Source organism: Micromonospora sp. D93 (assembly GCF_018070365.1).
GTDB classification, from domain to species: Bacteria; Actinomycetota; Actinomycetes; order Mycobacteriales; family Micromonosporaceae; genus Micromonospora; species Micromonospora ureilytica.
In genome coordinates this window covers 57,672-114,666 of sequence record NZ_JAGPXW010000021.1, presented here as the reverse complement: position 1 = coordinate 114,666, position 56,995 = coordinate 57,672, and the positions used below count along the sequence as shown (strand labels likewise).

Below are 56,995 nucleotides of genomic sequence, written 5' to 3'. Positions count from 1 at the left end.
CAGCAGCACCGCGCCGACCAGGATCGGCGCGCCGACGGTGTCGGCGGCCTGGGAGATCCGCGCCCCGGCGGTGGGGTTGCGCAGCGGGTCGATGTCGCTGGAGTTCTCCGGCCACACCACCACGTCGGGTTGCCGCTGCTGCCCGGCGGCGACCCGACCGGCCAACTCGATGGTGGCGTCCACGTGGTTGTTGAGCACCGCCTGCCGTTGGGCGTTGAAGTCCAGGCCCAGCCGCGGCACGTTGCCCTGCACGATCGCCACGGTGACTCCTGCGCCGGACCCGGCGGTGGCGACCGGCACCAGCAGACCCCCGGCGGTCAGCGCGACGGCCACGACGGCCGGTACGACCACCGGCGCCCACCGGCGGGCCGCCGGGACCGCGGCGCGTGGCGGGGCCTCCAGCGGGCCGTCAGGGCCCGCCACGGTGTCCAGCGGGCCGTCCGGGGGCGGCGGGGTGGTGTGCGGGGGTGCGGGGCGCCGGGCGGTGATCCAGCCCCGCCAGGCGGCGGTGACCAGCAACCCGCCGACGAGGGCCACGGCGAAGGTGACCAGCGGGGCGCCGCCCAGCGCCGCCAGGCGCAGCAAAGGTGAGGTGTCCTGGCTGAACGCCAACCGCCCCCACGGGAACCCGCCGAACGGGGTGCGGTCGCGCAGCGCTTCCTGCCCGACCCAGAGCAGCCCGGTCAGCGCCGGCCACGCCCAGCGGGAACGGTCGGCCAGCGGCGACACCCAGGCGGTGGCCGCGCCCAGCAGCGCCAGGTAGCCGGCCTGCAACAGCGACAGCAGCACCCACGGCAGGTAGCCGGTGTGCAGGTTCGTCCAGGCCAGCAGCGGGGCGAAGAACGCCACCCCGGTCAGGAAGCCCAGGCCGGCGCCGGCGCGCAACCGCCGCCGGTGCGCGGCGGCGGCCAGCAACGCCACCCCGACGGGCGCGAGCGGCCACACCCCGTACGGGGGGAACGCCACCAGCAGGGCCAGCCCGGCGGCCACGGCCAGGGGCACGGCGACCCTCAGCGGCAGCGGCCGACCCGCAACGACCGGCCGGGGCAGCGCCGCCGGGGTGTGCGTCTCATCCCGGTCCAGGGTCGTCACCGCTTCACCTCGATCACGGGGCGAAGGTTACCTGGCTGGCGTGTGCACCGACCGCGTCGGGCCGTCGGGCACGAACCGCCCGGCAGACATGAAATCGGGGCGCGGCTCGCGCCGCGCCCCGATGCTCCCAGGCCCTTCCCGGCCGGTGTGGCGAGGATGGGGCACGACGACCTTCGGACCGACCGGACGTGGACTGGCTGCCCCCGCCGGGCCGTTGTCTACTGGCCGTGCACCTCACCCTGCCCGTACACCGGTAACCGCGGCCGGTTCGCGCCGCCCCGCCGACCCCCGCCCGCTGGACCTGGCCGCCGCGACGATGACGCTGAAAAATGTCGCTCGGCCAGCGGACGAAGGGACGAAGCGAACAACAGCCGCTTCCCGTGGTAGGACTCAAAGACGGTACGTGCCGACCCCCGTCGGTTGTCAACCCGCAGCCGGCCTGTCGTGTGTTGCGCCACGGCGTGTCGGGTCGGCGTGTCTCAATGCGTACGCAGATGCTGACGCAGCAGTGCCTGCGCCGCCGCCCGGTGCTCCTCGGCGAGCAGCCCTCCGGCGGCCAACACGTAGTCGGCGTCGACCACCGCGGCGGCGGCGCGCGGCAGCGCCCACCCGCCGGCATGGTCGGCCAGGACCGCCGTCAGCACCTGCGCGGACACGTCCGCCGGCGCGTGCCGCAGCACCCCACCGGAGCCCACCAGCAGTCGCACGTCGCGCAGGTCCCGCCCGGCCCGCTCACCGGTGGCGGCGCCCCGGGCGTGACGGCGCAGCGCCACCGTCGCGGCGAGGGTGGCGATGCGCCTGTCCACGGCCCGCTCGACGTCGTCGCCGGCCAGGAACGCCGGGTCGGCCGCCCGGCGCGCCGCCGCGGCGCCCAGCTCGTCGGACTCGCCGGCGGCGAGCAGCCGTTCCTCGGCGGCGGCGCGTACGACCCCGGGGGCGCTCCACCGCATGCCCAGATCGCCCTCCACGGTGCGGGCCCGCCACAGACTGCCGGCGACCTCCCGGCCCGGCCCGGTGGCCCGCTCGTCGGGCGTGAGCACCGAGTACACGTCGGTGGTGGCCCCACCCACGTCGACCACCGCGAGGTCACCACCGAGGTTGTCGGCGAGCACCTCCACACCGGTGAGCACCGCGTCGGGGGTGGCCGCCCGCACCAGCCGTGCGAACCGGGCGCCCCTCGACAGTCGTTTACCACCGATGACGTGGCGCAGGAACACCGCGCGGATCGCCGCCCGCGCCGACGCCGGGGCGAGCACCCCGATGCGCGGCAGGACGTTGTCGGCGGCGGTGACCGGCACCCCGGCGTCGCGCAGCAGCCCGGTGAGCTGCTCGCGTACGTCGGCGTTGCCCGCGTACACCACGGGTGTGCGCCACCGGGCCCGGGCCAGGCGGGTGGCGTTGTGCGTGATGGTGTCGGCGTCGCCGCCGTCGGTGCCGCCGACGAGCAGCACCACGTCGCATCGGGCCGCCCGCAACGCCGTCAGGTCGGCGGCGCCGAGCCGCCCCGCCGCGACGTGCACCACGTGCGCGCCGGCGGACAACCCAACCCGCCGGCCGGCCTGCGCGGTGACCAGCGGCTCGTAGCCGATCACGGCCAGTCGCAGCCCACCACCGGCCGACGAGCACACGTACCACGGAACGTCGCGCACACCGAGCCCGGCGGTGGCCGCCGCGACCGCGGCGTCCAGGCCGTGCAGCACGTCGGTGCCCACCGTGGTGGGCGCCGACGCCGCGCCGACGAGGACACCGGCGGCCAGGTCCACCACCGCCACCTTCGTGTACGTGGAGCCGACGTCCGCGCAGACCGCCAGGGTCACGACTTTCCGGCGGGGACGACCACGGTGCCGGTCGCGGTGACCGCCACGATCGGCGGGTCGAGAACCTCGGCGGCGGACGCGGAACGGTCCGGACGGCCCCGGCACACCACCGCGCAGCTCAACTCCAGGGTGCGGCTGCGCGTGCCCACCCGCGACACCTGCGCGGTCACCTGCACCACGTCCCCGGCGTGGATGGGCGCGTGGAACCGCACGTCGGCGTACCCGGCGAACAGGCCCTCGTCGCCGTCGGTGCGGATGCACACCTCCGTGGCGACGTCGCCGAACAAACCGAGCGCGTACGCCCCGTCGACGAGGTTCCCGGCGTAGTGGGCGTGCGAGTACGGCACATACCGCCGGTGCGTCACCGTCAACCCGAGCCGTGCGTCGGTCATGCCATCGCCTTCCGTTGCGTGATCAGGGCGTGCACGAGGTAGCTGGCCACCTCGCCGGGCGTGGTGCCCCGACCGAAGATCCGGTCCACGCCCAACTCGTCGGTCATCGTCTCGTCGAACCGGGGACCACCGACGATCAGCAGCGGCCGCCGGCCCGCCGGCATCGCCTCCCGGAACGCCGCCGACATCTCCCGGGTGTTGTGCAGGTGCGCGTCGCGTTGCGTGACCACCTGCGACACCAGCACCGCGTCGGCCCTCTCCGCCCGGGCGGTCTCCACCAGCTCCGGCACGCTGACCTGCGCGCCCATGTTGGTGACCTTCAACTCCCGGTAGTACTCCAGGCCCTTCTCCCCCGCGATGCCCTTGACGTTGAGGATCGCGTCGATGCCCACTGTGTGCGCGTCGGTGCCGATGCACGCCCCGACCACCGACAGCTTGCGCCGCAACCGCTGCTTGATCACCGTGTTGACGTCCTTCGCCGACAGCAGCGCGAAGTCACGCTCCACCACCTGCACGACATTGAGGTCGACCAGGTGGTTGACCCGCCCGTAGACCACGAAGAACGTGAACCCGTCGCCCATCGGCTTGGCGTGCACCACCATCGCCGGGTCGACGCCCATCTTGTTGGCCAACTGCACCGCCGCGCCCTCGGCGCGCTTGTCGTGACTGACCGGCAGGGTGAACGACACCTGCACCATCCCGTCACCTGTGGTGTCCCCGTACGGGCGCACGATCTGCTTGCTCACGCCACTGTGCTCGCTCATGCGGCGGCCTCCAGGATGTCGGTGGCCGGGTTGCAGTAGTCGGCCTCGTGCGCGGCGACCCCGGCGAGACCCTTACCGCGGTCCGCGGGCCGCTTCATGATCCCGAAGGTGCCCTCGGCGATCGCCGTCAGCAGCGTCTGCTCCCCGATGCGCTCCAACAGGTCCAGTGCCTCACCGAGAACCTGGTTGGCGCGGCGGCGGATGAACCCGCCCGGCGCGGGCACGAAGTCCTCGTGCAGCCCACCGGCCGCGCCCAACACGTAGCGCACGTTCTGCACCGCGATGTCCCGATCGGACAACCACGGCGTCACCACCGCCTCGGTCATCATCCCCACCAGCAGGATGCCCTGACCGGTCAGCGCGCCCGCCAGGTTGAAGAACCCGTCGAGCAGATTGCCCCGGAACACGTCACCGGTCATGTGCTTCGTCGGCGGCATCCACTTCAACGGCGCGTCGGGGAACAACTCCCGGGCCAGCAACGCGTGCGCCAACTCCAACCGGAACGACTCCGGCACCTCCGGGTTGATCTCGAACGCGTGCCCCAACCCCAACTGCCAGTCCGCCAACCCCGCCTCGTGCGCGAAGAACTCGTTGAGCAGCTGCGACACCGTCACCGTGTGCGCCTCGTCGACCGCGTCGGCGGTGGTCAGGTAGTTGTCCTCACCGGTGTTGATGATGATCCCCGCGCGGGCGTGCACCTGCCGGGAGAACCGCTGGTCGACGAACGTGCGCACCGGGTTGATGTCGCGGAACAGGATCCCGTACATCGAGTCGTTCAACATCATGTCGAGGCGTTCCAACCCGGCCAGGGTCGCCATCTCCGGCATGCACAACCCGGACGCGTAGTTGGTCAACCGCACGTAGCGGCCCACCTCCTTCGACGACTCGTCCAACGCCGCGCGCATCAGCCGGAAGTTCTCCTGCGTGGCGTACGTGCCGGCGAACCCCTCCCGGGTCGCGCCCTCGGGCACGTAGTCCAGCAACGACTGCCCGGTGGAGCGGATCACCGCGATCACGTCCGCGCCGGCCCGCGCCGCCGCCTGCGCCTGCGGGATGTCCTCGTAGATGTCGCCGGTGGCGACGATCAGGTAGATCCACGGCCGCTGCGCCGGGTCGCCGTGACGCTTCACGAGACGGTCCCGCTCGGCGCGCCGCCGGTCGATGCGCCGGATACCCGCGCCGACCGCCTTGCGCGCCGCCGACCGGGCGGCCGTCGCCGCCCGCCCGGTGGGCTGGGTGAACCGCACCGACCCGGCGGCGGCCTTCTGCGCCAGCAACGTCACGTCGGTGCTGCCCTCGCCGACCAGGGCGTCGAACACCGGCACCGCCACCCCGTGGCCCAACCCCACGTCCGCGGCGACCGCGTCCACGAGCCGGTTCACCCACGGAATGCCGTCCGGGTCGGCGCCGCTCACCCCCGCCAACCGCAGGACCGCCCGCTCCACCGACACCGTGGTGTGGCTGCGCGCCAGGTCCACCACCGGCTGCCCGGCTCGACGCGCCAACTCCCGCGCCCGCGCCACCAGCACCGGATCAAGATCAAGCTTCCCGGTCATGACGACCCTTCCTCATAGATGACCTCACCGCGCAGCACCAGGCGCCGGCACACCGGCAGCGGCGTCGGGTCGTCCGGACCCCGCAGCTCCGGGTCCTCGGCCAGCAACACCGGCAGACCCCGCTCCACCCCCGCCGGCGTCGACCACACCGCGAACGTCGCCGGCGCACCCAACGCGAGGACCCCCTCGACGTCCAGGTGCACCGCCCGCCACCCACCACGGGTGTGCGCCGCGAACGCCGAGCGCACACCCATCCGCTGCGCCGGGTTGTGGTGCGCCGCCGCCGCCCGCACCGACCCCCACGGGTCCAGCGGCGTCACCGGCGAATCCGACCCGAACGCCAACGCCACCCCCACCGAGTGCATCGCACCCATCGGGTTCGACTCCAACGACCGGTCCAACCCCAACCGCGCCTCGTACATCCGGCCCGCGCCACCCCACAACCTGTCGAACGCCGGCTGCATGCTCGCCACGACCCCGTACTCCACGAACCGCGCGATCAACCGCTTGTTCATGACCTCCGCGTGCTCGATGCGGTGCCGGGCCGCCCGCAACCGCTCCACACCCACCGTCCGCGCCGCCGCCGCGAACCCGTCCAGGACGGTCCCGATCGCCACGTCACCGATGGCGTGGAAACCGCCCTGCATGCCGTGCGCCGCACAGTCCAGCAGGTGATCACGCACCTGCTCCGCCGACAGGTACCCGTGCCCGCAGCCGTCACCGTCGCCGTCGCCGTACGGCTGCGACACGTGCGCCGTCCGCGACCCCAACGCCCCGTCGGCGAACAGGTCGCCACCGGCGCCGACCGCGCCCAGCTCCCGGGCCCGCGCCGCGCCACCCAACTCGCCCCAGTACCCGTACACCTCCGGCAACCCCGCGCCGGAGATGCCCAGCAGACCTGTGAAGTCCTCCTCGTCGGAGATCTCCGGGCCACCGCACTCGTGCACCGCAGCGATCCCCAACGACGCCGCGTGCGCGAGGGCCACCCGCTGCGCCGCCACCCGCTGCGCCCGACTCACCGACCCCTGCGCGGCCGCCCGCACCACGTGGTGCGCGTCGCGCCGCAGCCACCCGGACGCGTCGTACCCGGTCGCCCGCACCGCCTGCGGGCACGCCGCCAACAGCGCCGACGACACCAACGCCGCGTGCAGCGACGCCTGCGACAGGTACACCCGCCGACCACCGGCCGCCCGGTCCAGCGCCGCCGCGTCCGGCAACGTCGGATCCGACCAACCCGACTCGTCCCAGCCGTGCCCCAGCACCACCGCGTCCGCCGGCAGGTCCGCCGCGAACGCCGCCACCGCGTCGAGCAGCTGCCCCGCCGAGCGCACCCCGGACAACGCCAGCCCGGACAACGCCAACCCGGTGTCGGTGGCGTGCACGTGCGCGTCGACGAACGCCGGCGTCACCAACGCCCCACCCAGATCCACCACCCGGTCGGCCGGCGGCGCGTCACCGTCGGTTCCCAACCAGGCAATCCGCCCACCGGACACCAGCAGCGCGGTGGCGCTCGGGTCGGCGGGGCAGTGCAGCACGCCGCCGCGGTACAACGTCGAGGGGTTCGTCATGACCTCAGTCTGCCGCGACCCGCGCCGCGAACAGCTGACGCACCCCCGGCTCGGCCCGCAGCAACCCCAGCGCCAACTCCGCGTGCCCCGGCACGTACCCGTTGCCCACCAGCATCGTCACATCCGCCGCCAACCCCTCCGCGCCCAACGCGGCCGCGGAGAAGCTCGTCGCCATCGAGAAGAAGATCACCGTGCCGCCGTCCGCGGTGGCCAGCACCGCCCCGTGCTCACACCCCGGCACGTCCACGCAGACCACCGTCACGTCCGCCGGCACACCCAGCGCGGTGGTCACCGCCGTGGACAACCCCACCGGGTCACGCGCGTCGGCCAACGCCACCACCGACGCCAGCCCGGCAGCCGTCAGCGCGTCACGCTCCGCTGCCACCGGCACCACCCCGACGGTACGCGCGGCGCCCGCCCGTCGCGCCGCCGCGAGAGACAGCGACCCGCTCTTACCCGCCCCACCGATCACCGCGACCCGCACCGGCGTCGGATCACCGCTACGACGACGCTCCTCGACATAGCGCGACACCACCCGGGCGGTCAGCGCGGGCGCCCCGCACACGTCCAACACGGCCAGGGACAACTGCGGGTCCTCGTCGTCGGGCAGCACCGCGGCGATGGACCGCGCGAACAGGATCGCCCACCCGTCACAGGGCACCTGCTCGCTGCGCCCGTCCCAACGGGCCAACCCGTCGGTGATCACCAGCGGCGTCAACGTCAACGACACCAGGGTGGCGACCCGCTCGCCCGCCTTGAGCCCCAGCGGAGACCGCCGACCGGCCTCCTCGACAGTGCCGATCAGCATCCCACCCGACCCGGTCACCGGGTTCTGCATCTTCCCCCGGGTCGCGATGATCTCCAGCACCTCGGCGCGGACCGCGTCACCGTTCCCGCCGTGCTTCTCCGACAACTGTCGGAAGCTCGCCGCGTCCAGATTGAGCCGCTGCACCCGGATCCGCACCTCGTTCGGCCCGATCGCCGCCGACGTGTCCAGCCGCCAGGCCGCCTGCGGCAGCACCCCCGCCGGTTGCACGACGCGGTGCAGTCCCACCGGTGACGTCACGCCAACCTCCCCTGCCCAGCCGTCCGAAGCCCCGGTCAAGGCTCGCGTAACGGGAAAACTTACGGCAGACTAGTTTCTGTACCGAATATTTTCCAGTAGCCTCCGGGCTTCGATGATCAGCCGTAACACCGAGGAGGGGCCGTGACCCAGACCATCCCCCAACCCCGCCAGGTCCCGGTCGCCGCACCTTCCGCCGGGCAGCCCTACGAATACCACCGCCGCCCCCTGGTCGAACCCGACTGGACCCGCTTCCCCGGCTGGCGCCACGTCACCCGCGACCAGTGGGAATCCGCCCAGTGGCAGCGCGTCAACTGCGTCAAGAACATCAAGCAGCTCCGCGCCGTCTTCGGTGACCTGATCGACGAGACCTTCTACGCCGACGTCGAGGCCGACCAGTTGGCCCTGGCCACCATGTCCATGCTGGTGCCACCACAGATGATCAACACGATGGTGCCGTTCGCGCCCCTCACCACCGAGGCGCTGCTCGCCGACCCCATCCGCCGCTACATGATCCCGGTGGCCTCCGACCGGCGCACCGACTGGCCCTCACACCCCTACGCCAGCCGCGACAGCCTCCACGAGCACGACATGTGGGTCGCCGAAGGGCTCACCCACCGCTACCCCACCAAGGTCCTCGCCGAACTGCTCTCCACCTGCCCCCAGTACTGCGGGCACTGCACCCGCATGGACCTCGTCGGCAACTCCACCCCCGCCGTCGACAAACTCAAACTCACCCTCAAGCCCGTCGACCGCTACGACGCCCACATCGCCTACCTCAAGGCCCACCCCGGCGTCCGCGACGTGGTCGTCTCCGGCGGCGACGTCGCCAACGTCCCCTGGCGCAACCTCGAGTCGTACCTCATGCGGCTGCTCGAACTGGAGACGGTCCGCGACATCCGACTCGCCACCAAGGCCCTCATGGGCCTACCCCAACACTGGCTGCAACCCGACGTCGTCGAGGGCCTGGAGCGCGTCGCCCGCACCGCCGCCCGCCGCGGCGTCAACCTCGCCATCCACACCCACGTCAACCACGCCCAGTCACTCACCCCACTGGTCGCCAAGGCCACCCAGACCGCCCTCGACGTCGGCGTCCGCGACGTCCGCAACCAGGGCGTCCTCATGCGCGGCGTCAACGCCACCACCCCGGAACTGCTCGACCTCTGCTTCGCCCTCCAGGGCGAAGCCGGGATCCTGCCGTACTACTTCTACATGTGCGACATGATCCCCAACGCCGAACACTGGCGGGTCCCGGTCTGGCACGCCCAACAACTCCAGCACGACATCATGGGCTACCTCCCCGGCTACGCCACCCCCCGCATCGTCTGCGACGTCCCCTTCGTCGGCAAGCGCTGGGTGCACATGCTCACCGACTACGACCGTGAGCGCGGCATCTCCTACTGGACCAAGAACTACCGCACCTCCATCGAATCCGCCGACCTGGAGGCGCTCAACAAGCGCTACGCCTACTACGACCCGATCGACACCCTCCCCGCCGACGGCCAGCAGTGGTGGAACGACCACCGCGACGACTGACCCACCGTCAGGCACGGATACCGGCGAGGACGAGGCCCGCGACCCTACCGATCACCCGGGCGCTCGTCGTCGCCGGCAACCGCCGCAGCGACGCGATGGCCAACAGACCGGCCCGGACATCGTCCACGTCGACGCCGTCACGCAGCACACCCGCGGCCCGCGCCCGGGCGACCAGCACATTCAACGCCCGCGCGTGCTCCCGGCGCTCCTCCTGGAACGCGGCACCCACCTCGCCCGGCCCCAACAGCGCCTCGTTGAGCGCCCGATCATGGATCTGCCGGTCGGCGAACTCGCGCACCACGCCGGACAGCGCCCGCCACGGGTCCAGGTCATCGAGCGCCCGGCGCACCTGCACACCGCAATCGTCCACCCGCTCGGCCAGGACCGTCGCGACCAACTCCGTACGCGTCGGAAAATGCCGGTACAGGGTCGCCACACCCACCCCCGCCCGTCGCGCCACCTCCCGCATGGGCACCTCGAGCCCCGCCGCCGCGAACGCCTCCCGTGCCGCCGCCACCACCCGATCACGGTTGGACCGGGCATCGGCACGCCGCATCTGAGACATCTCCGACCGGCCCCCTCTCACTTGACCCCACAGCGGAACGCCTGCTCCGTTTCCATGCCTACGGTACGACCACCACCACGTCACCCCAGGCAGAGGAGCCCTGATGTTCGCCGTGCAGTACGACCGGTTCGGCGGTCCCGAGGTACTCCACCTCGGCACCACCACCCCGCCACGGCCCCGGGCCGGCCAGATCCGCATCCGCGTCCAGGCCGCCGGTGTCTCCCCCGTCGACATCGGCCTCCGCTCCGGCCGCACCCCGATGAGCGCCCAACTGCCATTGCCACACATCCCCGGCGTCGACGCGGCCGGCATCGTCGACGAGATCGGCGACGACGTCGACGGGGTCACCCTCGGCGACCACGTCTTCGGCATCGTCGAGCTGGCCAGACTCGGCGGCGCGAGCGCACAGTTCGCGGTATTACAGCTCTGGGCGCACAAGCCCACCGCCCTTCCGTGGGCCCAGGCGGGCGCGGCGGGCACCAGCATCGAAACCGCCACCCGTGCCCTCGACCTGCTGGACCTACGGCCCGGCATGACGCTCCTCGTCGACGGCGCCGCCGGTGGCGTCGGCAGCACCGCCGTCCAACTCGCCACCGCCCGCGGCGTCCACGTCATCGGCACCGCCCGCGCCGACAACCACAACTTCCTCCGCCAACTCGGGACGACACCGGTCACCTACGGCCCCGACCTCACCACCCGCCTCGACGCCCTGGGCGTGACCCGGATCGACCGCGCCCTCGACGTTGCCGGCGCCGGTTCCCTGGCCGAACTGCTCCACCTCACCGGCGACCCGACAGCGGTGCTCACCCTGGCCGACTTCACCGCGCCCACCCACGGCGTCCGCCTGTCCATGGGGCAACTGGCCGGCGAACCCGATGGCCGCCACGGCCTGCCCGCCGCAGCCGACCTCTTCACCGAGGGCCGGTTCGCGGTGCCGATCGGGGCCGCTTTCCCCCTGGAGAAGGCGGCCGACGCACACCGGACGGCCGAGCACGGACCCCGCCGCGGCAAGATCGTCCTGACCGTCGACGACGTGCGGGAAAGCTGAGCGTCGCGGGGGCACCCGCCAACGCCTGGCGCACGTCGCCTCAGGCGCCGGCCAGCACCTCCGACAACGGCGCCGGCGCCAAGCCCCGCTCCCGCAACCCGGCCAGGATGTGCGGCAACGCCTCATCGGTCATCGCCGCGTTCGCCTCGGTCACGTGCATGATCACCACCGACCCGGGGCGGACGTGGTCCAACACCGCCCGCACCAACGGCTTCCACGCCGTCGCGAACGGATCACCGCTGACCACGTCCCCGTCGACCACCGTCACACCCAGCGGCGCCAACGCGTCAAGCGCCGCCGCGTCGTGGCACAACCCCGGAAACCGGAAGTACCGGGTCTGCCGACCCCCGTACGGCTCGATCACCTCGAATGTCTTCGCCACGTCGGCGGCCAACTCGTCGACCGGCAGCCGAGGTAGGTCGTAACAGTCGGCGGTGAACGCCGCGTGCCCGTAGGTGTGGTTGGCCAACTCGAAGCGCGGGTTGCCGGCGATCCGCCGGGTCACGTCCGGATACCGTTGCACCCACTTACCGGTCAGGAAGAACGTCGCCGGCACCCGCTCGCGCTCCAGCAGGTCGAGGATGCGCAGGTTCGCGTACGACTTCACCCGGCCGGCCCGCAGGCTGGCCAACATTCCGTCGGTCATGTCCGCGTCGAAGGTGAGCGCGACCTTGGCACCGGTGCGCGGCCCGTGATCCACCACCGGCGCCCTGGTTCCCACCCCCGTCGCACCCGGGACAGCCTGCGGGGTGGCGGCAGCCGTAGGCGTCGCAAGCGCCTGTGATGCCGTGCCACTGGCCGTCGGCGCGGCCGGAGAGAAGGACGAGCCGACGAAGACGGGACGGTCCGGCGGCGGCACCCGGGACGCCGAGCAGGCGGCACCGCCGACAAGGCTCACCGCAACCAGTACGCCACACCACAACGGGCGGAGCCGGGGTCGGATCACGCCGCAGATCATCGCAGACGCGAAACGACCTCACTGCCCCCCAGGCTTCACGCCCAACCCCGCCGATCTTGCACTTTCGGTTGTCCACACGGGCCGAAGATCCCTTATGTCGGGACAGCAAGTGCAAGATCGGCGGGGCAGGGCGTGCCCACCGAGCCGGCCATGACGGGTCCCCGGGTGGCAACTGCCACCCGGGGACCCGCGGACCGCACAGGTCACTTCGTGAAGGAGTCCTTCACGTTGCGACCGGCGTCCTTGACGTTCTGACCGGCCTGCTTGGCGCGCGCGTCACTCTGCTGGCTGGCGCCCTCGCCACGCATCCGCTCGTTGTCGGTCATGTCGCCGACGCGCTCCCGCGCGGCGCCGGCCATCTGCTCAGCCTTGTTCTTGGCCTTCTCGGTGAAGCTCATCGCGCCTCCTCGGTCTGGCGATTGTCCTGGCTCGCTTGCCCGGTCTCCGGGTGCCGAAACCGGTGGTGCCGGGCGGCACACACCCGCTAAGGCATCCTAGGAAGATAGGGTGTGGGTGGGTCGCCTGTCGGTCCGGCCCCACGATGGTTAACTGACCGCATGGGAGAGCTCCTGCTGATCCGGCACGGCGAGACCACCTGGAGCGCCAGCCTGCGGCACACCTCGTACACCGACCTGGAGCTGACCCCCGACGGCGAGCGACAGGCCCGCACCCTGGCCGCGTTCCTGGCCGGCCGGCGCTTCGTCACCGTGCTGGCCAGCCCCCGCTCCCGGGCGCTGCGCACCGCGCAACTGGCCGGGCTCACCGTCGACGGCGTCGACGAGGACCTCAGCGAGTGGAACTACGGCGAGTACGAGGGCCGCACCACAGTCGACATCCACGACGACAATCCGCACTGGAACATCTGGACCGACGGCTGCCCCGGCGGGGAGTCCCCCGCGCAGGTGGGCGAACGGCTCGACCGGGTGCTGGCCCGCGTCACCCCGCTGCTGGACAGGGGCACCGTCGCGCTGGTCGGGCACGCGCACAGCCTGCGGGTGCTCGGCGCCCGCTGGATCGGCCTGCCCCCGTCCGCCGGCGGGCGGTTACGCCTGGAGACCGCCACGGTCAGCGCGCTCGGTCACGAACACGGCCGGCAGGTCATCCTGCGGTGGAACCAGCCGGCTCCTCCGGCGCCCGGGACCGCGACCGACTCGGCGCCCCAGCGCTGATCTTCGGCGGCCGGTTCTCGTACGGCGTGGACAACACCACAGTCGTCCGGGTCGTGACGTTCGCCGAGGTACGGATCTCCTGCAGCACCCGCTCCAGGTCGGTGGGGCTGGCCACCCGCACCAGCAGCAGGTAGAAGTCCTCCCCCGCCACCGAGTAGCAGGAGTCGATCTCCGGTAGGTGGGCCAGCCGCTCCGGGGCGTCGTCCGGCTGCGACGGATCGAACGGCCGGATCGCCACGAACGCGGTCAGCGGCAGGTCCAACGCCTCGAACGACACCCGGGCGGCGTACCCCTTGAGCACCCCACGCTGCTCCAGCCGGCGGACCCGCTGGTGCACGGCGGACACCGACAGCCCCACCCGCTCGGCCAGGTCGGTGTACGACAGACGGCCGTCGGCGGTCAGCGCGGCGACGATAGCGCGGTCGATCTCCTCCACGGCGTGCAACCTACCGGGAAAACCGCCGCACGGCGACGAGGTACCCGGGTGGCGGGCCGCGACGGGCCGTGACGCACCCACCGCAGCCGCGCCACCACGCGCCGTCGTCAGTCCTTGGCCAGCGCCCGGGAGATCACCATCCGCTGGATCTGGTTGGTGCCCTCCACGATCTGCAACACCTTCGCCTCACGCATGTACCGCTCCACCGGGTGGTCGGCCACGTAACCGGCGCCGCCGAGGACCTGCACCGCGTCGGTGGTCACCCGCATCGCCATGTCGGTGGCGAACAGCTTCGCCTTGGCCGCCTCGATCGCGTACGGGCGGCCGGCGTCGCGCAGCCGGGCCGCCGCCAGGGTCAGGGCGCGGGCGGCGGAGATCTGGGTGGCCGCGTCGGCGAGGAGGAACCCCAGCCCCTGGAAGTCGATGATGGAGCGCCCGAACTGCTGCCGCTCCCGGGCGTAGGAGACCGCGTAGTCGAGGGCGGCCTGCGCCAGCCCGACCGCGCACGCGGCGATGCCCAGCCGGCCGGAGTCCAGCGCGGACATGGCGATGGTGAAGCCCATCCCCTCGCCGCCGATCAGCCGGTCGGCCGGCACCCGCGCCTCGTCGAAGGCGATCTGCGCCACCGGGGAGGCACGCAGCCCCATCGTCCGCTCGGCCGCCTGTGGGGTGATGCCGGCCGTGCCCGCGTCGGCGAGCAGGCAGGAGATTCCCTTCGGGCCGGGCCCCGAGGTGCGGCAGAAGATGTTGTAGAAGTCGGCCGTCCGGGCGTGGGTGATCCATGCCTTGGTGCCGGAGACCAGGTACGAGTCGCCGTCGCGATCCGCCCGCGTGGTCAGCGCCGCCGCGTCCGAGCCACCCTGCGGCTCGGAGAGGCAGTACGCGCCCAGCAACTCGCCGCCGAGCATGTCCGGCAGCAGCTTGCGCTGCTCGTCGCTGCCGAACGCCGCCACCGGGTAGCAGGACAGGGTGTGCACGCTGACCGCCTCGGCGACCGCGAGCCAGCGGCTGGCCAGGATCTCCAGCACCTGCAGGTACACCTCGTACGGCTGCGCCGCGCCGCCGTACTCCTCGGGGTAGGGCAGGCCGAGCAGGCCGGCGCGGCCCAGCGTGCGCAGCACCTCGCGGGGGAACTCGGCGCGTTCCTCGAAGGCCGCGGCCTTCGGCGCGAGCTCGCGGTCGGCGAGCTCGGTGGCGAGACCCAGCAGGTCGTGGGCCTCGTCGGTGGGGAGGATCCGGTCGACAGTCATAGCGCGATGAGCTCCGTGGGGGTGGTGTTGAGCCGTTGCACGCCGTCCGTTGTGCAGACGACGATGTCCTCGATGCGGGCGCCGTGCCGGCCCGCCAGGTAGATGCCCGGTTCGATGGAGAACGCCATGCCGGCCTCGAGGGGTCGGTCGTTGCCGGCCACCAGGTACGGCTCCTCGTGCCCGTCCAGACCGATGCCGTGGCCGGTGCGGTGCAGGAACGCGGGACCGTAGCCGGCGGCGGCGATCGGCGCCCGGGCTGAAGCGTCGGCCGCCGCGGCGGTGATCCCGGGCCGCACCGCCTCGACGGCGGCACGCTGGGCGTCGCGCAGCACGGCGTAGTAGTCCAGGAAGTCGGCCGGCGCCGCTCCGCCCGCCAGGTAGGTGCGGGTGCAGTCCGAGCGGTAGCCGGACGCCATCGTGCCGCCGATGTCGACCGCCACCGGCTCACCCACGCCGATCGGCCGGTCGGAGGTGCCGTGGTGCGGGCTGGCTCCGTTCGGCCCGGCCGCCACGATGACGAAGTCGACGGTGACGTGCCCGGCGGCGCGGATCGCCGCGGCGATGTCGGTGGCGACCTCGGCCTCGGTGCGCCCGGGGCGAAGCCACTCCCCCATCCGCAGGTGCACCTCGTCGATCGCCGCGCCGGCCTCGGCGAGCGCCGCGACCTCCGCCGGGGACTTGCGGATCCGCAGCTCGCGCAGCACCTCCCCGGCGAGCCGTTGCGTGGCGTAGGGCAGCGCCGCGCGCAGGCCGAGGACCTGCTCGGCCCACATCCGGTCGGCGAGTCCGACCGCCGCGACGGGGCCGTCGAGGGCGGCGACGACCAGGGGGTACGGGTCGGTGCCGTCGACGTGGTCGACGATGCGTACCCCGGTCGTCGGTGCCGGGGACGCCTCGGCGGCCGGGCGTTCGAGCCGGGGCACGACGAGGGTCGGCTCGCCCTCGGCGGGCAGCACCAGGCAGGTCAGGCGCTCCCCCGCGTGGGCGTCGTACCCGGTCAGATACCGCAGGTCGGAGCCCGGTGTGAGCAGCAGGGCGTCCAGGCCGGCGGCGGCCGTCGCGCGCTGCGCGGCGATCAGCCGATCCGGCGGATACAGCTCGTCGATTCCCACCCCGCCAGCTTAACGGTCGTTTGGGCAAACCCCCCATTGACACCGGTCGACCGGAAATCCACAGATGTTGATTGACTCGGACAGTTAACACTCTTTAAGATTTGGCTGCCTCGAGGCCCACCCGTCCCTGCGTCCCGCACCCCCCGCCCGCGACAACCCTGCGCGGGCGGGTGTCGTCCCCCGCCCACGGGAAGGCCCCCGATGTCCTCACCACTGCGCCGCGCCCTCGCCGCCGGCCTGCTCGCGCTGGCCACGGCCGGCGCCACCCTCACCGTCACCTCCACCGCCGCACAGGCCGTGGTGCTGCCGAACAACTTCAAGAGCGTCGGCTACATGCCATCCTGGGCCGGCGACGTCAACGCCATCCAGTACAACAAGCTCACCCATATCAACTACGCGTTCGTGCTGCCCAACAACGACGGCAGCCTGCGCGCGGTGGAGAACCCGAGCAAACTCTCCTCGCTGGTCTCCCGGGCGCACTCCAGCAACGTCAAGGTGTCGATCGCCGTCGGTGGCTGGAACGACGGCAACGACTCGGCCTTCGAGGCGCTCGCGGCCAACTCCGGCAGCCGCACCAACTTCGTCAACAACCTGGTCAACTTCGTCAACCAGTACAACCTCGACGGCGTCGACATGGACTGGGAATACCCCGACCCGGGCGCCTCGGCCAACAACTACACCGCGCTCATGACGCAGCTCGGCAGCGCGATGCACAGCCGCGGCAAACTGCTCACCGCCGCCGTGGTCTCCGAGGGCGGCAGCGTCCAGGGCGTCCAGACGGCCGTGTTCAACCAGGTCGACTGGCTCAACATCATGGCGTACGACGGCGGCAGCCCGCACGCCAACTACGACTGGTCGATCAACAGCATCAACCTGTGGAAGGCACGCGGCCTACCGGCCAGCAAGGCCGTCCTCGGCATCCCGTTCTACAGCCGTCCCGGTTACTTCACCTACTCGGCGCTCGTCGCGCTGGACCCGGCCAACGCCAACCGGGACTGCACCACCGCCGGCGGCGCGCAGCAGTGCTACAACGGCATCCCGACGGTGAAGCGCAAGACGCAGTGGGCGCTCGCCAACGCCGGCGGCGTGATGAACTGGGAGCTGTCGCAGGACACCAGCGGCTCGACCTCACTGGTCAGCGCCATGTACGACACCATCATGGGCGGCACCACCCCGCCGCCGACCGGTCGCACCGGCCAGATCACCGGCCTCGGCGGCAAGTGCATCGACGTGGCCTCGGCCAGCACCGCCAACGGCGCCGCCGTCCAGCTCTGGAGCTGCAACGGCACCAACGCGCAGACCTGGACCGTGGCCAGCGACAGCACGCTGCGCGCCCTCGGCAAGTGCGCCGACATCGCCAGCGGCTCCACCGCCAACGGCGCGAAGGTCCAGCTCTGGGACTGCAACGGCAGCGGCGCGCAGGTCTGGCAGGCACAGTCCAACGGCACCCTGCGCAACCCACAGTCGAACAAGTGCCTCGACGCCAGCGACAACAGCTCCGCCGACGGCACCCGGTTGCAGATCTGGGACTGCTTCGCCGGCGCCAACCAGCGCTGGACGCTCCCGGCCTGAGGCTCGTAGGGCCCCCGGTCGACGCGACGGCGTCAGCCGGGGGCCCCCACGTGCGCACCGACCAAAGCGAGCATCTCCTGCACCGACCCGGCCGGGTCCGTGACCGGGAACTGCACGGCCCGCACCACCGCCGTCGGATCGACCAGCAGGGTCAGCCGCTTGAACCGGGTCGCCCCGCCCGCACGGAACACCGGCAGCAGCAAGCCCGCGCCCAGCCGGCCGTCCTCATCGGACAGCAGTGGAAACGGCAACTCGGCGTACGCGGCGAAGTCGGCGAGCTGGTCGGGCCGCTGGGTGCTGATGCCGTACACCCGGGCACCGGCGGCTTGGAAGTCCGGATGACGCTTGGCGTAGGTGGTCGACTCCAGGGTGCATCCCCGGGCACCGGGGATCTCCGCCCAGCCGGGCGGATAGCCGTGCGTCTCCGGCGCGTACGCCCCCGGGAACAGGTAGAGGACGGTCCACGCGTCCGTCGCGGCCACCGCGACCGGCTGCCCGTCGGCGGCCGGCAGGACGACCTCGGGCAACCGGCGGCCGACCAGGTCGTGCGCGCGGCGCGCCTCGGCCGAGCCGGCATCGGCCGTCGCGGTCACGTCACCGTCTCCCATGAGATGCCTCGTTCCCCAGTCCTGCAACGCGATGAGCACCGGCAACAGCCCCTCGCCCCTCGTGGTGAGCAGATAGTCGTACCGGGGTGGGTGGCGCGAGTACGGCCTGCGTTCCAGAACACCGTGCTCGACCAGGGCGGCGAGGCGTTCGGTGAGCGCCCGCCGACTCACGCCCAGCTCGCGTTGGAGCGCGTCGAAGCGGGTCGTCCCGCCGGCGACGTCCCGCACGATGAGGAACGTCCACCAGTCCCCCAGCACGCCGAGCGACTGCGCGATACCGCAGTCCGCATCGGCAAGATCTTCTCGCCGCACCCGCTACCTCCGTCGCTCCCGCTCCGACTATAGTCCGTTCCAGTCTGGAACCGACTATTGTGGCGAACGGGGACGACGACATGGGTGCTGGCCGGCCGGTGTCGAGTGTGCGGGAGGAGGCCGCGATGATGGCATGACCGCCGCCTGGCCCGTATGGGGCAGCGCGGGGGGCGCACCGGTTGCCGCCGGTACGCCCGCCGCGAGGGGTCGGTGTGTCAGCTCGCGGGCACCACGTTCATCACGTACTGGCCTCCCATGTTTCCGGGCGGCGAGAAGTTGGCCACGATGTAGGTCTCCCACCACTTCGTGCCCTGGCCGGCGACCCGCCCCACGCCCAGCTTCGTGGTGCTCTTCCAGACCAGCGCCGTGAAATGCCCGATGGCCTTCGTGGAGTCGATGGGCTTGCCCGTGGTGAAGTCGTAGTTGCTGATTTCGCTGTACCAGGAGTCGACGGCAGCGATCCCGGAGCCTGCCGTGGGGCCAGTCGAGGCGCCCGCCCACGACCCGTTCTCACCGGTGCCCGATCGCAGACCCTCGTGGGTGAGGTTGTCCTTCTCGGCCATGAAGGACGCCCGCGACTTCGAGTACTCCACGAGCTCCGGGTCGAGGGTGAGCAGCGACGATCCGTGCCGTGCCCGCAGTTCGTTGACCTTGCTCAGCACCTCTTGCAGGAACTCGTCGTTGGTTCGATCCGCGAATCCGTCTCGCATGATGTGACACCTCTTCTGAAGAAGAACGCCGGGAGGTCTGCCCCTTGGCGGGCGGCTCGGCCTTGGACGGCTCGCACAGCGGCCGGGTTGCCATCGACAGCCTTCCATCGCTGAACGCGAACCGACCGTGACTGAAAGTGACGCATTAGTGACAGAGGTGCTAACACCAGCTCTCGCCAGCGGCGTGAGAGCGAATTTCCTATCCTCTGCCACAAGGGCGATTTCACCTCCCGCCGTCGACCGGTTCCGTTCGCCGAGGACATCGGCGCCGCGCACGTACTGGTCGACCGCGTCCACCGGCCGGGCAGGTGCTCCGCCCGCGTTTTCCGGCCCGGCGCGTCCCCCGCGGCCCTAGCCTGGGATCGGGTCGCCCGCGCGGGCGCCCCGATCGGGAGGACCGACGTGGCAGCGAACCAGTCGAGCCGGGCGGCGACACGCCGTCGCCGCCAACTGTGGGCCGGGGTCCTCGCACTCGTCGGCCTGGTCCTGCTGATCATCGGCGTCACCGTCGCCGACGGCGTCGCGGCCTGGGTCGAGGTGGTGGTCGCGATCCTGCTGCTGGTGACCAGCTACATCGTGCAGCACCTGGCCCGGCGGGAGACCGTCTACCGACACGACGAGCGGCGCTGACACCACCGGGCGGCCGGGCGTACGCCAGATCGTCGGACGGTTGTGCCAGGCTGTCCGGCGTGGCACACCGACCCCCGATCCTGCTGATCGACGCAGCCAGCCTCTACTTCCGGGCCTACTTCGGCATCCCGGAGTCCGTCGCCAAGGCCGACGACGGCACCCCGGTCAACGCGGTGCGCGGCTTCCTCGACATGCTCGCCACCCTGATCCGGGTGCGGGGCGCCGACCGGATGGTCTGCGCACTGGACTACGACTGGCGCCCGGCGTGGCGGGTCGACCTGCTGCCGTCGTACAAGGCGCACCGGGTCGCCCCCGAGGGCGGCGAGGTCGTCCCGGACACCCTCACCCCGCAGGTGCCGATGATCCTGGAGGTCCTCGCGGCGGTGGGCATCACAGCTGTCGGCGCGACCGGCTACGAGGCGGACGACGTGCTCGGCACCCTCTCGGTAACCCAGCCGGGTCCGGTCGAGGTGGTCTCCGGAGACCGGGATCTGTTCCAGCTCGTCGACGACGCCCGACCGGTCCGGCTGCTCTACGTCGGGCGCGGTGTCGCCAAGCTCGACGACTGCGACGACGCGGCGGTGCGGGCCCGCTACGGCGTGCCGGCCGACCGGTACGCCGACTTCGCCGCGCTGCGCGGCGATCCGAGTGACGGGTTGCCCGGGGTGGCCGGCGTCGGCGACAAGACCGCCGCCCGGCTGATCGAGCGCTACGGCAGCATCGCCGGAATCCTGGCCGCGCTCGACGACTCCGACTCGTCCTTCGCGCCGGGCCTGCGTGCCAAGCTGGTCGCGGCGCGCGACTATCTGAGCGTCGCGCCGACGGTGGTCCGGGTCGCCCTGGACGTGCCCCTGCCGGAGCTGCCCACCGCGCTGCCGACCGCGCCCGCCGACCCGGACCGGCTGCTCGAGCTCGCCCAACGATGGAACCTTGCCGGCTCGGCCCGCCGCCTGGTCGACGCGCTCGCCGCACCCCGTGGGCAGGAGATCCCCTCGACATCCCCGCAACCGGGGTAACCCCTGTCGATCGACTCGGTCGGGGGAAGCGGGGAGCGAACACGGGTTCCCGCGCTCCCCCGCTCGTTACCGTCCGTTGAGGCGGACCGGACAGGCCCGTCGAGTCGAGCGGTTCCGCAGGAGTGACCCGTGCATCTCGCCGAGCCGGAGCCCGGGTCGCCGCGGGCCAGCGGTCCGCCGGTGCGCGACCCGGAGGCCCCGCGCCGGGTCACCCTCCTCGAACTCTTCTTCGACCTGGTGTACGTGGTCGCGCTGGCGCTCATCTCCCGGGGAATGGTCGACCAGCTCGACTGGCACCGAGCCGCCGAGGCACTGATCATGCTGGCCGCCGTCTGGTGGACCTGGACGATCACCACACTGGTCACCGACCTCTACAACCCGGAACGCACCGAGATCAAGCTGCTGATCAGCGCCGTGATGTTCGGCGCGCTACTGATGACCACTGCGATCCCGAAGGCGTTCGACGATCGAGGGATCGTCTTCGCCGGCACGTACGTGGCGATCCACCTGGGACGTGGGCTGTTCCTGATGCCGGCGGTGCGCCGCGAACCGCAGACCCAGCGTCGGGCGGCCCGCATCTTCATCTGGTTCGCGGTGTCGGCGATCCCGTGGCTCATCGGCGCATTCGTCAGCGGGGACGCCCGGATCGCGTGCTGGGCCACCGCGCTCGCCATCGACTACGTCGGCTTCCGGCTCGCGTACCCGGTGCCGGGGCTCGGAGTGGTGCCCGAGCGGCAGCGAAACGTCACCGCGGAGCATCTCTCCGAGCGCTACCAGCAGTTCTTCATCATCGCGCTCGGCGACGCCATCCTGACGATCGGCACCATGTTCAGCATGGAGCACAACGAGGGCGAGAACATCGGGGCGTTCGCGGTGGCGTTCCTGACCACGCTGCTGCTCTGGCGGATCTACGTGCACAAGTCCGGCGAGCTGCTGCCGACCGCCATCCAGGCCGCCAAGTCACCCAGCAAGTTCCTGTTCAGCGCCCCGTACACCCATCTGTTGATGATCGCCGGCGTGGTCACCACGGCGGCCGGCTTCCACCTGGTGCTGCACGAGCCGACCGGACGCACGCCGCCGGCCTGGCTCGCGGTGATCCTCGGCGGCCCGGCGCTGTTCCTGGCCGGACGGGCCTCCTTCGAGTACGAGGTGTTCAGCCGGGTGTCCTGGTCCCGACCCGGCGGGGTGCTGGCGCTGCTGACCATCGCCCCCGGCCTGCTGTACCTGGCCCCGGTGTTCGCCGCCCTCGGCGGGCTGCTGGTGCTGGCCGGCGTGGCCTACGCGGACTTCCGGCGTAGCCACGGCAAGCCGCCGGAGGCCCCCGCACCGCCGCACTGAACCACCGCGCTTCGGCGATTCCATGGTCGTCAACCCGTGGGCCGGCCGGGCAACGGATTCTCCGCGTGGCCCCGCCGCCGGAGGCGGGGAAATCCGCTGTCGGTTGGCGGCGGGGGGTGGTACAAAGCCGCGGTGGAAGAGACTCTGGGGTTCGCTGACCTGTTGCGGCTGATGGACGAACGATCGACCGCCTTCCGGGCCGCAGTCGCCGCGGCACCCAGCCTCGACGTGCGGGTCCCGACCTGCCCCGAGTGGACATTGTTCGACCTGGTGCAGCACCTGGGCGATGGGCGCCGCAGGTGGGCTGCCATCGTGGCCGCGGGGCCCGCCGACGCTCCTCCGGCGATGTCCGCCCCGGTGGCACCCCGGGAGCGCGAGGCCCTACTGGCCTGGTTCGCCGCGTCGACCGAGGAGCTGCTGGCCGCGCTGCGGAAGGCCGGCCCGGATCGTGGTTGCTGGACGTGGTGGCGTCCGTCGCAGTCTCCGCAGACGACTGGTGCCGTCGCCCGGCACCAGCTCCAGCAGGTCGCCGTGCACACCTACGACGCCCAGGTCGCCGTGGGCGCCCCGCAGCCGCTGCCGGACGAGGTGGCCCTCGACGGTGTCGACGAGTTCGTGACCACCTGCGTCGCGACGACGGCCACGTGGCCGCACAAGCCCGCGGTCATCGACTACCACGCCGCCGAGGGCCGTTCCTGGCGGCTCTGGTTCTCCGCCGACGGCGCCCGGGCCGCCCGGCTCCCCACGCCGGTCGCCTACGACGGCCCGGAGGTGGCCTATGTCTCCGTCTGGGGCACGGCCAATGAGCTGGTCATGTTCTGCTACGGCCGCATCACGATGGACTCGCTGCGGCTCGAGGGCGACGTGCGCGTCCTCGACCAGCTGATCGCCTGGGAGCCGGAGGTATAGGACGCCCCGCAACCGGGCCGGCCAGCAGCCGGCCGGCGTCGGGCACGTACGGCTCGACACCCAGACCGGTGAGCAGTTGATGCACTGTCGCTGTCGCCGCGGTGAGCACCGGGCGACCGAGCCGGGCCTCCACCTGAGGCACCGCCGCCAACGACGGCAGCTGCACGCAGGCGGAGAGGACCACCGCGTCCACGTCGGTCACGTCCAGACGATCGGCCAGTTCGACCAGGCGCGCCGCGGGGATGCGCCCGACCGCCACGTTGTCCGGCTCGCCGAGGCTCACCGCGTCGGTCACCTGTACGCCGTACGCGGCGAGGTAGGCAGCGACGGTCGCGGTCAACGGCGGCAGGTACGGCGCGATCAGGGCCACCCGGCGGGCACCCAGCGCCCGCAGCCCGGCGACCAGCGCGCCGGCACTGGTCACCACCGGCATGTCGTGCCCGGCGCGACCGGCCGCGCGGGCCAACCGCCGCTCGGCCCGCTCGTGCGCGCCGGCGCCCTCGCACATCACCGCCACCAGACAGGCGTACGCGAGCACGTCGCAGTGGGCGTCGGCCAACTCGGCGACACACCGCAGGGCGGAGCGGTTCATCCGGGCCAGCTCGTCGGGGGTCACCTGGCGCAGCCGTACCCGGCTGGCGTGGGTGGTGAAGCGGACCGTCGGATCGACGGCCTCGCGTCGGCGTAGCATCGCCGGGATCTCGGTTTCCATTGTGGTGTTGGAACTGGGCACCACCAGGCCGACGCGGTAGCCGCTCACACCAGTGCCCCGGCGTACCCCCGGACCTGCAACCGCTCCCGGGCGCCGCCGGCCAGGCGCACCTGCAGGCCGAGCGGCGCGGCGGCCCGGCGGACGTCGTCCAGGTGCAGCGATCCGTGCCGGTCCACGGTGAGCACCGGCGGTTCCTCGAGGTCACCCTCCGGTGCGTGGAACGACAGCAGGGTGACCGACGTGGTGAGGTAACCCGGGTACGCGGCGCGGGCCGCCGCCTCGTTGCGGTGGACGAGCACCACCAGATCGTCGAGGTGGGCGAAGTCGGCGGCAAGGGCTCCCGCCTTCCAGTGCGCCGGTTCCTCCGTCGCGCCGGTCAGATGCCGGGACCGGTTCGCCGAGGTGATGTAGAGGTGATCCGTTCCGGTCTCGGCGAGCGCCCGCTCGAAGAAGGCATTGGACGGGCAGGTCAGGCCCGGTGCGATCACCTGGGTGGTCCGCATCCCCTGGTCGATCTGGGTGAGGTGGTCGGGGAGCCGCTCGGCCGCCGGCCCCCGGAAGCCGAACGGCCCGGCACCGTAGAGGGCATCCATCAGCGCTCGCACCCGACCGACCGGCAGGCGCGGCGAGATCCGCGTCCAGTCGAACATCCCCGGGATCCGGCCGATCGCTGTGGTGATGCTGCCGACCTGGTGGACCGGTCGACCCTTGGCCACGTTGACCCGCCCTACGGTGGCCGCGTCGGGACGCGTGACGATGACGTAGAAGTTGGCGAACGCCGCCGCGACGATCGCGCCGCCAGCCAGCGCGCGGGCCGCGACCGCGACGTCTTCGGGGCGGTCGATGTAAAGGGGCGGTGTCGGGGCGTCCATGAGTCCTCCTCGGCGGGGCCGTGAGGCAGTTCTACGTCCACTCACCCGGATGACGGCGAGATCGGTCGCGGATCCGATAGCCGACAGGCGCTACCCGGTGCGGGCGGCGGATGCCCAGGCGGTACACAACGGTGGACGGCATCGGCCGGATGGAGGATCCGGCGGAGGCTGTAGCACGCAACCGTTAGCCGCGCGACCCGATTGGGTACAACGGCTGCACCTCAGATCCACCACATACCTCAGGAGGCAGCGATGCGCGGCACCTCGATTCTCGGAGTCATCGTCGTGATCTGGTTGGTGATCGGCGCGATCGCCGGTGGCCAGCGCGGTTACTACAGCGGCGACGACACCAACTGCGCCGAGGCCGGCACCATCCTGGTCACCATCGTGGCCGGGCCGCTGAACTACATCGGCGCCAACCCGAAGGTCGACTGCAAGCTGCCCGAGCCTTCCAAGTAGACGACAGACGCACCCCGGCCCGTGCCCTCGCAGTGGGGGGCACGGGCCGGCGCGGTTGCGGCGAGGTCGCCCAGGAGCACTAGCCCGTCTCCTCCCCTTGCCGCCGATCACCTCCATCGCGGTGTCGATACCGCAGGCGTGTCCGTCCGCGGTGCCCGGCCGGTTCAACGTCGCCATGCCCACCCCTCCGACGTGCTCGCTCACCCCCGGGTAACCACGCACTCCGAAGTGCTTACTTGATCACCTGACGGTCGATGACCAGCCTAATCGGCATGGAATCACACACACTGTGGAGAAGCCCTCCGTCACGATCCTGGGGCTCGGCGCGATGGGTACCGCGCTGGCCCGCACCTGGCTTGCCGCCGGCCACCCGCTCACCGTCTGGAACCGCACCCCGGCCCGCGCCGCAGCGCTCGCGCCGCACGGCGCACGGGTCGCGGACAGCGCCGCTCAAGCGGTCGCGGCGAACACCCTGGTCGTCGTCTGCCTGTTGGACGACACCTCGGTCGGCGAGGTGCTGGCTGGCGATGCTCTGTGGGTCAGTGGCGTCTGGGTGCCACACGCCGGCGCCACACCGCCTAAGGCGTCCTAGGAGGCTGGTTTGCCCGCTCGTCGGCGTTTGCCCGCTCGTCGGCGTTTGCCCGCTCGTCGGCGTTTGCCCGCTCGTCGGCGTTTGCCCGCGCCGAGGCCGGGAACCGCCTGCTTCAGTCATCGAACGGGAGCGTGGGCATGCAGATCGGCTACAAGTTGGCCTCGGAGGGGTACGGCCCGCAGGAGATAATCCGACAGGCCGTCCTGGCCGAGCGGGCTGGCTTCGACTTCGTCGAGATGAGCGACCACTTCCACCCGTGGCTGGACGTGCAGGGGCACTCGTCCTACACCTGGAGCGTGCTCGGCGCCATCGCGGCCAAGACCAGCACCCTGCGCCTGGCCACCGGTGTCACCTGCCCGACGGTCCGCTACCACCCGGCGATCATCGCGCAGGCCGCCGCGACCATGGCGCTGATCTCCGACGGCCGGTTCACCCTCGGGGTGGGCGCCGGCGAGCGACTCAACGAGCACGTGGTCGGGCAGGGCTTCCCCAGCGTGCGGGGCCGACACGAGCGACTACGCGAGGCGCTGGAGATCATCCGGCTGCTCTGGCAGGGCGGCTACCAGTCGTACGAGGGCCGGCACCTGCAACTGGAGGACGCCCGGGTCTTCGATCTGCCGGACACCCTGCCCGTGATCGCGGTGGCGGCCAGCGGTGAAGTGTCGGCCCGGCTCGCCGCCGAGTTGGGCGACGGTCTGTTCGCCACCGAACCGGACGCGTCGATCGTCGAGCACTACCGACGCGCACAGGGTTCGGGCCCGCGCTACGCCGAGGTGCCACTGGCCTGGGCCACCGACGAACGACAGGCCGTGCAGGCGGTGTTGCAGACGAGCCGGTGGTTGGTGACCGGCTGGAAGGTGATGAGCGAGCTGCCGAACCCGGTCAACTTCGACGCGGCCAGCGCGCACGTCGAGGAGAAGCACATCCGGCAACTCTTCGCCGTCGGCCCGGACCCGGAACCGCACGTCGCCAAGGTCCGGTCGTACGTCGAGGCCGGCTTCGACCACATCGTCCTGCAGAACGCCGGCCCCGACCCGGACGGCTTCCTCGACTTCTTCGCCGGCGACCTGTCCGGCCGGCTGCGCACGATGGGCTGACGCCGACGCGCGAGGGGCTGACGGCGGCGCGCGATGGGCTGACGCCGGCGGGCGGCAACCGACCAGGGCAGAGCGCGGCGAGCCGCCCCGACCGATCATCGGGGCGGCTCGCCTGCGCGGGATGAGGTGCGCGGGTCGACGTTCAGCGGAAGCAGTGCGCGATCGGCACCTGGCTGCCCTCGCAGTTGGTCGGCTCGTTCTCGACGACCACGCTCTCATCGTCGATCTTGACCTGGGCGTGCATGCCGAAGATGCCACCGGGCTTTACCGTCGACGCGTTGTGGGTGACCTTGCTGGTGTAGATCGCCACCGAGCCGGCGTTGGCGTAGATGCCGCCTCCCTGGGACGCGGCGCCGACGGCCTCGTTCCGGGTCACGTCACTGCCGCGGACCAGCAGGTTCGCCTTCTCGGCGTAGATGCCGGCCCCGAGGCCGTGAGTGGTGTTGCCCTCGATCACGCTGTCGTCGATCGGCGTCAGGCCCTTCACCGTCGAGATGCCGCCCCCGTTGACTGTGGACGTGTTGCCGCGGATGGTCATCGTGCGCATCACCAGCACCGCGTCGGAGTTGGCGGCACCGCCGCCGACCTGCGCGGTGTTGTTCAGCAACTCGGTGTCGGAGACCTTCGTACGGGCCGAGAAGCTGGCCAGCCCACCACCCTGAGCGGCGCTGTTCTGAGTGAAGGAGACGCTCTCCACGTCGGCGGCGCCACGGTAGTTGCCGAGCCCGCCGCCATAGGCGTTGGCGCTGTTGCGGTGGAACTCGGAACGCTTCAGCGTCAGCACACCGCCGTTGAGCAGGCCCCCGCCCTTGCCCGCGGCGCCGGAGGCGCTGTTGCCGACGAACGTGGAGTCGGTGACCACCATGTTGCCGTCGTTGAAGATGCCTCCGCCGCCGCCCTCGGGCGACAGCGACGTGCTCTGGGTGACGGTGACCCGTTCCACCACGGCGGTGGCGCCGTGCACCACGTGCACGCTGCCGCCCTCGATGGCCGAGCGGCCGTTGTGCAGTTCCACGTCCCGCAGGGTCAGCTCGCCGCCGTCACGGACGGTGAAGAAGCGGAACGGGGCGGCGTGGGCGTCCCGGGCGATGGTGGCGCCCGCGCCGTCGATCGTGATGGCCTGGTAGATCACCGGCAGGCCGGCGGTGTCGTCGGCCGGGTTGTGCGGCGGCGCCTCGGCGTCGCCGGGGGTCTCCGCCGCGTCGGCGGCCTCCCGGGCGTCACGGATCCCGCCGTCGTACTGGTCGGTCTCGTGGAACGCCTCGGTGAGGGTGTAGCGGCACTTGGGCGCGAGCCGAAGTTCGCCGCCGCCCTCGGCGTTGGCCGTCACCAGCGCCGCCACCAGCTTCGCGGCGTCGCACGGGACCGACACCACGCCCCGCTTGCCGGTGCCCGGGGTCGCCGGACGGGCCCGCTCGGCACCGTCCTGACCCTGCTGCGGCGCCCGCCGTTCGCCGTCACGGCGGTCGTCGTCGGCCGCCGGGCTGAGCCGGGCCAGACCTGGGAGAATGAGGGCGCGGTCGGCGGCGGCGGCCGCTCCGGCCGCTCCCACGACCAGACTCCCCGCCAGCAGACCGCTGGCTATGAACCGTCGGGACCGCCGTCTGGGTCGGGTGGCGCGGTCTCCCTCTCGGTACGTGGACATCAACGGTGCCTACCTTCCTGCCTACCTGACGTGACCGCGCGTCGATCCGGGCGCGGGGGCTCGACGTGCTCGCCGACCACCAAACGTCACGATAAGTCCGCAATACGGACAGGAAGGAGTGAACGTGAATAGTGCCCTCTTTCATCTTCAAAGCTGGCAGACCGGCATCGACGTCAACCGCCGACGTGGATGCCCGGCCGGCGCAGCGGGTCCCGTTCGGTCCGACGGATGATCTCCCGCACCACGGGCGGAGTGTCCCCCCGACCCAGGATGAGGTAGCGCGCCAGGTGCGCGATCGGGCTTCCCTCCGACCACTCGAAGTGCGCGTGCGGCCGGACCCCTGTCGCGTCACGCAGGGCCAGCAGGATCGCCGCGATCGCATTCGGTGCGGCCGGGCTGTTGGCCCGCAGCACCCGGAAGCCGCCCACCTCGATCCCGTGCACGCGTAGCACCTGACTGAACTCCGACGGATCGACCACGTCGATCTCCAGGAACAGCACATCCGCCGCCCCCGGCACCGGGTTCATCCCGCGCTGCGCCCGCTCCTTGATCGTGTACTCCTTCACCGACCCCTTCTGCCGCTTGTTCGCGATCAGGTGCAGTTGCCCGTCGTGCGCCAGCGACTCGGCGACGAATTTACGGGCCGGCTCGTCGAACTCGATCCGCTCGGCACGCAGCTCGGTGGTCCGGGTGACCCGGGAGACCAACGAGACCACGATGATGCCGAGGATGAACAGCGCGGAGATGGTGATGCCGTCGGGCTGTTCGATGACGTTCTCCAGCAGCGCGTACAGCAGCACCAGGGTCAGCACCGTGAAGCCGATCGCGGAACCACGCCGGCGGTGCCGGGCCGCGGAGATCGTCACCGCCACCGCCCCGGAGACCATCATCGCCAGGATCCCGGTGGCGTACGCGCCGGCCTGGGCGTTGACGTCGGCGCGGAAGGCGATCGTGATGGCGACGCTGACGACGGTGTAGACGATCACCACGGGGCGGACCGCCCGCGCCCACTCCGGCGCCATGCCGTACGACGGCAGGTAACGCGGCACGATGTTGATCAAACCGGCCATCGCCGAGGCGCCGGCGAACCAGAGGATGAGCACACTGCTCACGTCGTAGACGCTGCCGAACACCTCACCCAGATAGGTGTGCGCCAGGAACGCCAGTGCCCGCCCGTTCGCGCCGCCGCCCGGCCGGAACTCCTCCTCCGGGATGAGCGCCGTGGTCACGAAGGTCGTCGCGATCAGGTACACCGACATGATCAGCGCGGCGGTGGTGAGCAGCCGACGCGTGTTGCGGATCCGGGCGGCGAGTCGGGCCTGCTTGTCCGGGCCGTCGGCCGCGATCAGGGGCATCATGCTGACCCCGGTCTCGAAACCGGACAGCCCCAGCACCAGCAGCGGGAACGCCAACACGGCGGTGAGCAGCACGTGGCCCGGCCCGCCGCCGGTCGAGGTCACCGCGGCCGTCCAGTTCGACACGATGCCCGGGTCCTCGGCGATCCGGGCCACCGCGACCACGACGATCACCGCGTTGAGCACCAGGAAGACCGCGACCAGCGGGATGGCCACGACCACCGCCTCGCGGAACCCGAGCAGGAACACCCCGCCGAGGATCAACAGGAGCACCACCGTCACCACGACCGGCACCAGGGACCCGTGCAGGGCGTCCGGCAGGTACGGGTTCTCCAACAGGTGCACTGTGGCGTCGGCCGAGGAGAGGGTGATCGTGATGATCCAGGAGGTGGCCACGAAGCCGAGCAGCACGAGGACGAAGATCTTGCCCCGCCAGAACGGCAGCAACCGCTCCAGCATCGCCACCGAACCCTGCCCGTGCGGGCTCTCGTGGGCCACCCGCCGGTACATCGGCAGCATGCCGAACAGGGTGAGCACGACGATCAACAGGGTCGCCAGCGGGGAGAGCGCACCGGCCGCCACCGCCGCGATGCCCGGCAGGTACGACAGCGTGGAGAAGTAGTCCACGCCGGTCAGGCACATCACCTGCCACCAGGCGTGCCGACGGTTCTGTCCCTCGGTCGCCTCGGGGCCGGGGGGCTGCACCTGGTGCTGGAAGAGCCACCGGCGCAGCGGACTGGCCGGCGGCCCCGAGCGGGTCGGGGTGGCCACGCGTTCGGGCACCACGACTCCCTGCCGGCCGCCGCGGTGCGGGCGAGCCGGATCGCGGGCCGCCCGCAGTGCCGGGTCCGGCCCGGTCGGCGCGTGGCGGCGTCCGTTCCAGCGTCGTGGTTTCGCTCGGTGCTCGTCAGCCATCGCCAGTCCCACCCTCACAGGTCCTGATCCGACGGTAGGCGGCGCCCCGGCGCCCGGTCGGCGGAACCGGGCACCTGTTCGGCCTGCTCAGGACAGGTCCGGGACGGCGAGAAGCCGGGCCAGCGCGGGTGGGTCGGCGACGGTCACCGTGGCCGCCGGGTGACGGGGCCGCCCGCCGGGCACCAGCGCCGGCACCGGCGCGCGGAAGCGCAGGCAGATCCCGCCGACCGCGCTGCTGCCGAAGGTCGCACCACCGTCGGCCAGCGACAGGTGCGGGCCGATCGCCCGCCACCAGCGGTACGGCCCGCTCAGCTCGACGTCGGTGACATTGTCCCGGTCGGTCCGCAACCGCCAGGGCCCGTACCGGATCATCAGATCCCGCTCCGAGACGGCGACCCAGGCCGTCGCCGGGCGGACCCCCAGCAGCGCCAGCACCGGGCGGAACACCGGATCGAAGCGGAACGGAAACCGCGTCACGACGCCGCTCATCGGGCGCCGGGCCGAGCGGTGGGTCGCGACACCGGGCCACCCGGCCGCAGAGGGCCGGGACGCGCGGGCCGGGGGCGGGCGGCGGGCCGACGCCGGGCCAGGACGGTCATGGCGCGGGCGTACCCGATCCGAGCCCGCCGACACCCCCGGATCCGCACGCCGTCGACCCGACCCCCCCGGCCCGGCGCTCCCCCACCGTGGGCCGGCACCCCCCGCGCCGGCCGACGGTGGCAGACGGTCGACACCCCCCGGGCCGACCGGCCGTCCCCCAACGTGACCGACCGACCTCGGACGGTCACACGGGGTGGAACTGGTGGGACGCGCCCCCGCGCTCCGCCGCCCCCCACGGGGCGGAGCGCGGGGACCCCCCGTCCCGGCTACTGCAGGAACGCCCCGAGGGGCGAGAGCAACAGCCGGCCGAGCGCCGCGGCGTTGTCGTCCAACCGTGTGCGCTCACACTCGCGGGCGTCCGGATCGTGCCGGCACCGCCAGATCTTCTGCGCGTTGCGCCAGGCGACATCGCGCGTGTACTCGACCAGTTCCCCCTGGTACCAGTCGTCGATGTCGCCGTTGAGCATGTCGATGAGCAGCTGCCACCGCTCCAGATAGCCCCGACGCAGGCCGGGGATCTTGTCGGCGAAGATCCTGTTGATCTCGAGGTAGTCGTGGTGCTGGTCGCTGCCGTCGACCGGTTCCGACTCCAGGTGGTCGAACGTGGTCACCAGGGCGAACGGCAGGTCGAAGTTGATGTGCGCGTTCACCCCGGCCGCAGCCGAGGGCAGTGGTCGGGCGTCCGGCCCCCGCATCCGCTCGAAGAGGCACGACCACGCCTTCGGGGTGCCGGGGCTGGAGTCGGTCCACAGCCGCATCGCGTCGAAATAGCGGGCGGCGAACTCGACGTCGAGCCGGGAGAGAAAGGCCGGGTCGACGAAGCGGTCGTCGTACAGCCCGTCCAGCACACTGCTGGTGATGGTCAGGTAGAGCCTGTTGAAGTCGGCCAGTGGGCAACTGGCCTCCAACGGTGGCAGCCGCACCAGCAAATCCTGGAGCTTGGTCAGGTGATCGACCACGGCCGGCACGTCCGCGGGATGATCGGCGAGCAGGTCGACGATGTCCCGGTGCACGGGCCCCCAGACCGGTTCGATCATTTCTCCTCCATCGTGGTCGGCGGCATCCCCCGTGCCGTCGTCGACGCGGCTCAGCCTCTCAGCCGACACCGGCCCGCCGGATCAGTAGAACGACGTATCCCGGCACGCACACGCGCCGGGATACGTACGGGGGTCAGTCAGCCCCGTCGGTTGCGCAACTGGATCGCGCTGGCCTGCACCCTGGTCCGGACCTGGAGCTTGTCGAAGATGTGCGACACGTGCACACCGATGGTCCGCTCGCTGATGAACAGCCGCTGGCCGATCTCCTTGTTGGTCAACCCCTCCGCGACCAGGGCGAGCACTTCCCGCTCCCGTGCGGTGAGCGCCGTCAACTCGTCGTCGGACGCCTCGGCCGGCGCGCTGCGCGTGCCGGCGGGGGTGTCCCGCTCGTCCAGCGACACCCGGGCCCGCCCGGCCAGCTCACGGATCTCCGAGGTCAACGGCACCGCGCCCAACCCCTGCGCGACCCGGTACGCCTCCCGCAGGAGCTTGCCGGCAGTGGCCACCCGGCTGCGGCGGGCCAGCAGCGCCTCGGCCTGCCGCAGCCGCGAGTACGCCGCCGGGTAGGGGTGATGGCGTCGATCCCACTCGGCGGCCGACACGGCCCACAGCTCCGGGTCGCTGCCGTCGAGGCGGCTCACCTCGGCGGCGCACAGCGCCAGGAAGCCCTCCACCACCGAGCGCACCGGCCGGGCCGCCCCGGCGCTCTTACGGGCCACCCGCTCGGCCACGTCGCGCAACCGGCGGACCGCCGTCTGGTCCACCTCCACGGTGCGGCTGGCGTGCGCCTCCGCCTCGGCGCGCAGGCCGTGCCAGACCAACGCGGAGAGGATCATCACGTCGTCGGAGCGGCTCTCGGTGAGGCCGCGCTGCACCGCCTGCCGCGCCACGTCGTGCCGGCCCTCCCACATGGCCAGCCCGGAACGCAGGGTGAGCAGCGGAATGACGTGTCGCGCCCCGCCGCCGGCGAGCAGGGTCGCCACCGCGTCGAGGTCCCGACCGGCGGCCTCGATGTCGCCGTAGCCCACCGAGAGCCGGCACCGGGCCAGCAGCAGCTCCACCGCGTCCGCACCGGACGGTCGGTGTCGCAGGGCCGCGGCCACCACCTTCTCCGCCTCGGCCCACTGGCCCACCCGGAACAGCCCGTTGATGGCGATGGCCAGCAGGCGGGTGCCCCAGGTGCGGCCCAGCCCCAGCTCGGCCACCCGTTCGGCGCCCCGGCGGGCCACCACCACGCCCTCTTCGAGGACGTTCAGCGGCCCGGTCAACAGCTCCGCGAGATGCAGGTACGCGCACGCCACGTCCTCGGGCTGACCGGCACGCTCAGCGGTGTCGAGGGCGTCGCGCATGACCGCCAGACCGGCGTCCGGGTCCTCCAGGCAGGCGTCGCTGAAGCCCAACGCCGAACTGGCCAGCACTATCTCGGTGGCCGAGCCCTCCACGTTCTCGGCCAACGCCAGCGCCTCGCGGGCCCGCTCGCCGGCGTCGGCGTACCGACCCAGGTGCAGCAGCAGCTCGGCCAGGCGGGCTGCCGCGCTCGCACGGTCCCGAGGGGAGCAGTCCCCCGCCTTCAGCGCCCGCTGGTATTCCTCCTCGGCCAGCGCGGAGCGACCGGCGGCGGCCAGGTAGCGGGCGCGGCGGATGTGCAGCGCGCAGCTCGGCTCGCCACCCCGCAGCGCGGCCAGCTCCTCCAGCAGGGCCAGCGCTCGGGCGTGCTCCCCACAGTGGTGGGCCGCCTCGGCGGCGTTCTCGAGCAACTCGACCCGGTCCACCGTCAGCGGGCCCGGCTCGGCGGCCAGCTGCAACGCCGCCGACCAGTGCCGGTGCGCCTCGGCGTAACCGTGCAGCCGCTCGGCCTCCTGGGCGGCTGCCACCGCCGCCGGCAGGGCGCGCGCCGGCTCGCCGGCCAGCCGCCAGTGGTGCGCCAGCCGGGCCTGGTGCAACTCCGCCGGCGCCGTGGTCAGCGCCTCGGCGTAGCGGCGATGCAGCCCGGAGCGCTCGGCCGGCAGCAGTTCGTGGGCCAGCACCTCGGCGACGAGGCGGTGCCGCAGCCGGTAGCCGTCGTCGGCGCCGACCAGCAACCGGTGCGCCACCGCGGCCCGCGCCGCGGCGATCAGCTCGTCCTCTGGCATCCGCAGCACCTCGGCCAACAGCCAGTGCTGCACCGGCTCGACACCGGCGGCCACCGCGTGCACCACGGCGTGCGCGTGCTGGGGCAGCGCGTCGACCCGGTCGAGGAAGATCTCCCGCAGCGTCTCGGACAGGCCGTCGCGGCCGTCGCGCAGATCCCGGGCCAGCTCCTCGATGACGAACGGGTTGCCTCCGCTGCGCTGCCACACCTGCTCGGCCGCGTCGGCGGTCAGCGTCCGGCCGACCACCGCGGCGGCGAGCGTCTCGGTGTCGGCCCGCCCCAGCGGCACCAGGTCGAGCACCCGCACCGTGCGCAGCCGACGCAGCTCGGTGAGCACCCGGCGCAGCGGGTGCGCGCCCTGCAACGACTCGGCACGCACCGCGGCCAACACCGACAGCTGAAGATCGCCCAGGCCGGCGAGCAGGTAGAGCAGGAGCTGCCGGGTGCTGCGGTCGACCCACTGCAGGTCGTCCAGGATCAGCACCAACGGACGACCCTCGGCGATCAGGTGCAGGCCCCGGGAGACCCGCTCCAGCAACGCGCCCGCGCCGTCCGGGCCGGCGGTCTCGTCGGCGAACATCTGCAACAGCCCCCGCACCGCCGAGGAGGTGCGGGCGTGCGAGGTGGACACCTCGGTGTCGAACCGGCGCAGCGCCTGCAACAGCGGGTGCAGCGGTGAGGCGTCGCCAATGTCCAGACAGCTGCCGGTGAGCACCACGGCGCCCCGTTCCCGCAGGCGGTCGCCGATCTCACCCAACAGCCGGGTCTTTCCCACACCGCTCTCGCCGGTCAGGAAGACCGCAGCGGTCTGCCCGTGCGCGCCGTCACCGAGCAACGCGGACCGAACCGTCTGCACGAGCTCGGCCCGGCCCACGAGCGGTGCGGTGTCCACATCGCTGGCCATGCCACGCAGCCTAATCACAGGGCCCCGCACCGTTCTACGGCCGCCTACCGCTTGTGGTACTCCTCGCGTCGACTTTGCGACTAAAGGTTGCAGGTGGCCGACATACGTCGTTCTGCAGATCCCCCGTCGGCCCAGGAATGCCAATCTCCGGAGGTGATCAGGCAACAGCGGGAAGAAGGGCCGGTGCGACACCCATGACCACCAGCATCATCGTCGACACGCAACGGACCGTCACCCCGCTCTGGCCGGTACCCCAGGAGAGGCGCGTCGTCACCGTCCTCTTCGCGGACATCGTCGGTTCCACGGCCCTGGTGGACCGGCTCGACCCGGAGGACGTGCGAGCGTTGCAGCGGGCCTACTTCGACACCGTCGCCGGTGTGCTGCACCGCTGGCAGGGGGTCGTGGAGAAGTACATCGGCGACGCCGTGATGGCGCTCTTCGGCGCTCGGCAGTCCGACGGCTTCGACGCGTACCGGGCGGTGCGCGCCGGGCTCGAGATCCAGGCCGCGCTGGACCGGCGGCACATGGTCGGCGACATCAGGCTGCGCGTCCGGGTCGGGGTCGCCACCGGCGAGGTCGTGGTCGACCTGGGCGATGTCGTCACCGGCGGGCACGGCGTCGCCAGCGGCGCGGTGATCACCACCGCGGCCCGCCTGCAGGAGTACGCCGCACCCGGCGCCGTCGCGCTCTGCGCGGCCACCGCCCGCGCCACCGCCGGCCTGATCGCCCAGCGCCAGCTGACACCGGTGCCGGTCGCCGGCCGGGTGCCACCGATGCCGGTCTGGCACGCCGTCGGCCCGGTACGCCCCGGCGCCGACCGGCACGACGGCCCGTTGATCGGTCGACGCCGCGAGCTGGCCACCATCCGCGACCAGCTGGGCTGGGCCATCCGGGAAAGGACGCCACGTTGGATCTCCCTGGTCGGCCCCACCGGCAGTGGCCGCAGCCGGCTGCTGCACGAGCTGACCCGAGGGCTGACCACGGTGGACGGCAGGGCGGTCCGCTGGTGCGTGGCGACCTGCCAGCCGTACCCCGATCAGGCGTTGGCGCCGGTCGCGCACCTGCTCCGCGGCCTCGCCGGGATCCGGCCCAGCGACGGCCCGGCAGCGGTCCACGACCGGCTCGTCGCCGCCCTGACGCCGCTGTTCCCGCCGACCAGGGTGGCCACCGCCGTCCCGGCGCTCCAGCGGATGCTGACCACCCCGGACGGCTCGGCCACCGCCCTCGCCGGCGCGGCGATCTGCCAGGAGGTCCTGCTGCGCCTGGCCGCCCACCGGCCGCTGATCGTGGCGGTCGACGACCTGGACCGGGCCGCGCCGGCGGTGAGCCGGTTCCTGCACGCGCTGTTCAGCGCGGCGACCGAGCGCGGGCTGCCGTTGGCCCTGCTCACCGTGCACCAGCCGCAGTGGGCCGACACCCGACCCGGCCCGGCCCGACGGGTGACGATCGGACCGCTGGCCACTGTGCAGTCCGGGCGGCTGCTGCGCCACCTGCTCACCCGGGCCGGGCAGCCGGTGGCCCTGGTCGACCGGCTGCTGCCGCTGGTGGGAGGCCGCCCCGGGCACGCGGCGGCGTACGTCACGTCGGTCGTGGACGGTGCCGATCCGGCGGCGCTCCCGCTGCCCGAGGCGGTACGCCGGGCCGTCGGCGCGGAACTGGACCACCTCGACGGTGAGCGGCGGGCGGTGCTGATGGCCGCCGGCACCCTCGGTGGCCTGATCTCCGGCGCGGCCGTGGACCGGGCGCTCGGCTGGACGCCCGGCCGGTCCGCACCCGCACTACGCGGGCTGGTCGCCGTCGGGCTGCTGCTCCCCCACCACGTCGACGGGTACGCGTTCGCCGCGCCCGCGCTGCGCCAGGTCGCCACCGAGCGGTTGCCCCGCGCCCTGCGGGCCGTCTTCCAGCGCCGGGCCGCCGGCGCCCCGCACCTCGACAGCGCGCACCGGGACGCCAACCCGCCCGACCGGCGCGCTGCCGCGCTCAACGGCCCGGCGGCGAGGAGCGCCGAGATCGTGCGCCTCGACACCGTCGGCGCTCGGGCCGGACGCCTCGACGCCGTCTTCGCGGCGCTGACCCCGGTGGGGCCGGTCGGTGCCACCGGCCCGACGGCGCTGATGCCACCCAACCCCGCCCCGACGATGGCCGCCCGTCCAGCCGTGTCGGGCCCCGACACCGACCGTACGGCGGGCTCACGCCGGCTCCGAGCCGTCCCCGCGGCGGACGACGTATCGCCGACGCCCGCCACAGCGGCGTCCCTGTCTCCTCGCGGTGCGGGCGGTAACTCGCCCCGGGACATCGGACGGCCCGCCGCGTCGAGCCGCACCACGCCATCGGGTGCGGCCGGGCGCTGGACGCTCGCCGACGTCGGCACTCCGCCGGGCCCGGTGCGGGCGATACCCCGCCCGCCGTTGCTCCGCCGACCGGACGGCCTGGCAGCCTCCGCCTGACTCCGATGATCACGTGATGCCACGAGGCTCGGACCGGCCCCTTCGACGACTACCCGGCATCACATGATCGAGGGACCAGGCGGCTCAGGACGGCCTCCCGCCGAACTGCCAGTTGTGCACCTCGACGTCGGCGTACCGGTCCGCCGTCAGGATGGCGCGTGCCGCGTCCGGATTCGGCGCCCGGAGCAGCACGGCGGTGCCGAGCCAGGTGACGCCGTCGTCGGCCAGCAGAGGCCCGTACGCGATCAGCTCGTCCGGGTCGGGCGGCAGGGCCAGGTCGGCGGCCTGCCCGGCGCCGAGACCGAGCACCAGATAGCGGTTGCCGCCGTTCCGACCGCCAGGGAAGTCCCACATGGTGCGGCCCAACGTGTTGCGCCACCGGCGCACCGCCACGTCCCGGTACACGCCGGCCTGGTAGTTCGGCTCCTCGAAGGCGAACGCTCGAGCGGCGGCCGGGTCGGGCACGTCGACGATGTGCACGCTGCCGGTGGGCGTGGCACCGACGAAGGTCGGGCCACGGGCGATCATCCCCGCCGCGTACCGGTCCATGTAGGACCAGTGCGCGTCCAGCAGCTCGTCGCGCAACGCCGCCGAGCCGGGCCGGTCGCGGTGGTAACACAGAAACTCCATGCCACATTCTCGCCGCGATGCCGCCGACCTGGGTGGGCCGGGGTGTCGCCGACCGCTACGGCGTTGTCCAGCGGGAGCGGGTGAGCAGCCCACCAGCGTGACTAGGATTGGTCCCGTCATGCTGCTACGGGTGCTCGGGCCGCTTGAGGTCGAGATCGACACAGGTGGGCCTGTCGACCGCGGCGGCCCGCGTCAATCTGCGCCGCATTCTGGAGCCGGCCCGCGAGCGGCGGGCGCCGGCCGGGGTCCTGATCACCGCGCCACCGGGCTACACGCTTCGGCTGCCCGCCGATGCCGTCGACGCCTGCGGAACTGTTGACCCGGCAGGCGCCGCTGCGGGAGGACAGTTGGCGGCTGCTGGCGCGGGGTGGGGAGGTGTTGGTCGGCGCCCTTTGGAGCTGAATCGTTTGCGACATCACCGACCAAGTCGCGCTTGGGGCTTCGGGCTTCGGGCAGGATCAGACCGACGACGCTGAGGGCCGTTTCGTTCACGCCGCCACGTCCGTCGTTACCGAGAATCTGTCCTCACGTTTCGGAGGCATCGCAACAGGTGAGAGTGGCTGGGTCTGGCGATCAGCGGGCCTCCAAGAAGGCCAGCACGCGTGGCCAGGCCGCCGCGGAGGCGTCCGGGGAGTGCTCGGCCAGGTCCGGATCGGTGAACAGGTGGCCCACGCCGGGATAACGGAAGACCGTCAGGTCGGCACCGGCATCGTTCATGGCCTGCTGCCACTCGTCGACCTCGTCCGGCGCGTCGTACGGATCGGGGTCGGCGAGGTGCAGCTGCACCGGCAACCCGGGTCGGACCGCGTCCGGGGCGCCACCGGTGCCGTGCAGCAGGAGCAGACCGGCTGCGGCGGGGCGTTCGGCCAGTAGCGCCCCGGCCACGCCGGCGCCCATCGAGAACCCGGCGAGGACCGTCTCCGGTGGCAGGTCACGCAGCGCGGCCCGGGCCCGGTCCAGAACCACCTCGTGGCCGATCTTGTCGAGCAGCGCGAAGCCGTCCTCGACGCTGTCGGTGGCCGGGACGCCGTACAGGTCGGGGGTGCTCACCTGGTGCCCGGCGGCGCGCATCCGGTCGGCGGCGGCGCGCACGGCGGGCCGCAGCCCGTACACGGAGTGGAACAGCACGACGTGTCGCATCCGGTCATCCTGCCGCAGCAGACCGGTCGTCCGGTGTGGCCACGCGGAGTGGGACCATGATCATGGCCGAGTCAGTAGGCGGCTGAGCTGCTCTACGGGGGCGGCGCAATCGGAAGCAGGTCGTCGTCGCGTCCGGTCTGGGGTAGCCCAGCCACAGCGGCGATGGTCGTGACGGCCTCGTTCAGCCCGGTGGTCTCGGGTAGGACGAGTTCGTCAGGCCAGTCCAGGACGTCATGGGCGGCGTACCAGCCGCTCATGTGCTCGGCGGTGAACTCACTGACCTGCGGGCGGGTGAGGTGCCGGCGCAGGGTCTCGGCCAGGGACACGTCGAGATAGCAGAACAGCGACCGGCCGCGGTGGTCGTCCCGCAGGGAGGTCAGCATGCTCCGGTAGTGGCTGCTGTGCATGATGCCCTCCAGCACGACGTGATAGCCGTGGTCCAGCGCGAACCGGACGGTCTGCCCGATCAACGCCGGTGCCGCACCGCCGGGCTTGTCCCGCTCACGCAGCACGATGCGGCGCAGGTAGTCCTGCTCGACCAGGGCGCAACCCCGGCCGTGCTGGCGTCGTAGCTCGCGGGCGATGCTGCTCTTGCCCGAGCCGGAGTTACCTCGGACGCAGACGAGGACCGTGTCCGGGCTGCCAGTGGGTTCAGCGAGCACGACGCCTCCTCGGCTTCATTCGTTGCCGACGCTGAGGCCGAGGGCAACGACGCTCAACTGGGGTCCTCGACCTGTGGGGGCGCGGGGTGGGCAGGCACCCCGCACCCACGGAGTGGGAGTCAGACCAGTGCCGCCAGGCGCGCGACGAGGTCGGTCGGTGGTGGCATCGCGGCGATCTCGCGGCCGACCTGCGCGGCAGCGGTACGCAGGCGCTCGTCGGTGAGCAGCTGGGTCAGCGATCGCGCGGTGATGTCCCGGGGGCGCAGCGCCAGGCCGGCGCCCCGGCGGGCCACCAGCTCGGCGTTGTGCCGCCGGTCCCCCGGACCGGTGGTGGCCAGCTGGGGCAGGCCGGCGGCGAGCGCGCCGAGCGCGCTGCCCGCCCCGCCGTGGTGCACAAGCGCCGCGCTCGCCGGCAGCGCCTCGTCGAGCGGGATCCAGTCGACCACCCGCACGTTGCCGGGCAACGAGCGGGCCGAGCGCTCGTCGGGACGGACCAGCACGATCTCGGCGTCCACCTCGGCTGCGGCGGCCACCACGGCGGGCATCGGCCCCCGGTCGCCGGGGCCGGTCAGAGTGCTGCGGGTGACCAGGATCCGCGGGCGCTCACCCGGCTCGCGCAGCCAGGCCGGCAGCTCACCGCCGCCGACATAGGACGTGTAGCGCATCGGCCAGCCGCCCTGGGTGGCGACGCTGGGTGGGGCCACGGCGAGGGCGGCGGCCGGCGCGGGCAGCTCGGTGAGGCCGTGCCGGCGCAGTGCGGCGCCGAGTCGGGCGACGGTGGCGCGGACCAGGTCCCGGCCGTCGAAGAGGGCGTTCTCCTGGCGTACGGCTGGCACGTCGAGCCGCGCGGCGGCCACCGCACCGGCGACCGCGAACGGCTCGTACAACACCAGATCCGGCCGCCACCGGGTGGCCAGCGCGACGACCGGGTCGGTGAGCTGGTCGTTGAGCGTGCCGAACAGCAGGCCGGCGCCCCGGGTGCCGGCGGTGCCGGCCATTTCCGCCCGCGCGATCAGCGGATGGCGGGGGAAGACCCGCATTGCGATCCGCCCGAAGTCGAAGCCCGGTGCGATGTCGTGCACCGGCAGACCGGCATCGGCGGCGGCCAGAGCACCGCCGCCGGTGGCCACCAGCACGTCGTGGCCGGCGTCGCGTAACGCGACGGCGAGCGGCACCAGCGGAAAGACGTGCCCGACGAGCGGGGCGGAGACCACCAGCACGCGCATGGGCAGGATCCTATGTTGACGGCGAGATCGAGGCAGACCGTTGGTCGACGATGCGGCGCATCTTGCCCATCGACCGTTCCACAGTGTTCGGGGCGAGGACGTCGACCGCCACGCTGACACCGATGGTGTTCTTCACCAACTGCACCAGCGTGCCGCCGGCCCGCTCGGCGGCGTCCACGTCGACGTCGGTCCGCCGTTCCACACGTACCGTCAGGGTGTCCAGCCGACCGTGTCGATCGAGGACGCACTGGAAGTGCGGCGACAACTGCGGGGTACGCAGGATCAGCTCCTCGATCTGGGTGGGGAAGATGTTCACCCCACGCAGGATCATCATGTCGTCGGTCCGGCCGGTGATCTTCTCGATCCGGCGCATCGGCCGGGCGGTGCCGGGCAGCAGCCGGGTCAGGTCTCGGGTGCGGTAGCGCACGACCGGCATCGCCTCCTTGGTCAGGGAGGTCAACACCAGCTCACCCCGCTCGCCGTCGGGCAGCACCGCCCCGCTCACCGGATCGATGATCTCCGGGTAGAAGTGGTCCTCCCAGAGGTGCAGCCCGTCCTTGGTCTCGACGCACTCGGTCGCCACGCCGGGGCCCATCACCTCGGAGAGCCCGTAGATGTCGACGGCGTGGATGTCCAGTTGCTGCTCGATCTCCCGGCGCATGTCCTCGGTCCACGGCTCGGCCCCGAAGATGCCCACCTGCAGTGAGGTGGCGCGCGGGTCGATGCCCTGGCGGCGCATCTCGTCGACGATGGCCAGCAGGTAGCTGGGCGTGACCATGATGACCTCGGGTTCGAAGTCGCGGATCAGCATGACCTGACGCTCGGTCATGCCCCCAGAGACCGGGATGACAGTGCAACCCAGCTCCTCGGCGCCGTAGTGCGCGCCCAAGCCGCCGGTGAAGAGCCCGTAGCCGTACGCGACGTGCACCCGGTCGCCGGGACGGCCACCGGAGGCGCGGATCGAGCGGGCCATCAGGCGCGCCCAGGTGCGCAGGTCGTCGCGGGTGTAGCCGACCACTGTCGGCCGACCGGTGGTGCCGGAGGAGGCGTGCAGACGGGCCACCCGCTCGCGGGGTACGGCGAACATGCCGAACGGATAGTTCTCCCGCAGCTCGGCCTTGCCGGTGAACGGGAAGCGCGCCAGCTCGTCGAGATCCCGGCAGTCGTCGGGGTGCACCCCGGCCGCGTCGAACGCCCGCCGGTAGTGCGGCACGTTGTCGTACGCGTGCCGCACCGACCAGCGCAGTCGGTCGCGTTGCAGGGCGCGCAGCTCGTCGATGCTGGCGCGCTCGATCGGCTCCAGTTCCTCCGGACGAGGGGTGCGGTCCTGCATCGGCTGCCTCCTTGGCGCGACGGTCCCGGTGGGGCTGCGGGTACCGTACGCCCGCCGTCACCCCGGGCCGGCCGGACGGTCAGCGGGCGGCTGGCAGCCGGTGCAGGGCGTCGACCAGCGGCGCCAGCTCGGGGGTGGCCTCCGCCTCGGCGAGCGCGTCGGTGAGCACCCGGTCGTGGGTCGGTCGGGTCTGGGCGAGCAGCTCGGAGCCGGCCGGGGTCAGCTCGGTGTAGATGCCGCGTCGGTCGTCGGCGCAGAGGATCCGGGTGAGCAGCCCTCGCTGCTCCAGGCGGGTGACCAGCCGGGTGGTGGCACTGCCGGAGAGCGCGGCGGCGCGGGCGAGCTGGCTCATCCGCATGTGCCAGCCGTCCTGCCGGGAGAGCGCGTCGAGCACCGTGTATTCGACGACGGAGAGGCCGTGGCCGGCCTGCAGGGCCCGTTCCAGGGAGGTCTCGATCAGCCCGTGCAGGGCGGCGAGGGTGCGCCAGCCCTGCGCGCGGATCTCGACCGCGTCGTCGGCGATGCCCATGCCGGCCTCCTCGGTGTGATCTGGACGGGCCTCAGGCTACCACGCTTGCGCCGATATAAAGCGCGTGCAAGTATTTCGTTGCTGGCGCGTGTAGTTGCACGCGCCGCATATCTGCCCCCTCCCGATGGGAAGACCATGTCCGTACGCCAAAAGTCCCTGCCGCCCGGCCTGATCGCGCTGGCCATCGGCGCCTTCGGCATCGGGCTCACCGAGTTCGTGATCATGGGGCTGTTGCCCGAGGTGGCCGCCGACTTCGCGGTCACCGAACCGGTGGCCGGCTGGCTGATCTCCGGCTACGCGCTCAGCGTGGCCGTCGGCGGGGTCGTCCTCACCGCCGCGGTCACCCGACTGCCGCGCAAACCGGTGCTGCTCGGCCTGATGGTGCTCTTCATCATCGGCAACCTGCTCTCCGCCGTCGCCGGCGACTACGCCGTGATGATGACCGGCCGGATCGTCGCCGCGCTCTGCCACGGCGCATTCTTCGGCATCGGCGCCGTGGTCGCCGCCGGCCTGGTCGCACCGGCCCGCCGGGCGGGCGCCATCGCCATGATGTTCGCCGGCCTGACCATCGCGAACGTGCTCGGCGTGCCGTTCGGCACCTTCCTGGGGCAGCACTTCGGCTGGCGGTCGACGTTCTGGGCGATCACCGCCATCGGGGTGGTCGCCCTGATCGGGCTGGCCCTGCTCATCCCGGTGGGCGACACCGCCAACGCCGACCGCCCGGCCGGTGGGCTGCGCGGCGAGTTGCGGGCCTTCACCCACGCCCAGGTCTGGCTCTCCCTGGTGATCACCGTCCTGGGTTTCGGCGGGATGTTCGGCGCGTTCACCTACATCGCCTACACGCTCACCGAGGTCAGCGGCTTCGCCACCAGCACCGTGCCGTGGCTGCTCGTCCTCTTCGGAGTGGGGCTGTTCGCTGGCAACCTGCTCGGCGGTCGGGCGGCGGACAGGTCACTGTCGCGCACCCTGGTCACCGTCCTGGCGGTGCTCACCGTGGTGCTCGTCGGCTTCGCGTTGACCGCCACGAACCCGATGCTGACCATCGTCGCGCTGGTGCTGATGGGCGGGTTCGGCTTCGCCACCGTGCCGCCGCTGCAAATGCGGATCATGCGGTACGCCCACCAGGCGCCGACGCTGGCGTCCGGGGCGAACATCGCCGCGTTCAACCTCGGCAACGCGTTGGGCGCCTGGATCGGCGGTGTGACCATTGCCGCCGGACTCGGCTACACCTCGCCGATCTGGGCCGGCGCCGCGCTGACCCTGGCCGGCCTGGGCGTGCTCCTCGGCGCGCTGCGGCTGGCCCGTCGCGACGAGCCGGCCCGAGCCGACGCGAGCCAGGTGGACGCCACGGTCTGACCCCGTCAGAAGGACGACGCCGGGCCGGGCGGATGCCCGACCCGGCGTCACTCTGATCATCGCCCTGCCATCTTCTCGCAATTGCAAAAGATGTGCAACAAGGTCTGGACAACGGACTCGCACCGTAACTAGCCTGATCGCCATGAGTCCTTACATCGTGGATCCCTGGGCCTGGCAGGAGAGCTGGGACCGCCAGCAGGAGGCCTACCTCCCGGACCGGGAACACCGGTTCACGTCCATGCTCGACGCCGTCGACGCGGTCCTCGACGGCCGGCCACCGCGCGTGCTCGACCTGGCCGGCGGCACCGGCACCATCTCGCTGCGGACGCTTGCGCGCTTCCCCGCCGCGCAGACGACAGTTGTCGACCTCGACCCGGCGCTGCTCGCCATCGCCGACGCGTCGCTGGCCGACCGGGCCACCATCATCACGGCCGACCTCGGCACCCCCGACTGGCGATCCACGCTCCCCCACCACGAGTACGACGCCGTGCTCACCGCCACCGCCCTGCACTGGCTGCCGGCCGACCGGCTCGGGCAGCTCTACGCCGAACTGCGCGACGTGCTGCGACCGGGCGGCGTCTTCGTCAACGCCGACCACATGCCCGACGACACGCTGCCGGAGCTGTCCAAGCGGCTGATGGACCGCGCCCGGGACCGCCGCAACGCCCGGTACGCCGCCGGCTCGATGCTGTCCTGGTCGGACTGGTGGGCGCGGGCCGGCGCCGACCCTGCGCTCGCCCCGCTGGTCGCCCAGCGACACTCGATCTACCCGACCGGGCACAGCCCCGAGTGGAACCCGCCGGTCTCCTGGCACCTGGCCGCGCTCACCGCGGCCGGCTTCAGCGAGGTGGGCACCCTCTGGCGAGGCGGCCCGGACGCCGCGGTCGCTGCGGTGCGCTGACGCGCTGCCGCCGGCGGTAACTGACGCCGCTGTGGGCGGCAGCGCGCTGACGCCGCGGCCGCCGGCACTACGCTGAGGAGTCGTGCCAGAACCGTTCGAGCCACGTACCGACCCCGACGTCGATCTGCGCGTTCCCGCCGACCGCCGCGAGCTGACCACGCGCCCAGCGACGATCCTCGCCACGATCGCGGCCGGAGGGATGCTCGGCGCGCTGGCCCGGGCCGGCCTGCAACACGTCGCCCCGCACCCACCGACCGGCTTCCCGTGGGCCACGTTCAGCATCAACACGTCCGGCTGCCTGCTGATCGGCGTGCTGATGGCGGTGCTCGGGCACCTCGACGGTGGACACCCCCTGGCTCGCCCGTTCCTCGGGGTGGGGGTGCTGGGCGGGTTCACCACCTTCTCCGCCTACGCGGTCGACGTCCAGCAGGCGATCGTCGCGGGCGCACCGGGCACCGCGCTGGCGTATCTCGCCGCGACGGTGCTCGGGGCGCTCGTCGCCGTCGGGTTGGGCGACGCCCTCACCGCCGGGCTGCTGCGGCGGGCGAGCCGATGACAGTGCTGCTGATCGCCCTGGGCGCGGCCGTCGGCGCGCCGCTGCGCTACCTCACCGACCGGGCCGTGCAGTCCCGGCACGGCTCGGCGTTCCCCTGGGGCACGCTGCTCGTCAACGTGGCCGGGTCGCTGCTGCTCGGCGTCCTGGTCGGGTGGCCGGCCGGCCCGGCGGTCAGCGCGTTGCTCGGCACCGGGTTCTGCGGCGCGCTGACCACCTACTCCACGTTCAGCTACGAGACGCTGCGGCTGACCAGGAGCGGCCATCGACTCCTCGCGCTGACCAACGCGCTGGGCAGCGTGGCCGCCGGGCTCGCCGCGGCCACCGCCGGCTACGCCCTGGCCCGTGCCCTGACAGGCTGACCAGGCACGACCCGCAACACACCGAGGGTATATACGCGGGGTATACCCTCGGTGTAGTCTGCTGGCATGAGCGTGCCACTGACCCTCCTCGGCCTCCTCGAACGGGAGCCCAGCCACGGATACGACCTGAAGCGCGACTACGACGCCTTCTTCGGCCGGGGCAAGCCACTGCCGTTCGGCCAGGTCTACTCCACCCTCAGCCGACTGGCCCGCGACGGCAAGGTGGTGATCAGCGACGTCGCCCCCGGCTCCGGCCCGGACCGCAAGCGCTACATCATCACCAACGTCGGCGCGACCGAGGTCGAGCAGTGGCTGACCCAACCGGTCGACCCGGAGCCACACCTGCAGACGGTGCTCTTCGCCAAGGTCGTGCTCGCGCTGATGCTGGACCGGCCGGCCGCCGAATACCTCGACACCCAGCGCAGCGCGCACCTGCACCGCATGCGTGAGCTGACCGAGATCAAGCGCGCCGGCAGCCTGGTCGACGCGCTGCTCGCCGACCACGGCCTCTACCACCTCGAGGCGGACCTCCGATGGATCGAGATGACCGGCGCCCGACTGGACGCCCTGCGGAAAGAGGTGCGGCCGTGAGCGTCGTGATCGAAGCGCGCGACGTGGAGTTCTCCTTCGGTCAGACCCCCGCCCTGCGCGGCGCCAACGTCGCCGTGGAGGCCGGTGAGATCCTCGCCGTCATGGGCCCCAGCGGCTCGGGCAAGTCCACCCTGCTGCACTGCCTGGCCGGCATCCTGGTGCCCGACTCCGGGGAGATCCTCTTCGACGGGGCCGGGGTGCACGCCATGGCCGAGACCGAGCGCAGCAGCCTGCGCCGGGACCGGTTCGGTTTCGTGTTCCAGTTCGGTCAACTCGTCCCCGAGCTCACCGCTGTGGAGAACGTCGCGCTGCCACTGCTGCTCAGCGGCGTACGCCGAAAGCAGGCGCTGCCCAAGGCGTACGACTGGTTCGCGCGCCTCGGCCTGGACGGCCTGGAGCAGCGGCGCTCGGGTGAACTCTCCGGCGGGCAGGCGCAACGCGTCGCCCTGGCCCGCGGCCTGGTCGCCGAGCCGCAGGTGCTCTTCGCCGACGAGCCGACCGGCGCGCTCGACTCGCTCACCGGCGAACAGGTGATGGACCTGCTGGTCGGCGCCGCCCGCGAGCAGGGCACCACTGTCATCCTGGTCACCCACGAGCCCAGGATCGCGGCGTATGCCGACCGCGAGGTCATGGTCCGCGACGGGCGCGTGAACGCGCCGGACCGGATCGCCCCGTGATCCGCTTCGGGCTCCGCCTCGTCCTGGCGGGCGGCCGTGAGGCGCTCACCCGCCTGATCGTCATCGCCGCCGCCGTCGCGGTCGGCAGCGGGCTGCTGCTGACCACCCTCGCCGGGGTCAACGCGGTCAACTCCCAGCTCACCCGGTACGCGTCGATGTATCCCAACGCCTCGGCCGGTGACGCCGACCCGCTGTGGTGGTCGAACCGGCAGGACTACTTCCACGGCAAGCAGATCATTCGGATCGACGTCGCCGCCACCGGCTCGACAGCGCCGACCCCGGTCGGTATCCCGACCACGCCGGGGCCCGGCGAGTACTACGCCTCGCCCGCGTTTCGCGAACTGCTGGCCGACCACCCGGCCGACCAACTGGGCGACCGCTACCCGGGGCGTGACCTCGGCACCGTTGGTCCGGCCGCGCTGACCTCGCCGGACACCCTGCTCGTCATCGCCGGCGGCACCCCCGACCAGGTCGGCAAACTGCCCAACGCGCAGCAGGTCACCAGTGTCGGCGACAGCCCGGCCCTCCCCGAGGCCACTGTGAACCTCATCCTGGGCGTGATCGCCGGCGGGTTGCTGTTCCCGGTGCTGATCTTCATCGGCACCGCCACCCGCCTCAGCGCCGCCCGTCGGGAGCAGCGCTTCGCCGCGATGCGCCTGGTCGGCGCGACACCCCGGCAGATCTCGATGGTCGCCGCGGTGGAGGCGGCAGCCGCCGCAGTCGCCGGCACCGCCGTCGGCTTCGGCCTGTTCTACGCCTTCCGCGACCCGCTCGCGGGCATCCCGTTCACCGGCATGCCGTTCTTCCCCAGCGACATGTCCCTGGGCGTGCTGGACATCCTGCTCGTGGCTCTCGGCGTCCCGGCCGGCGCGGCGCTGGCGGCCCAGGTCTCGCTGCGCCGGGTACGGATCTCGCCGCTGGGCGTCACCCGGCGAGTCACCCCCCGCGCGCCACGCGCGTACCGGTTGATCCCGATGGTGCTCGGCGTCGCCGTGCTGCTCTTCGCCATCGGCTTCCGGCCCGAGACCTCCGACGGCCAGGCGGCGGTGTTCCTGCCCGGCCTGCTGCTCATCATGGTCGGCCTGGTCTTCGCCGGCCCGTGGCTGACGATGGTCGGTGCCCGGGTCCTGGCCCGGTACGCCAACCGCCCGGCCACGCTCATCGCCGCGCGCCGCCTGGCCGACAACCCGAAGGCCGGCTTCCGGGCGATCAGCGGCATCATGCTCGCGCTCTTCGTGACGAGTGTGGCCGTCGGCGTGATCACCACGATCATCGCCAACCGCGGGCCGGCGCCGATCGGCTCGACCGACGCGGGCACGGTGACCGCCGTCTTCGACGAGAAGGCGACGTCGGTGCCCGACACGCTCTTCGCCGAGCTACGGGCGATCACCGGAGTGCGGTCCGCGACCGCCATCCGCGAGAACCCGGTGGTGACCGACTCCGGCGAGGTCGGGGTGATCGCGTGCACCGACCTCCCGAGCGCGTACGGTCGGTGCGCCGACGGCGCGAGCGTCATCGAGGTGCCGATGGGCCTCAGCCGCTGGCGGGAGTCGGCGTCGCCCGAGACGGTCTGGCCCGCCGCGTCGCTGACCCTCGACGAACTCCAACGGCTACCGGTCGGGGCGATGGTCGTCGGCACGGACGGCTCCGCCACCGCCGTCGAGCGCACCCGCACCGTGCTGGAGGTCGCCTTCCCGACCTTCTGGACGGGGCCGAACGTGCCCGGCGACTTCGAGTCGGACTTCGCGAACACGATGCGCGGCTGGGAACAACTGGCCAACGTCATCATCGTGGCCAGTCTCGCGCTCGGCGGGTGCAGCCTCGCGGTCAGCGTCATCGGCGGTCTCACCGAACGCCGACGCCCGTTCAGCCTCCTGCGCCTCAGCGGCGCGCCGGTGCGGATCCTGCGTCGGGTGGTGGCGCTGGAGAGCGCCGTGCCGATGCTCGCCGTCGCCGCCGTCGCCATCGGCATGGGCCTGCTGGCCGCCCACCTGTTCCTGCGGGCGCAGATGGACTACACGCTCGTCGCGCCGGAGCCGCGCTTCTATGTGATCGTCGTCGTCGGGTTGGCCGCCTGCCTCGGCGTCATCGCCTCCACCCTGCCGCTGCTGGAACGCATCACCGGGCCGGACACCGCCCGCAGCGAGTAGTCGTCAGACCGTCGGCCCGGTGGTGGTGAGGGCGACCACCGGGCCGAGGACGAAGACGGCGGGCGGGCCGACACCTTCCCGGGCGGCGACGGCGCCGATCTCATCCAGCCGGGCGGGCACGGACCGCTGCGCGGGCAGCCCGGCGTCCTGCACCGCCAGCACCGGGGTCTCCGGGGCACGGCCGTGCTCGATCAGCACGGTCGCGATCTTGGCGATGGTGTCGACGGCCATCAACAACACGACGGTGCCCCGGGCCCGGGCCAGCGCCGCCCAGTCGACGAGCGAGTCGGGGTGCCCGGGCGGCAGGTGCCCCGACACGACAGTGACGTCGTGCGCCACACCCCGGTGCGTCACAGGTACGCCGGCGAGGGCCGGGGCGGCGAGCGCACTGCTCACCCCCGGGACCACAGTCACCGGTACGCCGGCCGCCACGCAGGCCTGCACCTCCTCGTGGCCGCGCCCGAAGACGTACGGGTCACCACCCTTGAGCCGGACCACCCGGCGACCGGCACGGGCGTGCGACACCAGGGCCTCGTTGATCGCCTCCTGGGCCATCGACGGGCCACGGGGCACCTTCGCGGCGTCGACCACCAGCACGTCGGGGCGCAGCCCGGCGAGCAGCCCCTGCGGGGCGAGTCGGTCGACCACCACGACGTCCGCCGCGTCGAGCAGCGCCTTTCCACGTACCGTGATCAGGTCGTCGGGCCCCGGCCCGCCGCCGACCACGGCGACCGAGCCGTGGCCGTGGTGTGCGTGGTCGTGGTGTGCGTGGTCGTGGTGGTCGTGGTGGTGGTGGTGGCCGACCGGGTCGTCGGGGTGGTCGTGCGGGCGTTGCGGGCGACCCACCTTGTCCGCGAAGCCGGGCATCAACACCCGGTACGCGCAGGTGTCGCAGTTCATCCGGATGTCCCCGCCCAGCGCCTCGGCGTACCGCTCCAGGACGAGGTCGGCGAGGGCGTCACAGTCGCCGATCACCTCGGCGACGCGGACGTCCAGGTCGGGGTGGGCGGCGGCGAACTCGGCCGACTGGGCGACGATCCGGTCCGGCAGCACCCCGGCGAACAGGAAGTACGGCGCCACCACGATCCGGCGCGCGCCGAGGCGGCGCAGCCGCTCCAGCACCTCCGGCACCGACGGTTGCGCCAGGGAGATGAAGCCCGGCTCCACGCCCGCGTAGCCGCGCCCCTCCCAGAGCAGCCGGGCGACCTTGGCGACCTCGGCGTTGGCGTCCGGGTCGGTGGACCCCCGCCCGATCAACGCGACCCACGTGCCGGCCCGGTCGGCACCGGCCAGTGCGGCGTCGATGCGTTGTTCGAGGGCTTCGTGCAGCAGCGGGTGGGGGCCGAGCGGGCGGCCGTAGCGGTAGCTCAGCCCGCTGTGGCGCCGCTGCTCGCGGGCCATCGCGGCGGGGATGTCGCCCTTGCCGTGGCCGGCGCCGGTGAGTACCAGCGGCAGCGCCACCAGCGCCCGGTGCCCGCGGGCGACGAGCGCGCCGACCGCGTCGGTCAGCGGTGGGCGGGACAGCTCGATGAAGCCGCCCTCGACGTCGCCGATGTCACCTCGACCGTGGACCCGCTCGACGAGAGCGGCGAACTGCTCGACCCCGGCCGCGCTACGCGTGCCGTGCCCGACGATGACCAACCCGGTCATGACTTCTCCTCGACGTAGAGCAGGGCGTTGAGGGCGGCGGCGGCGACCGCCGAGCCACCCTTCTCACCCACGTTGGACACGGCGGGCAGGCCGCTGGCCCGCAGCGCCGCCTTCGACTCGGCGGCGCCCACGAAGCCGACCGGCAGACCGACGACCAGCGCCGGCGCGGCGTCCAGCGTGAGTAGTTCGACAAGCGCGGTGGGCGCGCAGCCGACCACCCAGACCGCGCCCGGTCCGACCCGCTCCAGGGCGATCCGGACGGCCGCCGCCGAGCGGGTGATGCCGGCCGTGCGGCCCAGGGCGGCGGCGGCCGGCTCGGCGACCGGGCAGACCAGTTCCAGGCCGGCCCGGGTGATGCCGGCGGCGACCATCGCCACGTCGGTGACCACTGGCGCCCCGGCGCGCAGCGCGGCCAGCCCTGACTCCAGGGCGGCCTCGTCGCAGACCAGCTCGTCGACGTACGCGAGGTCGGCGCTGGCGTGCACCACCCGCTCGGTCACCGCGCGGCTCAGCGGCGGCAGGTGCGACAGGTCGACGCGCTCGCGCAGGATGCGGTACGACTCGACCTCGATGGGATGCACCACCCGGTTCATCGGGCTCCTTCAGCACTGTCGGGCTCGACGACGCGGATCGCGTCGACCGGGCAGATCTCCAGGCACTCCAGGCAGCCGGTGCACCGGTCGGCGCGGACGGTGAGGCCACCGGCGACCGGTCGGATCGCGTGCGTGGGGCAGGTGAGCAGGCAGGCCCCGCAGCCCTGGCAGGCGTCGATCGTCACGAGCGCCACCGGTACCCCCGGGGTGTGACCATCCGGCCGGCGACCAGTCGCGTGTCGGTGCTGCCGACGACCACGACGCTGTACATGTCGACGATGGACGGGTCGAGCGTGGCCACTGTCGCGAGGTGCACCCGTTCGCCGGGGCGGCTGGCGTTGCGCACCACGCCGACCGGGGTGTCCGGTGGCCGGTGCGCGGCGAGGATGCCGAGTGCCTTGCCGAGCTGCCAGTCGCGGGCCCGGCTGCGCGGGTTGTAGAAGAGCGTGACGAAGTCACCCTCGGCGGCGGCGGTCACCCGCCGCTCGATGACGTCCCACGGGGTGTGCAGATCGGACAGGCTCAGGTAGGCGTGGTCGTGGCCGAGCGGCGCGCCGAGCAGCGCCCCGGCGGCCAGTGCGGCGGTGACTCCGGGTACGCCCACCACGTCGATCCGCTCGTCGGCGTACTCCAGGGCGGGGCTGGCCATCGCGTACACCCCGGCGTCGCCGGAGCCGATCAGCGCTACCGCCCGGCCGGCGGCGGCCTCGGCGACGGCGGCGCGCGCCCGTGCCTCCTCCGCGCCCAACCCGCTGGAGAGCACCCGGGTCCCCGGGCGGAGCACGTCGCGGACCTGGTCCAGGTACTGGTCGAGGCCGACGACCACGGCGGCGCGACGTAGCTCGGCCACCGCGCGCGGGGTACGCAGGTCGGCGGCGCCCGGTCCGAGGCCGACGACGGCCAGCCGGCCACGTGGCGCGTGCCGGGCCACCGCCACTGTGGCCATCGCCGTCGCGGTCTTGCCCACCAGCAGCGTCGCGTCGTCGGCCCGGCCGTCCGGGCCGAGCAGGGCCGCGGCCTCCGCCACGCTCGGCGTGCCGACCGCGGCGCGGACCACCTCGCTGGGGTGCGGCACGTCGACCGCGGCCAGCCGCGTCGCCGGCCAGGTCACCAGGGGTACGCCGAGAGCGTCGACGGTGCTGCGGATGCCCGCCTCGTCGGCCTTGATGTCGGCGGTGGCCAGGCAGCGCAGGCTCGCCGGGTCGAGGCCGGCCTCGGCCAGCACCCGGTGCAGCAGCTCCGCCACCTCGGCGGCGGGTACGCCCCTGCTCGCGCCCACGCCGGCGACCAGCGACGGCGGCCGCAGCACGGCGGTCCGCTCGTCGGGCGGCACGACCCGGTCGGTGACCAGCAGCCGGTACCCGCCGTCCGGCGTGTCCTCCTCCGTCGTGTCGCCGTCGGCGGCGCGCACGTTCGGGGGCAGGGCGGGCAACGGCCAGTCGACGTCGGCGACCAGCCGGACCGGCTCGCCGTCCAGGATGGCCCGGGACACCGCGGCGACAGCGCCCTGCACGGGCCAGCCGAGGGTGTCCAGCCCCGGCAGGTCGACAGCGTCGGTGGCGGTGGTGATCACCGGTCGGGCGTCCAGCAGGGCGGCGACCTGCTCGGCGAGGGCGTTGGCCCCGCCGGCGTGCCCACCGAGCAGCGCCACGGCGTGCCGGGCGGCCTCGTCTACGACCACCACCGCCGGGTCGGTGCGCTTGTCGTCGAGCAGTGGCGCCACGATCCGCACCACCGCCCCGGTGGCCAGGAACGCGATCACCGCGTCACACAGGGTCCAGGCGGTCCGCAGCGCGTCGGCGACGGTCTCCCCCTCGACCAGCCGGGCGTGCGGCCACGCGGCGGCCACCGTGTCGGCGTGCCGGCGGCCGGCGGCGGTGGCCGCCACCAGGCCGATCCGGGCGGGTGGGTTCTGGTCGGTCACTGGCGCTCCCCGGTGAGGACGACCACCGGGTTGGTGGCCGCGAGGCGGATCGACCCGCCGGGCAGGTCGGCGAGGCGGGCGGCGGAGAGCTGGCTGCCCTCGACGGTGTAGCCGGCGGCGCGCAGGAGACCCACTGCCGGTGCGACCCGGTCCAGTGCGGCCAGGGTGAGCACCACCCGCTCGGGTCGACGGGCCACCACGGCGGTGAGGACGTCGACACCGCCACCGCCGACGAAGACCGCGTCCGGCTCGGGGAGACCGGCCAGGGCCGCCGGGGCACGTCCGGTAACGAGCCGGACGTGCACGGCGTGCGCGGCGGCGTTGGCCTGGACGGTCGCGCCGGCCTCGGGGTCCTGTTCGACGGCGAGCACGGCCGCGCCGAGCAGCGCGCACTCGATGCCGACCGAGCCGCTGCCCGCACCGATGTCCCAGATCAGCCGGCCCAGTCGAGGGCGTAGCCGGGCGACGACGAGGGCACGCACCTCCGATTTCGTGATCATGGAGTCGCGGTGGGCGTACCGGTCCTCCGGCAGCGCCCAGCCGCCGGCCGGCGCGGCGGCGGGCTGGTTGTCGGCGCGCATCCCGCCGACCGTGGCCCGATCGAACGCGCCGTCGGCGAGCGCGGACGCGGCGGGGACCGCGGCGGCGAGGCTGAGCAGGACGTGCGGGTCGGCCCAGGTCTCGGCGGCGGCCTGCTCGGGGGTCACCGCGCGGATCCGTTCGGCGGCGGTGCCCAGGTGCACGGCGACCAGCAGTCGGCGGGACCAGCCGATCAGGCCGGCGCCCAGCTCGGCGGCGCCGGCGCCGGGCGCGGTGAGCACGGCGACCAACGGCAGCGCCCGGCAGGCGTTCACTGCGGCTCGGGGGTCGCGCCCGTGGGCGCTGACCACTGCCGCGCCGTCCCAGGGCAGCCCGGCGTGGGCGAACGCGGCGGCCACACTGGACACCGCCGGCACCACCCGCAGCGGCAGCCCGGCCGCGCGCAGCCGCCGGACGATGCCGAACAGGCCGGGGTCGCCGCTGGCCAGCACCACGGCGGGCACCCCGGCGTCGACGGCCTCGGCGAGGCGGCCCAGGGCGGGGGCGAGCGGCCCGAGGGTGATGGTGTCCGCTCCGGCCGGCACGGGCACCGCGGCCAGGTGCCGGGCGGCGCCGACCACCAGCCCGGCGGCGGCGAGCACCGGGGCGAGCGCCGGGTGCGGCGGGGCGCCCGCGGCATCCAGACCGACCACCGTCACCGGAGACGGCACCCGGGTCACCGGGGCCACCGGCCGGACGAGGCGACGACGTGGGCTCCGGCGAAGTCGACCATCGCCACGTCCACTGTGACCGTCGGCCCGGCGAAGCGCCGCAGCACCTGGCGGACCCGCTGACAGAGCAGGTCGCCGGCCGGGGCGAGCAGCCCGGCGGCCTCCCACAGCTCGTACGCGTGCCGCCCGGTGTTCGCCTCGGTCACGGCGGCGACGAGCGACGGGTCGCCGCCGGCCTCGGCGGTCACCGCGCCGAGCAGGGACAGATCCACAGTGGAGCGGGTGTAGTGGGTCATCAGGATGCCGGCCGCGAGTTTGGCGAGCTTGCCGGCCATGCCGACGAAGACCACACCGGTCATGGCGTCACCCACTGCGGCGGTCACCGCGGCGCCGGTGAAGTCGCCGACCTCGACGAAGCAGACCTCGGGCAGGTCGGGCAGGAGCGCGCGGGCGGCCCGCTCGGTACGCCCGCCGGTGCAGAGCACCACTGTCGGCTCGCCCTGGGCGGCCATCACGTGCACGGCCTGCACGACGCTGGCCCGCCACGACGCGGTGGAGAAGGGGCGGACGATCCCGGTGGTGCCGAGAATCGAGATGCCGCCCAGGATGCCGAGCCGGCGGTTGGTGGTCTTGCGGGCCATGATCTCGCCCCGGGGCACGCTGATCACCACCCGGACGCCGACCTCGCTGAGGTCGACCACCTCGGCCACCGCCTCGCCGATCATCCGGCGGGGGGTGTCGTTGATGGCCGGGCCGCCGACCGCGAGCCCGAGGCCGGGTTTGGTGACAGTGCCGACACCGGCGCCGCCGGCGAGCCGTAGGCCGGGGACGTCGGTCCAGTTGACTGTGGCGGTCAGCTCGGCACCGTGGGTGACGTCCGGATCGTCCCCGGCGTCCTTGACCACCACCGCCTCGGCGCGGACCGGTGGGGTGCCGGTCACCTCGCAGCGCTCCACCGGGAAGCGCACCCGGCGTCCGGCGGGCAGCCCGATCTCCACCTCCTGCTGGCTGGTGCCGGTGACAAGCGCGGTGACTGCGGCCTTGGTTGCCGCCGTCGCGCACGCGCCGGTCGTCCAGCCGGTGCGCAGCGCGGTGGGCCGGACCTTCGCGGTGCGCGGCAGGTCCGGTTCGCGCAGCGGCGGCTCGGCGTACGTCATGGTGTGTCTGTCTCCCCGGCGCGGGCGGCGGTCTGGCGGCGCAGCTCGGCGCGGGCGGCCGGCTCGGCCCGGCGGAAGGTGTGGAAGTGCCCGGGGTGGTAGAGGTGCGAGCGGGTGCCCTCGG

54 protein-coding genes (2 of these 54 only partly in view) are annotated in these 56,995 nt (G+C 72.7%); 19 read left to right on the top strand and 35 right to left on the bottom strand.

The features are described from left to right. From lnt to KBX71_RS22440, 7 genes are all read right to left on the bottom strand, one after another. A protein-coding gene (gene lnt, locus KBX71_RS22470; RefSeq protein WP_210819910.1) for an apolipoprotein N-acyltransferase crosses the window boundary here: on the bottom strand, positions 1 to 1,092 show its 5' portion. Its footprint begins 627 nt before the window's first position; only the first 1,092 of its 1,719 coding nucleotides appear in the window; its start codon is at positions 1,090 to 1,092; its stop codon lies beyond the left edge, outside the window. Positions 1,093 to 1,571: 479 nt separating this feature from the next. Next, positions 1,572 to 2,909 carry a glutamate mutase L gene (locus KBX71_RS22465; protein ID WP_210819909.1) on the bottom strand — a complete coding sequence of 446 codons (1,338 nt, stop codon included), beginning with the start codon at positions 2,907 to 2,909 and terminating at the stop codon, positions 1,572 to 1,574. Beyond that, entirely contained in the window at positions 2,906 to 3,301 is a 396-nt protein-coding gene (locus tag KBX71_RS22460) for a hotdog domain-containing protein (protein ID WP_210819908.1), read from the bottom strand. The genes KBX71_RS22465 and KBX71_RS22460 overlap by 4 nt, the downstream gene beginning before the upstream one ends. Next, positions 3,298 to 4,065: an OAM dimerization domain-containing protein gene (locus tag KBX71_RS22455; RefSeq protein WP_210819907.1), complete on the bottom strand. Its 768-nt coding sequence runs from the start codon at positions 4,063 to 4,065 to the stop codon at positions 3,298 to 3,300. Before KBX71_RS22455 ends, KBX71_RS22460 begins: the two co-directional genes overlap by 4 nt. Further along, positions 4,062 to 5,621, bottom strand: a complete 1,560-nt coding sequence (locus KBX71_RS22450) for a lysine 5,6-aminomutase subunit alpha (protein ID WP_210819906.1) — start codon at positions 5,619 to 5,621, stop codon at positions 4,062 to 4,064. Before KBX71_RS22450 ends, KBX71_RS22455 begins: the two co-directional genes overlap by 4 nt. After that, positions 5,618 to 7,189 (bottom strand): amidohydrolase, encoded by a 1,572-nt coding sequence (locus tag KBX71_RS22445; RefSeq protein WP_210819905.1) that lies wholly within the window; start codon positions 7,187 to 7,189, stop codon positions 5,618 to 5,620. Before KBX71_RS22445 ends, KBX71_RS22450 begins: the two co-directional genes overlap by 4 nt. A gap of 4 nt (positions 7,190 to 7,193) precedes the next feature. Further along, positions 7,194 to 8,243, bottom strand: coding sequence for a zinc-binding alcohol dehydrogenase (locus KBX71_RS22440; protein ID WP_210819920.1), 1,050 nt, complete (start codon positions 8,241 to 8,243; stop codon positions 7,194 to 7,196). Positions 8,244 to 8,396: 153 nt separating this feature from the next. Between KBX71_RS22440 and KBX71_RS22435 the strand changes: the two genes are divergently transcribed. Beyond that, a complete protein-coding gene (locus KBX71_RS22435; RefSeq protein ID WP_210819904.1) occupies positions 8,397 to 9,788 on the top strand; it encodes a KamA family radical SAM protein in 1,392 nt (463 codons plus the stop codon). A 7-nt stretch (positions 9,789 to 9,795) separates the two neighbouring features. On the opposite strand, the gene KBX71_RS22430 is transcribed toward KBX71_RS22435, so the two are convergent. Beyond that, on the bottom strand, positions 9,796 to 10,344 hold the full coding sequence (locus tag KBX71_RS22430) for a TetR/AcrR family transcriptional regulator (protein WP_210819903.1): 549 nt from the start codon (positions 10,342 to 10,344) through the stop codon (positions 9,796 to 9,798). A 112-nt stretch (positions 10,345 to 10,456) separates the two neighbouring features. Here KBX71_RS22430 and KBX71_RS22425 point away from each other — a divergent pair, with 112 nt between their 5' ends. After that, positions 10,457 to 11,401, top strand: a complete 945-nt coding sequence (locus tag KBX71_RS22425; protein ID WP_210819902.1) for an NADP-dependent oxidoreductase — start codon at positions 10,457 to 10,459, stop codon at positions 11,399 to 11,401. 40 nt (positions 11,402 to 11,441) lie between these two features. Here KBX71_RS22425 and KBX71_RS22420 read toward each other — a convergent pair whose 3' ends face one another. Next, entirely contained in the window at positions 11,442 to 12,347 is a 906-nt protein-coding gene (locus KBX71_RS22420) for a polysaccharide deacetylase family protein (RefSeq protein ID WP_307847243.1), read from the bottom strand. 215 nt (positions 12,348 to 12,562) lie between these two features. Beyond that, complete coding sequence (locus tag KBX71_RS22415) at positions 12,563 to 12,757, bottom strand: CsbD family protein (protein WP_196926602.1); 195 nt, start codon at positions 12,755 to 12,757, stop codon at positions 12,563 to 12,565. 159 nt (positions 12,758 to 12,916) lie between these two features. Between KBX71_RS22415 and KBX71_RS22410 the strand changes: the two genes are divergently transcribed. After that, positions 12,917 to 13,528: a histidine phosphatase family protein gene (locus KBX71_RS22410; protein WP_210819901.1), complete on the top strand. Its 612-nt coding sequence runs from the start codon at positions 12,917 to 12,919 to the stop codon at positions 13,526 to 13,528. Here KBX71_RS22410 and KBX71_RS22405 read toward each other — a convergent pair. The 3 genes from KBX71_RS22405 to KBX71_RS22395 form a co-directional block, all read right to left on the bottom strand. Beyond that, positions 13,458 to 13,964: an Lrp/AsnC family transcriptional regulator gene (locus tag KBX71_RS22405; protein WP_210819900.1), complete on the bottom strand. Its 507-nt coding sequence runs from the start codon at positions 13,962 to 13,964 to the stop codon at positions 13,458 to 13,460. The genes KBX71_RS22410 and KBX71_RS22405 overlap by 71 nt on opposite strands. A gap of 107 nt (positions 13,965 to 14,071) precedes the next feature. Beyond that, positions 14,072 to 15,214, bottom strand: coding sequence for an acyl-CoA dehydrogenase family protein (locus KBX71_RS22400; RefSeq protein WP_124815386.1), 1,143 nt, complete (start codon positions 15,212 to 15,214; stop codon positions 14,072 to 14,074). Next, the gene (locus KBX71_RS22395) at positions 15,211 to 16,326 is read right to left on the bottom strand and encodes a Xaa-Pro peptidase family protein (protein WP_210819899.1); all 1,116 of its coding nucleotides are present in this window, start codon (positions 16,324 to 16,326) and stop codon (positions 15,211 to 15,213) included. Before KBX71_RS22395 ends, KBX71_RS22400 begins: the two co-directional genes overlap by 4 nt. A 201-nt stretch (positions 16,327 to 16,527) precedes the next feature. Here KBX71_RS22395 and KBX71_RS22390 point away from each other — a divergent pair, with 201 nt between their 5' ends. Beyond that, entirely contained in the window at positions 16,528 to 17,898 is a 1,371-nt protein-coding gene (locus tag KBX71_RS22390; RefSeq protein WP_124822990.1) for a glycosyl hydrolase family 18 protein, read from the top strand. A 32-nt stretch (positions 17,899 to 17,930) separates the two neighbouring features. Here the strand turns inward: KBX71_RS22390 and KBX71_RS22385 are convergent, their stop codons facing one another. Both KBX71_RS22385 and KBX71_RS22380 read right to left on the bottom strand, forming a co-directional pair. Next, positions 17,931 to 18,818, bottom strand: coding sequence for a winged helix-turn-helix transcriptional regulator (locus tag KBX71_RS22385; protein WP_210819898.1), 888 nt, complete (start codon positions 18,816 to 18,818; stop codon positions 17,931 to 17,933). Positions 18,819 to 19,033: 215 nt separating this feature from the next. Next, entirely contained in the window at positions 19,034 to 19,528 is a 495-nt protein-coding gene (locus tag KBX71_RS22380) for a CAP family protein (RefSeq protein WP_210819897.1), read from the bottom strand. A 402-nt stretch (positions 19,529 to 19,930) separates the two neighbouring features. Here KBX71_RS22380 and KBX71_RS22375 point away from each other — a divergent pair, with 402 nt between their 5' ends. The 4 genes from KBX71_RS22375 (at position 19,931) to KBX71_RS22360 (ending at position 23,421) form a co-directional block, all read left to right on the top strand. Continuing rightward, positions 19,931 to 20,158, top strand: a complete 228-nt coding sequence (locus KBX71_RS22375; RefSeq protein ID WP_210819896.1) for a hypothetical protein — start codon at positions 19,931 to 19,933, stop codon at positions 20,156 to 20,158. A 59-nt stretch (positions 20,159 to 20,217) separates the two neighbouring features. Continuing rightward, entirely contained in the window at positions 20,218 to 21,174 is a 957-nt protein-coding gene (locus tag KBX71_RS22370) for a 5'-3' exonuclease (RefSeq protein ID WP_210819895.1), read from the top strand. A 129-nt stretch (positions 21,175 to 21,303) separates the two neighbouring features. Further along, on the top strand, positions 21,304 to 22,512 hold the full coding sequence (locus KBX71_RS22365) for a low temperature requirement protein A (RefSeq protein WP_210819894.1): 1,209 nt from the start codon (positions 21,304 to 21,306) through the stop codon (positions 22,510 to 22,512). 132 nt (positions 22,513 to 22,644) lie between these two features. Next, positions 22,645 to 23,421 (top strand): maleylpyruvate isomerase family mycothiol-dependent enzyme, encoded by a 777-nt coding sequence (locus KBX71_RS22360; protein WP_210819893.1) that lies wholly within the window; start codon positions 22,645 to 22,647, stop codon positions 23,419 to 23,421. Here the strand turns inward: KBX71_RS22360 and KBX71_RS22355 are convergent. Both KBX71_RS22355 and KBX71_RS22350 read right to left on the bottom strand, forming a co-directional pair. Next, positions 23,345 to 24,181, bottom strand: coding sequence for an aspartate/glutamate racemase family protein (locus tag KBX71_RS22355; RefSeq protein WP_210819892.1), 837 nt, complete (start codon positions 24,179 to 24,181; stop codon positions 23,345 to 23,347). The genes KBX71_RS22360 and KBX71_RS22355 overlap by 77 nt on opposite strands. After that, the gene (locus tag KBX71_RS22350) at positions 24,178 to 25,005 is read right to left on the bottom strand and encodes a hypothetical protein (RefSeq protein WP_210819891.1); all 828 of its coding nucleotides are present in this window, start codon (positions 25,003 to 25,005) and stop codon (positions 24,178 to 24,180) included. The genes KBX71_RS22355 and KBX71_RS22350 overlap by 4 nt, the downstream gene beginning before the upstream one ends. Positions 25,006 to 25,257: 252 nt before the next feature. Here KBX71_RS22350 and KBX71_RS22345 point away from each other — a divergent pair, with 252 nt between their 5' ends. From KBX71_RS22345 to KBX71_RS22335, 3 genes are all read left to right on the top strand, one after another. Beyond that, a complete protein-coding gene (locus KBX71_RS22345) occupies positions 25,258 to 25,464 on the top strand; it encodes a hypothetical protein (RefSeq protein WP_007460667.1) in 207 nt (68 codons plus the stop codon). A 289-nt stretch (positions 25,465 to 25,753) separates the two neighbouring features. Next, complete coding sequence (locus tag KBX71_RS22340) at positions 25,754 to 26,056, top strand: NAD(P)-binding domain-containing protein (RefSeq protein WP_307847242.1); 303 nt, start codon at positions 25,754 to 25,756, stop codon at positions 26,054 to 26,056. 137 nt (positions 26,057 to 26,193) lie between these two features. Next, complete coding sequence (locus KBX71_RS22335) at positions 26,194 to 27,153, top strand: TIGR03557 family F420-dependent LLM class oxidoreductase (RefSeq protein WP_210819890.1); 960 nt, start codon at positions 26,194 to 26,196, stop codon at positions 27,151 to 27,153. A gap of 142 nt (positions 27,154 to 27,295) precedes the next feature. Here the strand turns inward: KBX71_RS22335 and KBX71_RS22330 are convergent, their stop codons facing one another. The 5 genes from KBX71_RS22330 to KBX71_RS22310 form a co-directional block, all read right to left on the bottom strand. Beyond that, the gene (locus tag KBX71_RS22330) at positions 27,296 to 28,798 is read right to left on the bottom strand and encodes a hypothetical protein (RefSeq protein WP_210819889.1); all 1,503 of its coding nucleotides are present in this window, start codon (positions 28,796 to 28,798) and stop codon (positions 27,296 to 27,298) included. Between the two features lie 173 nt (positions 28,799 to 28,971). Then, a complete protein-coding gene (locus KBX71_RS22325) occupies positions 28,972 to 31,068 on the bottom strand; it encodes an APC family permease (RefSeq protein ID WP_210819888.1) in 2,097 nt (698 codons plus the stop codon). Between the two features lie 87 nt (positions 31,069 to 31,155). Continuing rightward, entirely contained in the window at positions 31,156 to 31,545 is a 390-nt protein-coding gene (locus KBX71_RS22320; protein WP_307847241.1) for a hypothetical protein, read from the bottom strand. A 389-nt stretch (positions 31,546 to 31,934) separates the two neighbouring features. After that, positions 31,935 to 32,705, bottom strand: a complete 771-nt coding sequence (locus KBX71_RS22315) for a DUF5995 family protein (RefSeq protein WP_210819886.1) — start codon at positions 32,703 to 32,705, stop codon at positions 31,935 to 31,937. A gap of 137 nt (positions 32,706 to 32,842) precedes the next feature. Then, the gene (locus KBX71_RS22310) at positions 32,843 to 35,740 is read right to left on the bottom strand and encodes a LuxR family transcriptional regulator (RefSeq protein WP_210819885.1); all 2,898 of its coding nucleotides are present in this window, start codon (positions 35,738 to 35,740) and stop codon (positions 32,843 to 32,845) included. 194 nt (positions 35,741 to 35,934) lie between these two features. Here KBX71_RS22310 and KBX71_RS22305 point away from each other — a divergent pair, with 194 nt between their 5' ends. Next, positions 35,935 to 38,187, top strand: a complete 2,253-nt coding sequence (locus KBX71_RS22305) for an adenylate/guanylate cyclase domain-containing protein (protein ID WP_210819884.1) — start codon at positions 35,935 to 35,937, stop codon at positions 38,185 to 38,187. A gap of 84 nt (positions 38,188 to 38,271) precedes the next feature. On the opposite strand, the gene KBX71_RS22300 is transcribed toward KBX71_RS22305, so the two are convergent. The 6 genes from KBX71_RS22300 to KBX71_RS22275 all read right to left on the bottom strand — a co-directional run bounded on the left by KBX71_RS22300 (position 38,272) and on the right by KBX71_RS22275 (position 43,707). Then, positions 38,272 to 38,817 (bottom strand): YciI family protein, encoded by a 546-nt coding sequence (locus KBX71_RS22300; RefSeq protein ID WP_210819883.1) that lies wholly within the window; start codon positions 38,815 to 38,817, stop codon positions 38,272 to 38,274. Between the two features lie 573 nt (positions 38,818 to 39,390). Further along, a complete protein-coding gene (locus KBX71_RS22295) occupies positions 39,391 to 39,957 on the bottom strand; it encodes a dienelactone hydrolase family protein (RefSeq protein ID WP_210819882.1) in 567 nt (188 codons plus the stop codon). 92 nt (positions 39,958 to 40,049) lie between these two features. Beyond that, positions 40,050 to 40,619 carry a kinase gene (locus tag KBX71_RS22290; RefSeq protein ID WP_210819881.1) on the bottom strand — a complete coding sequence of 190 codons (570 nt, stop codon included), beginning with the start codon at positions 40,617 to 40,619 and terminating at the stop codon, positions 40,050 to 40,052. 119 nt (positions 40,620 to 40,738) lie between these two features. Next, positions 40,739 to 41,845 (bottom strand): nucleotide disphospho-sugar-binding domain-containing protein, encoded by a 1,107-nt coding sequence (locus KBX71_RS22285; RefSeq protein ID WP_210819880.1) that lies wholly within the window; start codon positions 41,843 to 41,845, stop codon positions 40,739 to 40,741. Positions 41,846 to 41,855: 10 nt separating this feature from the next. Continuing rightward, positions 41,856 to 43,178 (bottom strand): phenylacetate--CoA ligase PaaK, encoded by a 1,323-nt coding sequence (paaK, locus tag KBX71_RS22280; RefSeq protein WP_210819879.1) that lies wholly within the window; start codon positions 43,176 to 43,178, stop codon positions 41,856 to 41,858. 79 nt (positions 43,179 to 43,257) lie between these two features. Next, complete coding sequence (locus KBX71_RS22275; RefSeq protein ID WP_124816318.1) at positions 43,258 to 43,707, bottom strand: MarR family winged helix-turn-helix transcriptional regulator; 450 nt, start codon at positions 43,705 to 43,707, stop codon at positions 43,258 to 43,260. Between the two features lie 135 nt (positions 43,708 to 43,842). Between KBX71_RS22275 and KBX71_RS22270 the strand changes: the two genes are divergently transcribed. The 7 genes from KBX71_RS22270 (at position 43,843) to KBX71_RS22240 (ending at position 50,297) form a co-directional block, all read left to right on the top strand. Then, entirely contained in the window at positions 43,843 to 45,063 is a 1,221-nt protein-coding gene (locus KBX71_RS22270) for an MFS transporter (protein WP_247683910.1), read from the top strand. A gap of 142 nt (positions 45,064 to 45,205) precedes the next feature. Beyond that, positions 45,206 to 45,964 carry a trans-aconitate 2-methyltransferase gene (locus KBX71_RS22265; RefSeq protein WP_210819878.1) on the top strand — a complete coding sequence of 253 codons (759 nt, stop codon included), beginning with the start codon at positions 45,206 to 45,208 and terminating at the stop codon, positions 45,962 to 45,964. A gap of 82 nt (positions 45,965 to 46,046) precedes the next feature. Next, complete coding sequence (locus KBX71_RS22260) at positions 46,047 to 46,520, top strand: CrcB family protein (protein WP_210819877.1); 474 nt, start codon at positions 46,047 to 46,049, stop codon at positions 46,518 to 46,520. Further along, positions 46,517 to 46,879, top strand: a complete 363-nt coding sequence (gene crcB, locus KBX71_RS22255) for a fluoride efflux transporter CrcB (RefSeq protein ID WP_210819876.1) — start codon at positions 46,517 to 46,519, stop codon at positions 46,877 to 46,879. Before KBX71_RS22260 ends, crcB begins: the two co-directional genes overlap by 4 nt. A gap of 66 nt (positions 46,880 to 46,945) precedes the next feature. Next, complete coding sequence (locus KBX71_RS22250) at positions 46,946 to 47,470, top strand: PadR family transcriptional regulator (RefSeq protein WP_210819875.1); 525 nt, start codon at positions 46,946 to 46,948, stop codon at positions 47,468 to 47,470. Continuing rightward, complete coding sequence (locus tag KBX71_RS22245; RefSeq protein ID WP_210819874.1) at positions 47,467 to 48,147, top strand: ABC transporter ATP-binding protein; 681 nt, start codon at positions 47,467 to 47,469, stop codon at positions 48,145 to 48,147. Before KBX71_RS22250 ends, KBX71_RS22245 begins: the two co-directional genes overlap by 4 nt. Further along, entirely contained in the window at positions 48,144 to 50,297 is a 2,154-nt protein-coding gene (locus tag KBX71_RS22240) for an FtsX-like permease family protein (RefSeq protein ID WP_210819873.1), read from the top strand. The genes KBX71_RS22245 and KBX71_RS22240 overlap by 4 nt, the downstream gene beginning before the upstream one ends. Positions 50,298 to 50,300: 3 nt before the next feature. Here KBX71_RS22240 and cobA read toward each other — a convergent pair whose 3' ends face one another. The 7 genes in view from cobA to cobM are tightly spaced (each overlapping or abutting the next) and all read right to left on the bottom strand, a layout consistent with a single transcriptional unit that may run on beyond the window. Beyond that, a complete protein-coding gene (gene cobA, locus KBX71_RS22235; protein WP_210819872.1) occupies positions 50,301 to 51,947 on the bottom strand; it encodes a uroporphyrinogen-III C-methyltransferase in 1,647 nt (548 codons plus the stop codon). Continuing rightward, a complete protein-coding gene (locus tag KBX71_RS22230; protein ID WP_210819871.1) occupies positions 51,944 to 52,540 on the bottom strand; it encodes a precorrin-8X methylmutase in 597 nt (198 codons plus the stop codon). The genes cobA and KBX71_RS22230 overlap by 4 nt, the downstream gene beginning before the upstream one ends. Next, positions 52,537 to 52,734, bottom strand: a complete 198-nt coding sequence (locus KBX71_RS22225; protein WP_196926564.1) for a DUF362 domain-containing protein — start codon at positions 52,732 to 52,734, stop codon at positions 52,537 to 52,539. The genes KBX71_RS22230 and KBX71_RS22225 overlap by 4 nt, the downstream gene beginning before the upstream one ends. After that, a complete protein-coding gene (cobJ, locus tag KBX71_RS22220) occupies positions 52,722 to 54,464 on the bottom strand; it encodes a precorrin-3B C(17)-methyltransferase (RefSeq protein WP_210819870.1) in 1,743 nt (580 codons plus the stop codon). Before cobJ ends, KBX71_RS22225 begins: the two co-directional genes overlap by 13 nt. Next, on the bottom strand, positions 54,461 to 55,732 hold the full coding sequence (cbiE, locus tag KBX71_RS22215) for a precorrin-6y C5,15-methyltransferase (decarboxylating) subunit CbiE (RefSeq protein WP_210819869.1): 1,272 nt from the start codon (positions 55,730 to 55,732) through the stop codon (positions 54,461 to 54,463). The genes cobJ and cbiE overlap by 4 nt, the downstream gene beginning before the upstream one ends. Next, entirely contained in the window at positions 55,720 to 56,871 is a 1,152-nt protein-coding gene (locus tag KBX71_RS22210; RefSeq protein WP_210819868.1) for a cobalt-precorrin-5B (C(1))-methyltransferase, read from the bottom strand. The genes cbiE and KBX71_RS22210 overlap by 13 nt, the downstream gene beginning before the upstream one ends. After that, positions 56,868 to 56,995 carry the 3' end of a precorrin-4 C(11)-methyltransferase gene (gene cobM, locus KBX71_RS22205; protein WP_210819867.1) on the bottom strand. Its footprint extends 706 nt past the window's final position, so the window shows 128 of its 834 coding nt (coding positions 707–834); the start codon falls outside the window, past its right edge; it ends in the stop codon at positions 56,868 to 56,870. The genes KBX71_RS22210 and cobM overlap by 4 nt, the downstream gene beginning before the upstream one ends.

Coding starts and splice junctions, on each gene's coding strand:
- paaK (WP_210819879.1), bottom strand. CDS start 43,178: ATGCAGGACCGCACCCCTCGTCCGGAGGAACTGGAGCCGATCGAGCGC.
- KBX71_RS22390 (WP_124822990.1), top strand. CDS start 16,528: ATGTCCTCACCACTGCGCCGCGCCCTCGCCGCCGGCCTGCTCGCGCTG.
- cobA (WP_210819872.1), bottom strand. CDS start 51,947: ATGACCGGGTTGGTCATCGTCGGGCACGGCACGCGTAGCGCGGCCGGG.
- KBX71_RS22410 (WP_210819901.1), top strand. CDS start 12,917: ATGGGAGAGCTCCTGCTGATCCGGCACGGCGAGACCACCTGGAGCGCC.
- KBX71_RS22345 (WP_007460667.1), top strand. CDS start 25,258: ATGCGCGGCACCTCGATTCTCGGAGTCATCGTCGTGATCTGGTTGGTG.
- KBX71_RS22310 (WP_210819885.1), bottom strand. CDS start 35,740: ATGGCCAGCGATGTGGACACCGCACCGCTCGTGGGCCGGGCCGAGCTC.
- KBX71_RS22335 (WP_210819890.1), top strand. CDS start 26,194: ATGCAGATCGGCTACAAGTTGGCCTCGGAGGGGTACGGCCCGCAGGAG.
- KBX71_RS22295 (WP_210819882.1), bottom strand. CDS start 39,957: ATGCGACACGTCGTGCTGTTCCACTCCGTGTACGGGCTGCGGCCCGCC.
- KBX71_RS22305 (WP_210819884.1), top strand. CDS start 35,935: ATGACCACCAGCATCATCGTCGACACGCAACGGACCGTCACCCCGCTC.
- KBX71_RS22315 (WP_210819886.1), bottom strand. CDS start 32,705: ATGATCGAACCGGTCTGGGGGCCCGTGCACCGGGACATCGTCGACCTG.
- KBX71_RS22285 (WP_210819880.1), bottom strand. CDS start 41,845: ATGCGCGTGCTGGTGGTCTCCGCCCCGCTCGTCGGGCACGTCTTTCCG.
- KBX71_RS22415 (WP_196926602.1), bottom strand. CDS start 12,757: ATGAGCTTCACCGAGAAGGCCAAGAACAAGGCTGAGCAGATGGCCGGC.
- KBX71_RS22380 (WP_210819897.1), bottom strand. CDS start 19,528: ATGCGAGACGGATTCGCGGATCGAACCAACGACGAGTTCCTGCAAGAG.
- crcB (WP_210819876.1), top strand. CDS start 46,517: ATGACAGTGCTGCTGATCGCCCTGGGCGCGGCCGTCGGCGCGCCGCTG.
- KBX71_RS22270 (WP_247683910.1), top strand. CDS start 43,843: ATGTCCGTACGCCAAAAGTCCCTGCCGCCCGGCCTGATCGCGCTGGCC.
- KBX71_RS22425 (WP_210819902.1), top strand. CDS start 10,457: ATGTTCGCCGTGCAGTACGACCGGTTCGGCGGTCCCGAGGTACTCCAC.
- KBX71_RS22350 (WP_210819891.1), bottom strand. CDS start 25,005: ATGGACGCCCCGACACCGCCCCTTTACATCGACCGCCCCGAAGACGTC.
- KBX71_RS22250 (WP_210819875.1), top strand. CDS start 46,946: ATGAGCGTGCCACTGACCCTCCTCGGCCTCCTCGAACGGGAGCCCAGC.
- KBX71_RS22300 (WP_210819883.1), bottom strand. CDS start 38,817: ATGGAGTTTCTGTGTTACCACCGCGACCGGCCCGGCTCGGCGGCGTTG.
- KBX71_RS22210 (WP_210819868.1), bottom strand. CDS start 56,871: ATGACGTACGCCGAGCCGCCGCTGCGCGAACCGGACCTGCCGCGCACC.
- KBX71_RS22275 (WP_124816318.1), bottom strand. CDS start 43,707: ATGGGCATCGCCGACGACGCGGTCGAGATCCGCGCGCAGGGCTGGCGC.
- KBX71_RS22460 (WP_210819908.1), bottom strand. CDS start 3,301: ATGACCGACGCACGGCTCGGGTTGACGGTGACGCACCGGCGGTATGTG.
- KBX71_RS22265 (WP_210819878.1), top strand. CDS start 45,206: ATGAGTCCTTACATCGTGGATCCCTGGGCCTGGCAGGAGAGCTGGGAC.
- KBX71_RS22325 (WP_210819888.1), bottom strand. CDS start 31,068: ATGGCTGACGAGCACCGAGCGAAACCACGACGCTGGAACGGACGCCGC.
- KBX71_RS22430 (WP_210819903.1), bottom strand. CDS start 10,344: ATGCGGCGTGCCGATGCCCGGTCCAACCGTGATCGGGTGGTGGCGGCG.
- KBX71_RS22450 (WP_210819906.1), bottom strand. CDS start 5,621: ATGACCGGGAAGCTTGATCTTGATCCGGTGCTGGTGGCGCGGGCGCGG.
- KBX71_RS22445 (WP_210819905.1), bottom strand. CDS start 7,189: ATGACGAACCCCTCGACGTTGTACCGCGGCGGCGTGCTGCACTGCCCC.
- KBX71_RS22455 (WP_210819907.1), bottom strand. CDS start 4,065: ATGAGCGAGCACAGTGGCGTGAGCAAGCAGATCGTGCGCCCGTACGGG.
- KBX71_RS22230 (WP_210819871.1), bottom strand. CDS start 52,540: ATGAACCGGGTGGTGCATCCCATCGAGGTCGAGTCGTACCGCATCCTG.
- KBX71_RS22400 (WP_124815386.1), bottom strand. CDS start 15,214: ATGACTGTCGACCGGATCCTCCCCACCGACGAGGCCCACGACCTGCTG.
- KBX71_RS22330 (WP_210819889.1), bottom strand. CDS start 28,798: ATGTCCACGTACCGAGAGGGAGACCGCGCCACCCGACCCAGACGGCGG.